Here is a 57,671-nt window from a genome sequence, read left to right as displayed (position 1 = left end):
ACCTCGGACAGCGGCGCGACGCCCTTCCTTGGCGCCGGCAGTGAGGTGCTGCGTCTGCCCGCAGGCTTCCCGATCGCAACCACTGCTGATCTTCCGGCCGGTAGCCTCAATACCGTAGATATCGGATTCAAGCGCTCGCGGATCGACGCCGAAGCCGCCTGGCTCGGCGACGAGCACTGGACCACCAGCGTCAAGGTGCGGCGCGATGTGCGCGACGGCACGCAGCGGATTGCCGGATCGTTCTACAACACCTCGTCGCAACTCGTGGCGCCGGTGGACCAGACCACTGACCAGATCGAAGTCTCGGCCGGGTACGTCACGCAGAAGTGGCAACTGTCGCTCGCTTATCACGGTTCGCTGTTCCGCAATAACGAGGACTCGCTGACCTGGGCAAATCCGTTCACGCCGGTCGTTACCGGTGCGACCGCCGGCCAGCTTGCACTGCCACCCGACAACCAGTTCCATCAACTGCTCGCGTCCGGCACCTACGAAATCCTGCCGCAACTGCGCGCCAGCGCCGATGTCGCCTTCGGACGCATGACGCAGGATTCCTCATACCTGCCCGTCACGCAGAACGCTGCGCTTGCGCCCTCCATCCCGGCGCTGCCGGCGTCCTCCCTCAACGGGAAGGTCGGCACATTCAACGGCAGCTTCCGGCTCGCGTACAACCCGATCACGCAGCTTCGGATCAACGCGGTTTACGTGCGCGACGAACACGACAACCAGACCGACAGCCTCGCCTACCCCATGGTGGCCACCGACATGTTTGTCGGCACCACCACGCGCAGCAACCAGCCTTTCTCGTACAAGCAGGATCGCTACAAGATCAACGCGGACTACCTCGGCCCGAGCTGGCTGAAGACATCGATCGGTGCGGATGAAGACGACCGCATGCGCACCCTGCAAGACACCGTGAAGACGCGCGAAGGCACCGTGTGGGGACGCGTCGCCGCGCAGGTTCAGGAGTACCTCTCGGTTTCGCTCAGGTTGGCGCACGCCGAGCGCACGAACTCCGGCTATGGGTCTGCGACCTGGGTGTCGCCCGCCGAGAACCCGTACATGCGCAAGTACAACCTCGCCGACCGTTGGCGTGACACCGCGGGCGTGCGTGCCGACATCACAGCGATGGAAGGCATCACGATTGGGCTGCACTACGACTACTCGGAAGACGACTACCGCAATTCGCAAGTCGGCTTGACCGATGCACGCAGTGACAGCTACGGCGCAGACCTGTCCGCAGCGATCGGCGAACATACGCAGGTGCAGCTCTTCGCGGCCTCGGAGCGCCTTCGCTCCAATCAGGCGGGCAGTTCCAGCGCAACACTGCCGAACTGGTGGGCACGCAACAGCGACGAGATCGACGTCATCGGCTTCGGCATCAAGCATGTAGCGATGGACGGGAAGCTTGAACTCGGAGCCGACGTCAGCCACACCAGCTCGCGCAGCGACGTGGTCGTGAACGCAGGGCCGAGCGATCCGCCTTTCCCGACCGCGACGACCAACCTCGACAGCGTGAAGCTGTATGCGACCTACCGCCTGCAGAGCAACATGTCGATCACCGGAGGCGTGTGGCATGAGGAATACCGCTCGCGCGACTGGCGCTACGACGGCGTGACGCCGACCGCTGTGCCGAACCTGTTGGCACTCGGCGAAGAAGCGCCGCACTACAACGTCAACGTCGTTCGCATGGCGGTGCGTTACAGCTTCTGAGACGCGAACCGCGCTTCACCAAAACGCCCGCTCAGGCAAAGTGCGGGCGTTTTGCTTTTCGGCCGATCGGCCATCGCACGCGTCGCGACTCCCCCGCGACGAATCCGCCAAGAGAAATAAAAAGCCCGCCGGGTCTGCACCGCGGCGGGCTTTGCTTCTGCTGCGTCGGATTACTTGAGCGACAGGATCCAGTCGATCAGGTTCTTCTGCTCCGCCGCATCCTTGGTCTTGATGATCTTGTGATCTTCCTCGGTGCCGTCTTCCATCTTCACCTTCTCGCCGGAGGTGATGTGGTGCAGCAGCTTGGCCTCGGCATCGGCCTTCCCCGCGTACTTCTTGCCGATGTCGGTGAAGGACTTGGCTTCCTTCTTCTTGTCGATGGCGTGGCACTTCAGGCAGCCTTCTTTCTTCGCCAGCGCCTGGGCAGCAGCAGCGTCCGCGGCGTGCGCCACCGGTGCAAGTGCCAGTGCGCCAAACAGGCTGAAAGCCCCAACGATCAGTTTCGTTTTCATGCGTACTCTCCTATGGGTGTTTCAAACATACCGGGTCAGTGCTCATGCCATCCGGTAATCATGGTCTTGAAGGTGGTGCTGACTTTCTTGCCGAAGGTGCAGAGATAGACGTGAGCAACGATGAAGGTCGCGACAATCGTCGCGCACACGTAGTGCACCACCGCGATCGGGAACAGCCCGTCGACGCCGAACATCTCCTTCGGCGCGTACTGCGGGTAGAGGAAGATCAGCCCGGTCACCACCAGTAGCGGCAATACGATGTAGATCATGAACCAGTAGGTCAGCGCCTGCAGTGCGTTGAAGTTCTCTTCGGGCGTCACCGGGTACGGTTCGTGTTCGCCCTTGAAAACGCCCCACATGTAGTACCGCGTCTGCTTGATACAGCGCTCCAGAATGCCCGGCGGCTTCGGCACGAACTGCCACCAGTTGCCGGTCACCGCGTTGGCAATCACGAAGAAGCTCCACAGCGCCACCAGCAGCACACCCGCAGTGTTGTGGATCCGCACGGCGAGCGAGAACTCGACCACCGGGATCTTCGCGTCCGCGTAGTGCAGACTGAAGCCGGTCGCAATCATCGTGAGGATCAGGATCGCGTTCGTCCAGTGCCAGGCGCGCACCCAGCCCGGCAGGATGTAGATCCGCACCCCTTCGGCTCCGGTACGTCGGTCACCAATGCGGCGCTCTTGGTGCCGGCGGTCATCATCATGACGGCGTTCATCAGTCATTCTTGTTTCTCCGGCGCAGGTAGTGCATCACGACGCGCAGGGCGGCATGGCCCAAAACGCCAAACAGGGTCAGTGCAGCGAGCCCGATCATCAGCTTGTCGACCAGCGGGTTGCGTGTCGCGCCGATCACGTAGTTCTCGTTCAGCACCACGCTATTCGCAAAACCGAACTTGTTCTGCTCCTCGCTCGCCAGGTGACGATAGAGGCGAACTTTGAGCTGCGTATCGCGGCTGTGGCAGGTCACGCATTTCTTCTCTGCGCGCTTCTTGTCGAGGATCTCATGCGAGATCGGCTCGTTAGCCGCAACGACCGGGGTGTGACACTCCACGCAGCGCACGGCCTTCCAGTGCGCACGCGTGTTCGGCAGCCACTTGTGGATGTCGTCGATCAGCGGGCGGTCTTTCTTCTCCGGCGCAAATTGTGCGAATCGCTCATCCGAATCGTGGCAGCCAAGGCAGACGCGGTTGTCCTGCTCCACGATCTTCTTCGGATCACCGAGTTTGTCGGCGCGCCGCATCACATGCGGATTGTGGCAAGTCGTGCAGGTGAATTTGTCGGACAGGTTCTTGGCATGCACCGACTTGTCGAACTGCGCCTGCGCATGGTCCGCCTTCTTCTGGTGGCAGTCCGGGCAGCTGCTGGTCGACTCCTTCGCGTCCGGCTCATGCGGGAAGTCGTCGTAGCCTTCGTTGTGGCACTTGGTGCAGGCCAGACGCTGGTGGTCTGATGCATGGAAGGCTTCCTTGTCGCGCAACAGGCCGCGCAACTTCTTCAGATCCATGCCTTCCTGCGGCGGGTGCTTTAGCCCTTCCTCGCTGTGGCAGGCAAAGCACTCATCGTTCTTCTTCCGTATCTTCTCCAGCATCTGTGGAGAAGGCCCCTTCGGTTCGTTCTCTTCCGCAAGCGCGGTGAAACTGAGCATGGCGACACACGCCAGCAACACAATTTTCCCGCAGGCATTCCATGACATGGCTTGGCCTTCAGCACAATGAATCGTGGGCGGATTACAACAAGGTTGAACCTCAATATCAACACACTTTTCAGGGTTAAATCTGATGGTCTGATTTATGTCAGCCGTACTGGTCCGTACGCTCAAGTCAACAGAGGTGGAGCGTCCGATTCAGCGTCAGGTCGTGGTTCGGAAGGAGCGCGTCGCTTGATCCGGTGATTGCCTGAGCAAGCAGCGCCTGATCAGCACTGCTCGACTTCGATCAACACGCCACGGCTTGAGGCGGCCGCGTCGGCAACCGCGCGATCAACGTGTGCACAAGCAACGTCAAATCGCGTCGTCACCGTGTCGCGGCACGATCGCAATCCGCCGGCTCGCGATGCGCTGCTCGCGTTCGGCGCGGCCCTTTTCGATCTCTCGCGCGCGCAGTTGGCCGCAGCCGCCGTCGACATCCTGACCGGCCGAGTTGCGCAGTTTGGTCAGCACGCCACGCTGGTGCAGCGTGCGTGCGATGGCGGTGGCACGTTCCCAAGCTGGACGTTTGAATTCGAGTTCCGGCACCGTGTTGTAGGGAATCATGTTCATGATCGCGTACTTGCCGGCGAGCAGCCGAACGATGCCTTCGAGCTCATCGTTGCCGTCGTTGACGCCATCAATCAATGTCCATTGATACTGGATCGGATAGCCAGTGCTGCGGGCGTAACGCTCCCCCATTTCGACCAGGTCAGCCGGGTCGATGCGCGGGGCGCGGGGCAGTAGTTGCGCACGCAGATCCGCCTTCGTCGTGTGCAGCGACAGCGCGAGCGCCGGTTTCACGCGGCCTTGCGGCAGACGCTCGAACACCCGCGGATCGCCCACCGTCGAGAACACCAGATTCTTGTGGCCGATGCCCCCGGCCGTGCCAAGCAGCTCAATGGCCTCCAACACATTATCGAGGTTGTGGGCGGGCTCGCCCATGCCCATGAAGACCACCTTCTTGACGAAACGCCGGCTGCGCGCGAGCACCACCTGCGCGACGATCTCGGCGCTGCCGACCTGGCGCAGCAGCCCGTCACGGCCCGTCATGCAGAACACGCAGCCGACAGCGCAGCCGACTTGCGTCGATACGCACAGGCCATCGCGCGGCAGCAGCACGCTCTCAACCGTCTGGCCGTCGGCAAGCTCGACGAGCAGACGCGCCGAGCCGTCTTCGCCCGGATGTTCAGAGCGCAGGCGCGCAAGGCCCGCGAGATCGGCACTCAGGGCCGGCAACGCGTTACGCAGCGCGAGCGGCAGGAAGTCTTCCGCCTTGTGCGGGCCGCTGTCGATCGGCTGCGCGTTCGCCCACGCACGCAGCAAACGCTGTTCGTGGATCGGTTTGGCGCCAAGCGCAAGCAGGCGCGCGCGGATGTCTTCGATACGCATGGTCGGAGGGCTTATGCAGCAGGCGCGCACCGAACGCCGGCGCGCTGCTTGCCACTGTAGCGCGTGATCAGAAGGGCGGGTTGCCCTCGCCCTTGAGCGCGAGGAATTCGTCGATCAAGCGGTCCAGCACCGCCTCTTCGTCGCCCGCATCAAGGCCGAGGATCTGCGCGACCATGCGCACCTTGCCGGGGTTCACTCGCCGCCCGGTGCTGGGCGCCGCGGGCGCAGCACTCGCAGACGCAGTCGGCGCCGGCGCGGCGACGACCGCTTGCGCCGCAGGCTCGATCGCGTCGGCATCAGCCTTCTTCTTGCCGCGCTTCACGCCTTCCTCAACCAGCACCGCTTCGAGCACTTTCTTCGGCAGCTTCTCACCCTGCTCCAGTTCGGCAACCAGCGCATCGAGCCGCGCTTCGTTCTTCTGGGCGAGCTTGTCGAGCTGAACCGCGGTGGTACAGCTGGTGATCTGGCCGGATTCGAGCAGCGCCTCGACCTTCGGCGAGAGATTCGCCGGCGCTGTCTTCTGTTCCAGCCAGGTGGCCGGCTGGCCGAAATGCTCGGCCGCGGCTTCGGGCGATTCGAAGCCGCGCGCGATCGCCTTCAAGGCCTGCGCCATCTCGCGCGGAGCCAACGGCAAGCGCACGCCCTGCCCGAGGTTCTCGAATACCTGCACTTCCAACGTTTCGTTCGGCGCGCAGGCACGCACAAGCGCCGGAATCTCGGCATCACCTGCGAGCAAGGCCGCGCGCAAGCGGCGCTCGCCAACGATCAGACGGTACTTGCCCTCGGCATCGGCCGGCTGCACAACCACGGGCTGGATCAGGCCGACGCCAGTGATCGAATCTGCCAGGCGCTTGATGCCCGCCTCATCGAACTGGCGACGTGGGTGTGCCGGGTCCGGCACGATCTTCGCCACGTCGATCATCTTGAATTCGGGAACCGTCTCTTTGAAACCCATTGCTTTGTCCGCCTGTTCGCTGCCGCTTGGCCGACATGCGTGTCGACCAAAAGGGCGGGGATGTTCCGGGTTTTTGCGGTGCGGGGCAACTACCGAAAGCGCAGCCTTCGGGAACCCGCGCGCCGTATGGATGTTGCTTATCCACTGGGCCGGTCGACGACGGTGCTGGTCGGATGCGGTTTGTGCAAAACAGCCCTTCGGCCCAAAAAAGAAGCGCGTCCGGCCGAAACCGGAACGCGCCCACTCTCCTTCCAAACCGGTCTAGTCAAACACGCTGGTGCTGTACTCCTTCTCGCGCAGTTTGGCCTGCGCTGCCGCCAAGCGGGCGATCGGCACGCGCGGGGCGGAACACGACACGTAGCTCAGGCCGATCGCGTGGCAGAAGCGCACGGAATCGGGCTGACCGCCCTGCTCGCCGCAGATGCCGACCTTCAGATCGGGCCGCACTTCGCGGCCCCACTGCACCGCCATCTGCATCAGGCGACCCACCCCTTTTACGTCGAGCACCTCGAAGGGGTTTTCGCGCAGGATTTTCGATTCCTGATAGAAGGGCAGGAACTTGTTCTCCGCGTCCTCGCGCGAGAACGAGAAAGTGGCTTGCGTCAGGTCGTTGGTGCCGAAGCTGAAGAATTCCGCGATCCGTGCAAGGCTGCCAGCCCGTACGCAGGCCCGCACCACCTCGATCATCGTGCCGAAACGCACATGCGGTCGTTCGCCCAGCAGCGCCGCGACGCGGTCGAGTTCGGTGTCGAAGATCGCCTTCACGCGCACCAGCTCTTCCTTGGTGCATACCTGCGGCACCATGATCTCGGCGTTGACCGTCACGCCTTCGCGCAGGCTGCCCGCCGCCGCTTCGAAGAGCGCACGGATCTGCATCGTGTAGATCTCGGGATTGGTCAGCCCGAGACGCACGCCGCGATGGCCGAGCATCGGGTTCACTTCGTGCAAGGCATGCACCTTGCGCAGCATCGCCTCGCGCCGCGCGATCAGCGCATCGAAGCGGTGTTGCTGCTCGTACTGCACCAGGTTCGCGTTGAGGTGGTCGAGGCTGTCGACGTAGGCGTGGTGCAGCTCGGGATCGAGCATGCGCAGGGTTTCCGGCAGCTCGTTCATGCCGCGCACCGCGCGCTTGAGGTTGCGCAGGTGGTCGATCTCGAATTCGAGCTGCGACGCAGTCGGCAGGAACTCGTGGATCGGCGGGTCGAGCAGGCGCACGGTGACCGGCAGGCCGTCCATCGCGCGGAAGATGCCCTTGAAGTCTTCGCGCTGGAAGGGCAGCAAGCGATCAAGCGCGTCCTGCCGTTCTTCCGGCGTATCGGCGAGGATCATTTCCTGCACCACGGGCAAGCGGCCGGGGTCGTTGAACATACGCTCGGTGCGGCACAGGCCGATACCGACGGCGCCGAAGCGCCGTGCGCGCGCAGCATCGTTCGGCGTATCGGCGTTGGCACGCACCTTCAGCGTTGCCGCTTCGTCTGCCCATTCGAGCAGCGTCTGCAATTCGTCGAAGAACTCGGCTTCGACGGTCGGAATGCGGCCGGCGTAGACCTTGCCGGTGCTGCCGTCGATCGTGATCACATCGCCTTCGACGAACTCGGCGTCACCGACGCGCGCCTTGCGCGCATGCACATCGATCTGGATCGCCGCACAACCCGATACGCACGGCTTGCCCATGCCACGCGCGACCACTGCCGCATGTGAGGTCTTGCCGCCGCGTGCGGTGAGGATGCCCTGCGCGGCGAAGAAACCGTGAATGTCCTCCGGCTTGGTCTCTTCACGCACCAGGATGATCTTCTCGCCAAGCTTGCCGCGCGCTTCTGCGGTATCGGCATCGAACACCACCCGGCCGGAGGCAGCACCCGGCGAGGCCGGCAGGCCGGTTGCCAATGCGACCGCGTTGGCACCCGGTGCAAGGGTTGGCACCATCAGCTGTTCGAGCAGCGCCGGGTTCACCCGCAGCAGGGCCTGCTCTCGGGTGATTACACCCTCGCTGGCCATCTCGACCGAAGTCACCACCATCGCGCGCGCGTTCATCTTGCCGTTGCGGGTCTGCAGCGCGTACAGGCGGCCCTTCTCGATCGTGAACTCGAAGTCCTGCACTTCCTTGTAGTGGGCTTCGAGCTTGTTGCGCAGCTCCATCAGCTCGGCGTGCAGGCGCGGCATTTCCTGCTGCATCTCGGCGATCGGTTTCGGCGTGCGGATGCCGGCAACCACGTCTTCGCCCTGCGCATTGGTGAGGTATTCGCCGAAGATCAGGTTCTCGCCGGTGGCCGGGTTGCGCGTGAAGCCGACGCCGGTGGCCGAGTCGTTGCCCATGTTGCCGAACACCATGGTGCACACGTTTACCGCAGTGCCGTTGGCCATCTCGGGCGTGATCTTGAATTGCCGCCGGTAGTCGACCGCGCGCTTGCCCATCCAGGAGCGGAACACCGCCGCGATCGCCATTTCGAGCTGCTGCATCGGGTCGGTCGGGAACGGGTGCCCCGTGTGCTGCTCGACGATGCCGATGTAGGTCTGCGCGAGATCCTTCAGCTGCGGTGCAGTGAGGTCGACATCCTGCGCGGCGCCGACCTTGGCTTTCAGCGTGCTCATCGCTTCGTCGAACAGTTCGTCCGGCACACCGAGCGCGATCTTGCCGTAGAGCTGCACGAAGCGCCGCCAGGCGTCGTAGCCGAAGCGCGGGTTGTCGGTCTGGTGGATCAGGCCATCGAGCGTGGCCGGGTTGAGGCCCAGGTTGAGGATGGTGTCCATCATGCCGGGCATCGACATCGCGGAGCCCGAGCGCACCGACACCAGCAGCGGGTTCGTTGCGGAGCCGAAACCCTTGCCGGTTTTCTGTTCGAGTTCGCGCATTGCAGCGCGCACTTCGTCCATCACGCCGTCGGGCAGCACATCGTGTTCGAGGTAGGCGAGGCAGGCTTCGGTGGTGATCGTGAAGCCGGGCGGAACGTTCAGCCCGATCTGCGTCATCTCGGCGAGGTTTGCGCCCTTGCCGCCGAGCAGCATCTTGTTCTTGCCGTCGCCGCTCTCGAACGGATACACATAGGTGGTCATGGCTCCCTCTCCCTGAAGGGCACCTGACACCATCTGGCCGTCCTGGCGTTGGACGTGGGGGGGCGGATTCGGAGGCTTGCCCCGGCGCGTGCGAGCGTCACTGACGGTCGATCCGTCAGGCGCCGGTTGGCGTGATGACGAAACACCGTTGCGCTGACGATAGTCCTCGGGTTGGTCGCCCTTTTTAAGCGAGGTCAACAGTCAGATGTAAGACCTGATTCAATCGCACGGGTTATCGCGCTACCTCTTTGCGACTGGCGCGCCGGCCGGTGCCGTGGATGGCGCCGCCTCCATCCGCACGCCGCTCGCCAGCTGCCGGAACTGCGGCACGAAACTGCGCACCGCAGCCAGATCAAAGCGTTTGGCATGCGCATCGAAAGCTGCCTTGAGCATCTCGCGCAGCTCGGTCGAGTCGATCCGTGCGAGCACTTCGGCCGGACTCGCGGCGGACTCCCAGCCGGCTGCCGCCTTGTCGAGCGCACCGATCGCAACGAGTTCGGGCGAGGGGTCGCCGCTCGCCAGCGGCTGGGCGGCATCCCGCTGGCGCAGCAGCCACATGCGGATCTCGTCGCGCAGCGTGGGTGCGCGGCGGCTGTTGCGCGCCATCATCGCGAGATAGCGCACCCGGTTCTGATAGCGCTTCACCGCACGCGGGGTGCGCAGGGCCGTCGCGACGACCGGGTTCCAGATCGCCAGTGCGTCACGGAACGCGGGGGAGTCGCGCACCACCGGGTTGGGCCGCCGCACCATGCCAAGCCCGGTCAGCCCCGCCGCCACCAGCAACAGAACTCCGACGCTGCCCCAACCCTTCGGCGGCAGTGCCGCAGCGATGAAGAACACCGGCCCCTGTTCGCTTTCGGCAGGCAAAACCGCGCCGAGGGGCGATGATGCAATCGGCCTTGCCGCGGTGTTGGCGACAAGCGTTGTCGCCGGCACGGCAGGCTCCGGCGCGCGTTGCACCGCCACCGGCAGTTGCGAACCCAGCCATGCACCAGCCCAGATCGCGCAGGCGGCAACCAGTGCCGGCCACAGGCGACACAGCCGCTGCACCGCCGGCGGCAATGCGAAGCCGCTCGACGCTGCGCGATCCTCGTCCTGCAGATGGGCGCTGCGCGTTGGATCGAGCTTCGGCACCGGCACCTCGATGTTGATGAGTTTTTCGAGGTATTGCTGTGCGTATTCACGGCGCACGCGACGGGCGCGCGCATCCTTGTCCTCGCCCGGCAACTCGGCCGCGGCCTTGGCGCTTTCGGCCTCGACAAGCTCATGGGCGACTTTCTCGAACGCAAGGCCGACGCAGGCTTCGACGCGTGCACGTGCCATGCCCAGCACGACGTAGACGCGCCCGGACGAGACGAGGAAGTTCACCGCCTCCATCACTTCGAGCACCGCCTCGGGTTTGCAGCGATCGAGGTCGTCGATCAGGATCAGCATCGTCCGCGGCTCCAGCGCGGCGGTCACTTCGCGGAACTGATCGGCGAACTTCTGCCGGAAGCTCGCCTGCGAGCCGAGGTCCTTCACCGATGCGCGCGACGAGATCGATGCAGCAAGTGCGGCCGGGTCCACGCCAAAGGCGCGCATCCGCAGCAGCGCGCCCACCAGCGGCGCCAGCGCACCGGCCGCCAGCCCCATGGCGCGCAGACGGGCAACGAGTGAGTCGGGGTCGGGCTTGGCCTTGTCGTCGCTCAGCGCAGACCACAGGTCGTTCGCCAGCGTGAGCCAGTTGTCGAGCACCGTGCCGGGGTGGGTCAGCGTCCAGCCGAACAGCCCAACCGAGAAGGCGACCGCGAGTGACATCGGCCAGTAGCGGCGCCCCCGCGTCCACAGCAGGCGCACGCGGTATTCGATGCCTTCGAGGCTCAGCCAGCCCGGAATCGCCTGGTCGCGAATCGAGGTCAGCAATGCCGCCAGCAGGGCTTCCTCTTTCTGGTGATGCCACGCGTTGAACCACACGCAGCGCACGCCGAAACGCGACAGGTCTTCCTGCAACAGACCCATCAGCGAACTCTTGCCGCTGCCCCAGTCGCCGGTGATCGCGATCGTCAGCGGCGCATCGGTCTTCTCGTTGCGCAGGAAGGCAGAAAGTCCCCACGCGAGGGGCGCGAAGTCGAGCCGATCTTCACGCGCTGCGGCGAGCGGTTTGTCGGATACGAAGGCGTCTGCCGCGGTGTCGGTCACAGCGCTGGCTTGCGGCGGCGGGCGGCGCAGGGCCGCGGCGGCAAGCCCCAGCAAGCCGAGCAGCCACGCCAGCCACAGCCACGGCGCGGGCCAGCGCTGGTAGCGAGCCCCCTGCGGCTGCCAGTTACGCCCGCTGTCCTGCGTGGCATAGCGGATGCCGCCGGCGCCCAGCGCGCTGCCACTACCGCCCGCATCAATGCGGATCTCGCGCAGCGCGCCCGCAGCACCGGCCGATAGCGCCAGCCACTGCGCGGCCCCCTGCGCCTGGCGATAGATGCTGCCCGATTCGCCCACCGCAAACAGCCGGCCACCGCCGCTGCGCACCGCGCGCAGCGCGACATCCGGCACCTTGGTACCCGCGGGGGCACCCAAGGCATAGGGCGACGCCGCGGTGCGCACCAGCCACATGCCGCGCTGACCGCCCCAGGTTTCGCCATCGGCACGCAATTGCAGAATGCGGCCGCGGCCACCGAGCGGTGCCGTGCCTTCGCGCCAGTTGGTACCGCCATCGCTGCTCTCGAACGTGCGCGCATCGGTCGTGAGCAGCATCACCCGACCACTCGCCGCATCGATCGCGGCGTCCGCAAGCGCACCCAGTTCCGCGTGGATGCGCCAGCTGTTGCTGGCCGCCTCGAAGCGGTACAGCACGCCGTTGCGGCTCACCATCCATTGCGCACCATCGGGCCGTAGCGCGACGGCGAGGATTGCGCCATCGACACGCACCAGCGCTTCCCAGTTCACGCCGGCGTCGCGGCTGCCGTACAGCACGCCGTTGGCGGCACCGAGCAGGCCGCGCTGGCCTGCGGCATCGAATGCAATCGCGTTCAATGCCGGCGGTTCGACGGGTTTGGCCGGCGCGGCTTGCTGTACGGGTGTCGACTGAACAGGGGTGGGTGCCTGCTGTTCGACGACCGGCGGATCGTTCGCTGCCGGCGCGTTGCCGGCGCCGACATCCCTCCGCTGCAGCGCATTCGACGGCACCACAACGCCGGTAGGCCCTACGGCCCCCTCTTTCGGCACCGACGCAGCGACGCCGCCCTGCGACTTGTCAGGCACCTTGGTCTGAAGTGGCTGCTGGGCGGCTTGCTGTTTGGGATCGTAGCCGAGCGCCGCCGCCTGCGCCTCGGAGATCAGCCCGAGCCAAGAGGCCTTCGCGGCGGGCGGCTCACTGGCAGGCAGCTGCGCACCCGGTTCGCCCGACAGATGCTGACGCGACCAGCTCAAGCCACCGTCGATCGAATGCAGGATCAAGCCCGCGTCGCCCACCACCCAGACACGCACGCCGTCGTCGGCCACATGCAGGCCGCGCAGCGTGCCGCCAATCAAAGGCAGGCGCAGCGCCGCGTTGCGCTCGACCGGGTAGCGCCACCAATCCAGCGTCATGAAGGCCGGCGCGTTGAGCGGGTCGGGCCGCAGCGATTGCGAGAGCCCCAGCGCCGTGCTGGCCGCCAGCCAGATGAGGCTGAACACGAACAGCGCGCCACGCGGAGAAATGCGTGCGCCACCTGTGGCCACTGCACTCGATGCTGGAGCCGGATCGCCTTTGAGCATGTGTGCGTCTGCCGGAGAGGGGATTCTCCAAGCTAGACCCGATGCTCGCGGAATGCAAAGCGAAACGCCGCGACGCGGCGCAGTGGGCTGGCTACTGCTGGCGAGTGCCGATGTAGCGTGCGTAGGGTTTCAGTGCCCCCTCGCGCGTGAAGCTGACCACCTCGTACGGCGGCTCGGCGCTGCCCTCCATGCCGGGCGACCCAGCCGGCATGCCCGGCGCGGCAATCCCGGCGACCTTGGGTTTCTCGGCAAGCAGGCGTTTGACGCTGGCCGCAGGCACATGACCTTCGACCACATAGCCGCCCACCGTGGCCGTATGGCACGAGGCGGCGGCAGCCGGTACGCCAAGGCGACGCTTGATCGCGTCCATGTCCTCGACCGGCTTCTCGGTCACCTTGAAGCCGGCCTGCCGCATATGGGCGGCCCAGCCGCCGCAGCAGCCGCAGGAGGGGTTTTTGTAGCTGATCACTTCGGGCAGCGACGCGGCCAGCGCCGTACTGCTCAGCGCGGCGAGGGCCAGTGCGATCAATCCTTGCTTCATCGTGTTGCTCCGTTCGAATTCATGCGGCGATCCGTCACTCAGTGTGCGGAGGGGTCGCGCAGATTGAGCCAGCGCTGCGTCAGGCTGATGCCCAGCGCGAGCAGCGTCGGACCGAGGAACAGCCCGACCAGACCGAAGGCCAGCACGCCGCCGAACACGCCGAGCACCGCAACCAGCAGTGGCAGGCTCGACGTGCGTGCGATCAGCAGCGGCTTGACGATGTTGTCGACCGAGCTGATCGCGAGCACACCGTACAGCACCATGAAGATGGCCCAGCCAAGTTCGCCACGGTCGTACAGCCACAAGGCCGCCCCGCCCCAGACCAGGGGCGGGCCAACCGGAACCATCGACAGCAGGAACACCAGCGAAGCAAGCAACACCGGCGCCGGCACGCCGGCAATCGTGAAACCCAGCGCAGCCACCAGGGACTGGGCCAGCGCGGTACCCACCATGCCGAGCATCACGCCGAAAACAGTTTTCTGTGCGGTGGTCAGCAACTCGCGGCCGGTTTCGCCGTACAGCCGTTCGACCATGCGCTCGATCGCGCCATGCAGTGCCGGGCCATCGCGATACAGGAAGAACAACACAAACACCGCGAGCGACACCTGCACCACCCCCACGCCGAGCGCAGCGACGATCTTCAGGCCAAAGGCGCGCGCCGGTTCGATCATTCGGTGGCCGAGCCCCACCATTGCTTCGCGGCTGCTCAGCAGCGTCTGCAGGTAGTTGGCGATTGAATCCCCCAGCAAGGGCAGGCTGCGCACCCATTCCGGCACCTGCACGGGGCCGCTGTCGATCCGCGCGCGGATCAGCCCGAACAGCCATTGCAAGCCCTCCGCCGCTGAGCTGGTGACCACCACGATCGGAACCACGATTGCCAGCACACAGCCAAGGCACATCAGCGCCGCCGCCACCGTGCGCCGCCCGCGCAACAGACGCAGCACGCCGGTGTAGAGCGGCCAGGTGGACAGCGCGACCACCGTGGCGAAAAGGATCGTCACGATGAAGGGTGCGAGCACCAGCCAGCAACCTGCCACAAGGCCGATCGTCAGCGCGAGCTGGGCGAAGTTTTCGAAACGCTGTGCGGGATGAGGTGTCATGAGATCGCGAACCGGGGCAAGTGCTGATCTTACCGGCCGCGGACACCCCGCGCGCTGGCTTCAATCAAGCTCGCGCACGCCGGACGTGCCGTCCGGGTTGCGGCGCGCGTGGTCCAGCGCAGCCTCGGCACTGAGCATCAGCGCATCGGTCGTTGATTCGCTGCGCATCGAGCACGCAACGCCGGCGCACGCAGCGATCTCGATGTCGAAGTGGCCCAGTTCGAGCGGGCTGAGGCTGATTTCCAGCACGACGTCGCGCGCGAGGCCCGCGCCCTGCTCCGGCCCGGCATCCGGCATCACGACGATGTAGCCCTTGCCGCCCCAGCGCGCGAGCAGGCCGCCACGCGGCATCACATTGCGGATGCAGGTAGTGACATGGCGCAGCACCGCATCGCCCACGTCGTGCCCATACCAGTCGTTGAACTGGCGGAAGTTGTCCAGATCGACCCGCACCACCGTGGTCGGCCGTGCGCGCGGGGCGTTACGCTCGAGCGCCGCCTCGATCGCTTCGTCCGCCGCAAATCGGTTCGGCAGGCCAGTCAGCAAGTCTTCGCGGCGGGCATTCTCGCGCAGGCGTTCGAGCGCACGCTCGCCAAGCAGCATCATGCACATCAGGATGCCCAGCACCAGCGTGATCATCACCACCACTAGCAGCAAGGGCTGCAGCGGCGAGTCGGTATAGAAGCGGTCGAAGTCATCGCGGAACACCCACACCGAGGCCGCGCGCAAACCCAGCGCCACGGCCAGCACACCAAGCGTGACCATCAGCCCCAACGTCACCACCGAACGGCGCAGCCGCAGACCGCAGTAAAGCTCCCACAACGTGAGCAAGACCGTCACGAGGAGACCGACGCTCAGCACTGCAACGCGACCCACCAAACTGGGCGCGACAAAGGTGTACCAGAGCGAGGCAACGAAGCTGCAGGCGAGTACCGCCACCACATAGGGCAGGCGGGCATGGCGATCGATCAGGCGACAAAGGCCGACATGGATCAGCCCCTGGCTCGCGAGCGAGCCGAAGTTGCCGAGCACGATTGCAAGCGGCACCCATTCACTGCCCAACACCCGTAGCGCACTCGCCGCAGAACCGCAGGCCAGCATCAGGCAAGCCCAGGCGATCGGGCGCGCGCCGCGCATCAGCGGATCAAAGCCGCGAATGAACACGCGCAGCATCAGCGCCATGCAGAGCGATACGAGGGTCGTCGCGAACAGGATCGAGGTGAGATCAAGCATCGCTGGCCACCGTATCGCGCTGCGGCAGCCAGCGTTCGAGCACTTCGACCAGTGCCTTGACGACCACCGGTTTGGCGAGGAAATCGTCCATCCCGGCGGCGAGGCACTGCGCGCGGTTCTCGGCAAATGCGTTGGCGGTCAGCGCCACAATCGGCAAGCGCTCACGCCCTAGCGCGGCCTCCCATTCGCGGATGCGGCGCGTGGCGGCGAAGCCGTCGAGTACCGGCATCTGGCAGTCCATCAGGATCAGATCGGGCGAACGGCCCTTTGCGAGCAGATCCGCAGCCTGCAAACCGTCCCCCGCAACCAGCACACGGTAGCCCCGGTGCTGCAGCATGGTCTCGATCACCTTTGCATTGGTCGGGCTGTCTTCCACCACCAGCACCAGCGGCGACTCGCCGGCGGCGTGCGAATGCGGCAAGGCCTGCACGCCTGCGCGCAGGGTCGGCGCCTCACCGGGTGCCAGCCCCTGCCGGCGCACACGGATGCGGAACCAGAAGCAGGCCCCTTGGCCCGGCTCACTGCGCACGCCGACGTCACCATCCATCAGCAAGGCCAGACTGCGCACGATCGATAGCCCCAGCCCGCTGCCGCCAGCGGCGCGGGTGCTCGATGAATCGACCTGGCTGAAGGGCTGGAACAGCAGCGCCAGCTTGTCCGGCGCAATGCCGATACCGTTATCGGTCACCGCAAAACGCAGCTCCACTTGCTCGGCGGTACGCGTCAGCACTTCGCCCTCGACGCGGATCACGCCGCGGTTGCTGAACTTGATCGCATTGCTCAGCAGGTTCGACAGCATCTGGCGCAGGCGCACCGGATCGAACCAGAAGGTGTCGTCCGCCGCCCCCGCCCAGTGCGTTTCGATCCGCAGCCCCTTGCGCTGCGCAGCCTCGGCGAACAACGCGGCGGTCTCTTCGAGCAATAGCGCGGGCTGGCTCGCCATCGGCGTGAGATCAAGCTTGCCGGCCTCGACGCGCGACAGGTCGAGGATGTCGTTGAGCAGCGTGAGCAGGGTTTCGCCCGAGGTCAGCACGGTTCGTGCGTACTCTTCACGCTCGGCATCGCTGAGGTCAGGCATCTGCAGCAGCTGCGCCATGCCGAGGATGCCGTTCATCGGCGTGCGGATCTCGTGCGACATGGTGGCGAGGAAGTGGCTCTTGGCGCGGTTGGCCGTCTCGGCAGCCTCCTTTGCCGAACGCAGCGCCGCTTCGCTGCGATGCCGCTCGGTGACATCGTTGAAGGTGCCGATGTAGTTGCAGACACGACCCTGCGCGTCAGTCACCGCCGAGATCGCAAGATGCTCCGGATAGAGTTCGCCCGAGCGGCGCCGGTTCATCAGTTCGCCCTGCCAGCGGCCGTCACGGCCGATCGTCTGCCACAGGCTGCGGTAGAAGTCCGCATCGTGCAGACCGGACGACAGCACATGCGGCGTGCGCCCGAGCACTTCGTCCTCGGTGTATCCGGTAATCTGCGTAAAGGCGCGGTTCACGCGCAGGATGCGGCACTTCGCGTCGGTGATCAGGATGCCGTCGAAGGCGGCATCGAACACGCGCGCCGACAGCTCCAACGCATCGCGGGTGCTCGCCTGCTCGCGCTCGCGCCGCACCTGCATGCGATGAACCAGGCCCCCGAGCAGCAGCACGAAGGCCAGCGCGCCCACGCCCATCAACGCGAGATTGGCCATCTCACGGCGCCAGTCATCCAGCGCGGCGGCCTCGGTGAAACCGACCTGCACCACCAGCGGGTACAGCCGCGAAGCATGGAAGGCACGCGTGAATGCGCCGCTGTGCGACGTGCGGGGGATGTCGACGATGCCGATTTCCCGTTCCAGCAATTCCTTGCGGAACACCGTATCCGCCGACTGGTCGCTGCCTGGCGCCATCTCTTCCGGTGAAGTGCCCAGCAACAGCAGGCCATCGTATCGCGACACCGAAACCGCAAAGGCATCGCGCCCGCCAAGGCTGGCGAGCTGGTTGACGAAGTAGTCCGGGTTCACCGTAGCGACGACATAGCCCTCGTCGTGCTCATCCACGAGCGGCCTCGCGACGGTGAAGAAGTAAGCCGACAGGCGCGCATCCACCGGATTCGCCGCGGGCGCACCATCACCCAGATCACGCCCCATCCACACGCCTGACACGCGCAGCAGAGTCGCGTCGCTACCGCCACCCAACGCCTTGATGCCCGACGCGTCGAGCCGCCGGCCACGCGCGCCGGCCGTACTGCTGGCGAGAAGTCGCCCATCCGCTGCCACGATGGACAGGGAACGGATCGCCGGCAGGCCGTTGAGCGCCGACTGCAGCTGCGCCTCGAACGCATCCACATCGTTGCTCGGCAAACGGCGCCAGCTCGCGATGCTGGCATCAAGCTGGCGATCGATCATCTGCATCATCAGCGTGAGCTGATATTCGCCCACCCGCGCCACGTTCGCAGCCAGCATCCGGTGCGTCTGCAGCGCTTCGTTGCGCAGGCGATTCGCGTGGTACAGCACCGCCACCGTGCCGCACAGGCAGAAGGCCACCAGCACGCTGCCGATGCCGCGCGGCAGGCGCAGCGCCGGCAAGGACAACGCGGCCAAGCGGGCGCGCAGCATCTGTCGCGCCTCAGCACCCATGGCCGGCTCCGGCGAGGCGTGCGATCGGCTTGGAGCAAAGGGCTTGCATCGACGAATCGTAGCGGCAGCGCACCGGCTCAATCCTTGATCATCATCGGGTCAAGCCCGTATCGGCGCGCAGCCTCAAGCAGCCGGCCGTCGGCGCGAATCGCGGCGACGAAGGCGTCCACCCGTTGCAGCCAGGCGGCGTCGCCGCGCTTCACGGCATAGGCCGAGTTGACCAGGAAGTAAGGCGCCGGCGGCGCGAACACGCGCACCCAGTCATTGTGGTCGCGCATCTTGCGCGTGAAGGGGAAGTCGGACATGAAGACGTCGACCCGGCCGGATTCCAGTTCCGCTTCGCGCGTACGCGGCGGCACCACGACGACCAGCTCCGCCTGTTGAAGGCGCTCACGCATCAAAGGCTCGTGGTAGGTGCCGGCGAGTACCGCAACGCGGGTGCCCGGTCGGTCGATGTCCTGCCAGCTGCGCACGCGGGTGTTGTGGCGCGTGGTCACGGCATACACATCGCCGCGCAGGTAGGGGCGTGAAAGCGCGAGCCGTTCCGCCCGCTGCGGTGTCACCGCCACGCCCATCATCGCGATGTCGCAGCGATCGGCGTCAAGATCCTCGATGAAGCGGCCAAATGTGGTGTCGACGAAGCGCAGGCTCACGCTCAGCTCGCGTGCAAATTCGCGCGCCATGTCGGTATCGAGGCCGCTCAGCGTGCCCGACTTCGGGTTGCGGAAACTCAGGCCGTAGTAGTCGGGCCAGATGCAGACGCGCAGCGTCTTGCTCTCACGGATCTTCTCCAGCTGCCCACCGGCCTCGCCCGCCATGACCGACGACGCCAGGCTGCAGCCCAGGGCCACCAAACTGCACACCCGAACAAAACTTCGCCACCCCAAACGCATCACGCCTCCGCAAACGCCCACGCGCCGGCCGCCGCGATGCGCTGGACCAGGCCCGATCAGTCGGAACGGAAAGCGATCACATGGTCCGCGTCGAGGCGGATCCCGATCAGCTCACCGAGGGCGTGGTTGTGGTGCGAGGGCACCAGCGATAGCACTTCGCGTCCGCTCGCCAGACGCAGGGTGTAGAGAATATCGGCTCCGCGGAAGGCTTTCTGAACTACTTCCGCGCGCAGGGTGCTTGCATCGTCGTGCACCACGTCGTCGGGGCGCAGCAGTAAGTCGACGGCCCCCCCGATTTCGCACAGCGCGCCGTCGCTCGAGCACACGATCGGCTCGGCAGCCTGCACACGGCCCAGCTCGATCTCGACCGTGCGCGCGTCGCAGACACGCCCCGGCAGGAACGCGCCCTGACCGACGAAGTCGGCAACGAAGCGGTCGCGCGGGCGGTGGTAGATGTTGTAGGGCGTATCCCACTGGCGCAGCGTGCCTTCAGCCATTACGCCGACTTCGTCTGCCATCGCGAAGGCCTCGTACTGGTCGTGCGTGACCAGCAGCGCCGTGGCGCCCTCGCGCTTGAGGATATCGCGCACCTCGCCAGCGATGCGCTCGCGCAGATCGACATCGAGACTGGAAAACGGCTCGTCGAGCAGCACCAGCTGCGGCCGTGGCGCCAGCGCGCGGGCCAGCGCGACACGTTGCTGCTGGCCGCCAGAAAGCTCATGCGGAAAGGCTTCGCCATAGCCCTGCAGGCCGACCAGATCGAGCAGTTCCGACACCCGCGCGGCGCGCGCGTCGGCTGGCAGCGCCCCGATACCGAACGCAATGTTGCGCGCGACGTTCAGGTGCGGAAACAGCGCGTAGTCCTGGAACACCATGCCGATCTGGCGCTTCTCGGGTGCAACGCGGTGCCGCACGCTGCTGACCAGCGCGCCATCGATGCGGATCTCGCCGCCCGCAATCGGCTCGAAGCCGGCAATGCAGCGCAGCAGCGTCGTCTTGCCGCAGCCGGAAGGCCCCAACAGGCAGGCGATGCGCCCAGCAGGCAGACGCAGATCGACGCCGTCGACCACAGTGCGCTCACCATAACGCTGAACGATGGTGTTGAGTTCAAGTCGGAACATAGGTATCGATTATAATTCGCATTTGCGCCCATGCCTGCCTTGCGTTTCTTCACCCCTCTCGTTGCGATTGCCCTCGTCATCGCCGTGCTGACCGGACTTCCAGTCGCCAGCGTGGGGCTGAACCTGCTCGTCGGCGGCACCAGCACAACCTGGGCGCATCTGAGCGAGACCGTGCTGGGCGACTACATCGCCAACTCCCTGCGTCTATGCCTCGGCGTGGGCTGCGGCGTGGCTGTTGTCGGCACCGCCACGGCCTGGCTGACCGCCATGCACGATTTCCCCGGCCGTCGCGTGTTCGAGTGGGCGCTGGTGCTGCCACTCGCAGTGCCCGCCTATGTGATGGCTTATGTCTATACCGATCTGCTGCAGTTCGTCGGGCCTGTGCAGACGGCGCTGCGCAACGCCTTCGGTTGGGCACACGGCGACTACTGGTTCCCGGATGTGCGCTCGCTGCCGGGTGCGATCGCGATGTTCGTGTGCGTGCTGTATCCCTATGTCTATCTGCTCGCCCGCACCGCGTTCATCGAACGCGCCGGCGGTGTGCTGGAAGCCGCCCGCACACTGGGCCTCGGGCCATGGCGCGCGTTCTTCAGCGTGTCGCTGCCACTGGCGCGGCCGGCGCTCGCCGCCGGCATCGCGCTGGCGCTGATGGAAACCCTCGCCGACTACGGCACCGTGGCGTACTTCGCCGTCGACACCTTCACCACCGGCATCTACCGCGCTTGGTTCTCGCTCGGCGACCGTGTCGCTTCGGCGCAGCTCGCGGCGATCCTGCTCGGCTTCGTGCTGCTGCTGATCGCACTCGAACGCCTCACGCGCGGCCGTGCCCGTTATCACAACAGCGGCAACCGCAATCGCCCGCCGATGCGCACCCGCCTGCGGGGGCCGGCCGCCGCACTGGCCGTACTGGCCTGCGCGCTGCCGCTGTTCGCTGGCTTCGTGCTGCCTGCCGGCCTTCTGCTGAAGATGGCACTGACCGAGGGCGATGCACAGTTCGGCGCGCGCTTCCTCACGCTGGCACGCAACAGCTTCGTGCTGGCGGCCACCACCGCCGCACTGGCGGTGCTGCTCGCGCTGCTGCTGGCCTATTCGGCGCGCGTATCGAAGACCTGGCTCGCACGCGGGCTCAACCGTATCGTCGGGCTCGGCTACGCAGTACCGGGCGCGGTGATTGCCGTCGGGGTGCTGATTCCGGTCACACGGCTCGACACCTGGCTCGGTCTGCAGTGGCAGCAGTGGTTCGGCCACAACCCCGGCCTGCTGCTGACCGGCGGCATCGCGGCACTGGTCTACGCCTGCCTGGTGCGCTTTCTCGCCGTGGCGCTGCAGACGGTGGAGGCCAGCCTCGCGAAAATCACGCCGAGCATGGACGACGCCGCGCGCAGCCTCGGCTTTGGTGCCTTCGCAATCCTGCGCCGGGTGCATGCACCAATCCTGCGCGGCAGCCTGCTGACGGCCGGCTTGCTGGTGTTCGTCGACGTGATGAAGGAATTGCCGGCGACACTGGTGATGCGCCCCTTCAACTTCGACACGCTGGCGACGCAGACCTACACGCTGGCGGCCGACGAGCGCCTGACCGAAGCCTCCACCGCCGCGCTGGCCATCGTCGCCGTCGGCCTGTTGCCGCTGATCGCGCTGTCGCGCCAGATCGCGCGAACCCGCAAATAGTGCCCATGAAAAAGGCCGGGGCTTGCCCCGGCCTTTTGGCTTCAAAACACCCGGCTTACTTGTAGCCGGCGCGGTCGTAGATCATCTGCGCCTTCGCCTGGTACTGCGCGAGATCCTTCACCGGGAGCTTGTCGGCCTTGAAGCTGCCGAGCGTATCGAGCGCCGGATTTGCGATCTTGAGCCCCTCGACCACCGGCCATTCGTTGTTGCCATCGGCGAAGTAACGCTGCGCCTCGTCGGAGGCGAGGTACTCGAGGAACTTCACCGCCGCTTCGCGATGCGGCGCGTTTTTCAGCAAGCCGGCACCGGACACGTTGATATGCGTGCCGGTGGTACCTTGGTTCGGCCACACCACGCCGATCTGTTCGATCGCCTTGCGGTCTTCAGGCTTGTCCGAGCGCATCATGCGTGCGATGTAGTAGGTGTTGGCCGTCGCGACCTGGCATTCGCCGGCGGCCACGGCCTTGATCTGGTCGGTATCGCCGCCCTTGGGCTGGCGTGCGAAGTTCGCCACCGCGCCACGCGCCCAGGCCTCGGCATGCGCCTCGCCCTGGTTGGCGATGATCGATGCGAGCAGCGACAGGTTGTACGGATGCGAGCCGGAGCGGCTGCACACCTTGCCCTTCAGCGCAGGCGCGGCGAGGTCGTCGTAGGTCCGCACCTGGTCGCGCTTGACGCTCAACTTGTTGAAGATGATCACGCGGGCGCGGGTCGAGAAGGCGAACCAGTCTTCGGTACGCAGATGCGCCGGAATGCGCACGTTGAGCACCGACGAATTGACCGGCGCGAAGAGGCCGAGGTCATGCGCCTTCGCGAGCCGCGCCGCATCCACGGTGATCAGCAGATCGGCCGGGCTGTTGGCGCCCTCATTGCGGATGCGCTCCATCAACTCGTCTTCCTTACCCTCGATCCGGTTGATCTTGATGCCGGTGAGCTTGGTGAAGTTGCTGTAGAGCGCTTCGTCGGTCTGGTAGTGGCGGGCCGAATAAAGGTTGAGGACCTTCTCCTGCGCGCCGGAGGCAGTGGCCAGCGTGGCGAAGGCAAGTGTCAGGACGGTACGTGCAAACATGGCGGAACTCCGGGAAACATCACGCCCCAACTGTACCGCCTGACGACCTTATAGTAAATACGAACTATTCTCAGTTCATTCGTGTAACGCGTTAGAACGTAGGGAGGCGCCGCGCCGGTCCGCACGGCCCCAGCCCCACTCGCCACCCTCAGGCCTTGGTCCACACAGGCCCGGAACCGTCGCGCTCAGGCTCCCTTGAACAGCTTGTGCACGCCGTGCGGCTGTGAGCGCCAGTACTGCGGCGGCGCGCTGACCTGTGCGCCGAGCTTGGCGGCGGCATGCCACGGCCAGTGCGGGTCGTACAGCATCACCCGCGCCACGCCCACCATGTCGGCATCACCACGGGCGACGATGGCCTCGGCCTGTTCGGCGTCCGTCACCAGGCCTACCGCTACGGTCGGCAAGCCGGTTTCAGCACGGATGCGCGCGGCAAGCGGCACCTGGTAGTCCGGCGCTGGCGTGATCGCTTGCCGCGGCGACAGCCCGCCGCTCGAAACATGGATGAAGGCGCAATTGCGCTTCGCCAGCGCGTGCGCCAGCACGACGCTCTGCTCAAGATCCCAGCCGCCTTCGACCCAGTCGGTCGCCGAGATGCGGATACCGACCGGCATGCTCGCCGGCACCGTTTCGCGGATTGCATCGAACACCATCAGCGGGAAGCGCATGCGGTTTTCCAGCGAACCGCCGAACTCGTCGCTGCGCGTGTTCGACAGCGGCGACAGGAACTGATGTAGCAGGTAGCCGTGCGCGGCGTGCAGCTCGATCGCGTCGATGCCGATGCGGTGCGCGCGCTGCGCAGCGGCCACGAAGGCCTGCAGCACCCGTTGCAGCCCGGCCTGATCCAGCGCGGCCGGTGTGGTGTCGGCATCGTTGAAGGGCAACGCGGAGGGCGCCACGTTCTGCCAGTCGCCACCGCTGCCCGGCAGCCAAGGGATCGCGCTGCCGGCCTTGCGCCCGGCGTGGGCGAGCTGGATCGCGATCGGCATCGCCGAATACTTGCGCACGCTCTGCAGCACGGCGCCGAGCGCCGCCTCGGTGGAATCGGACCAGAGGCCAAGGTCGGCCGGCGAAATGCGTCCGACCGGCTCCACCGCGGTCGCCTCGATGATCAGCAGGCCGGCGCCCGACAGCGCGAGCTGGCCCAAGTGGATGCGGTGCCAGTCGGTGGCGTGGCCATCCTCGGCGGAGTACTGGCACATCGGTGCGATGACGATGCGGTTCTCCAGCGTCAGCGGGCCGATCGAATAGGGCGTGAAGAGTTTGCTCATGGTGTGTGTCCTTGTCGCGGCGGGATGCGCCTCAGAATCCTTCGAGCACGATCTTGCCGATCGCGGTGCCGGTTTCCTGCAGACGATGCGCCTCGCGCAGGTTCGCGGCGTTGATCTTGCCCAGATGCAGGCGCGCCGTGCTGCGCACCGCGCCCTGGTCCACCAGCTTCGCCAGCTCGCCGAGCAGGTCGTGCTGCGCCTGCATGTCATCGGTCTGGTAGAGCGAGCGGGTGAACATCAGTTCCCAGTGCAGGCTCAGGCTCTTGCGCTTGAGCAGGCGCACATCGATCGGGCCCGGATCGTCGATCAGCGCGAGCTTGCCTTGCGGCGCGAGCACCTCGACCAGCTGATCGAAGTGCTTGTCGGTGTGCGTCAGGCTGATCACGTAGCTGAGCGGCGGCAGAGGCAGCGCGGCGAGTTGCGGCGCCATCGGCTGGCGATGGTCGATGACATGGTGGGCGCCGAGCGCGCTGACCCATTCGCGGGTTTCAGGCCGCGAGGCCGTGGCGACAACGGTGAGCCCGGTGAGCTGGCGTGCCAGCTGGATCAGCACCGAGCCGACACCACCGGCCGCACCGACGATCAGCAGCGCCGCCGGCTGGCCGTTGCCGGCCAGCGGCACCTGCAGGCGATCGAACAGCAGTTCCCACGCGGTGATGCCAGTCAGCGGCAGTGCGGCGGCATCGGCGGCCGACAGCGTGCGCGGCCGCAGCGCGACGATGCGCTCGTCGACCAGCTGGAATTCGGCATTGCTGCCCGACCGGTCGATCGCACCGGCGTACCAGACTTCATCGCCCGGCTTGAACAGCGAAACCTGCGGGCCCACTTCGCGCACCACACCGACGGCATCGAAGCCCAGCACACGGGCGCCGCCGGTGGCCGGCGCACCGCTGCGCACCTTGGCGTCAACCGGGTTCACCGAAACGGCCTGAACCTGCACCAGCAGGTCGCGGCCGGCCGCCTCGGGGCGGGGCAAGTCGAGCTCGACCAGGCTGTCGGGCGCATCGATCGGGCCGGGTGTACGGTAAGCAATCGCTTTCATGAGCGGATGTCCCCTGCGGCGAACGCGGGTTGGGGGTGGTGCGTGTGGGGCATGGCGGTCTCCTGTGTTGCGGGAAGTGATGGTGCAACTGTAGGGCCTCGCGCGCGCCCCGTTAATCCACCGCCACTTTGATTTACTATCAAACTGCGTTTGAAAATGAGGTGTGCTATGCCCTACCTGGCCGACATCCAGCTCTTCATCCGCGTCAGCGAAATCGGCGGCATCAGTGGCGCGGCGCGCCAGCTGGGCCTGACACCCGCCACCGCCAGCGCGGCGATCAAACGGCTTGAACGTGAGCTGGGCAGCCAGCTCTTCGAGCGCTCGACCCGCTCGTTGCGGCTGACGCCGGCCGGCGAGGACTTCCTCGGCTACTGCGTGCAATCGACGCAACTGCTGGAAGAAGGCATGGCTGCGCTGCGACGCGGGCGAGAGGGGCTGTCGGGCGAAATCCACCTCGGCGCGCCGTCAGATCTGGGGCGTGACTACCTCGACGAGTTGCTGGAAACCTTCCGCGAAAAACACCCGCAGATCCGCATCGTCATGCATCTGTCGGATGGCATGCACGACCTCTACCGCAACCCGATCGACCTGGTGCTGCGCTACGGCCTGCTGCGCGATTCGGCGCTGATCGCACGCAAGCTGTGCGACAACGACCGCGTGCTGTGCGCGGCGCCGGCCTACCTTGAACGTTACGGCCGCCCGGCGAGCATCGAAGCGCTGGCGGCACACAACTGCATCTGCTTCTATCGCAATGGCGAGATCTACAACCATTGGCGGTTGTTCCACGACGGCCGCGCACGTGAGGTACAGGTCAGTGGTGACCGTGCCGCCGACGACGGTGCGCTGGTACGCAAATGGGCCTTGAAGGGCTACGGCATTGTCTACAAATCGCGGCTCGACATGCAGGCCGATCTCGATAGCGGGCGGCTGATCAACTTGTTCCCCGCGGCGCAGACCGAGCAAGTGCCGCTGTACGCGGTGTACCCGAGCCGCCAGTACCAGCCGGCGCGCCTGCAGGCGCTGCTGCAGTACCTGCAGACAGCCTTCGAACGCAGGCCCGCGGCAGCACCTACCTGATCGCCAGCACCAGCACGCCGCACGCGACGAGGCCGATGCCGAACCACTCGCGCAGCGACGGCCGCTCACCCAGGAAGGCGACGGCGAACAGCGCGACCAGCACCAGGCTGAACTTGTCGACCGGCGCGACCTTCGAGGCCTCGCCGATCTGCAGCGCACGGAAGTAGCACACCCACGATGCGCCGGTCGCGAGCGCGGAGAGCGACAGGAACAGCAGCGTCTTCCACGACAGCGTACGCGGGTCGCTCCACTTGCCGGCATAGCCAACGAAGGCCGCCAGCACGAACACGATGACGATGGTGCGCAACAGCGTGGCGTAGTCGGAATCGACGCCGCGGATGCCCAGCTTTGCGAAGATCGCGGTGAGCGCCGCGAAGCAGGCCGACAGCAGTGCCCAGAAGAGCCAGCCGTTGGACGCCATCAGCGCACCCCGGCGATCACCGGAGAAGTGCCTGCGGCGCAGACCAGCCGTCGGCATCGAGCCGCTCCTGCAGCGGCACGCCGTCTTCGCTGTAGTGCAGCTCGGTGCCGGGCGGCAGATTCAGGGAGGCGAGCGCGCGCCGCAGCACCCCGCGCGCATGGCGGGCGTCCGGCGCTTCGATGTCGATGCGGTGAAACGCGACACGCACAGGCCGGCGCTTCGGCACTCCTTCGAGCGATGCACCCCAGCCGATCAGCGCGCCTGCGGCATCGGCGGCGAGTGCCGTTTCGAGCGCCTCGTGAATCGTGTGCTCACGGTTCGCGAGGGCTTCGGAGGCGGGAATTTTGACGTAGATGAAATCCACAGCCGGCAGTGTGCCCCAGCCAGGGCAGCAGGTCGACGCCCGCCGCCCTGCACTGGCCGCATTCACACGTTGTACTGCGCCACCGCCTTACGCATGCGCTCCACGTTCTGATGCAGCGCATGCGAGCAGCGCTGCGTGGCGTGCGCAACGTTGAGGTTCTCTTCGGTCAGGCGCGCAACGTTCTCGAGGCTTTGTGCAAGGGCGTTCATCGCGCTCGCCTGCTCTTGCGACGACAGCGAAATCTCGCCGACACGCTTGAGCGTTGCGCCCATCTCGGCGTTGATGCGTGCCAGCGCACGCTCGGCGTCGTCGACCAGGGCGACCGAAGCGCTGACCTGTTCGACGCTGTGCTGCATGCCGCTCACTGCCTCGTCGGCTTCGGCGTGTATGCGGGTGATCATCGCGTCGATTTCCCGTGTCGCTGATGCGGTGCGCTCGGCGAGCTTGCGCACTTCGTCCGCCACCACCGCGAAGCCGCGCCCTTGTTCGCCGGCACGCGCCGCCTCGATCGCGGCATTGAGCGCAAGCAGATTGGTCTGCTCGGCGATCTCCTTGATCACGCCGGCGACGCGGCCGACTTCCGTCATCCGCCGGCCGAGCTGGCCGACGGTCTCGGTCGAGTTCGAGATCGCCTCGGCGAGCCCCTGTATCGTTTCGCCCGCCTGCAGCGACACCGCTACGCCCTGCTCGGCCGCCGAGCCGGCATTCTGTGCCACCGCGTGGGTATCGTTGGCATGCAGCGCGACTTCAGAAATCGATACCGTCATCTCTTCCACGCCGGATGCGGCCGACGAGGTGATCGCGCTCTGCTCGGCCGCCGCGCCATGCAGGCGCTCGACGCTGCCGTGCAGTTGATGCGTGGATTCGCCGACCTCGCGCGTCGCATCCTGCACGATCTGCAGCGTCGCGCGGGTTGCCGAAAGAAGCGTATCGAGCTGCGCGGTGATACGTCCGATACGGTCGTCGCATTCGGGTGAGAGCGAGGCGGTCAGCTCGCCGGTGGAAAGCGCCGCCTCAAGAAACGACTGGATGCTGTCGAGACGGCGGCGGGTGTGCGGAAGATGGGCGCCCAACAGGTAGAGGCCGGCGAGCACCGTAAGGCCGGCCGCAACGAGTGTTGCACCGGTCAGCGCCGCTTGTGGCAACAACGCGCCAGCGACCGCCAGCAGACTCATCAGCAACGCCAGTACAACAAAGCCGGCAACACGCGTTTCGTGCGCCAACAGGCCGGCACGCAGGCGGCCATGCTTGCGACGCACCCGGCCATCCTTCACATAAATGCTTCGGTCGCCCTCACGCAGGCGGCGGTAGGCGGTTTCGGCAGCGGCGATCTGCGCCTTGCTGGGCCGCGTCCGCACGGATTGATACCCGACGATCTGCCCGTGCTCGCGCACCGGCGAGACGTTTGCAACGACCCAGTAGAAACCGCCGTCGCTACGCCGGTTCTTCACAACGCCCTTCCAGGGGCGTCCCGCCTTAAGGTTCTGCCACATGTCCGCAAAGGCCGCCGGCGGCATGTCCGGATGGCGGATCAGGTTGTGCGGCTCACCCAGCATGGCCTCGGGTTCATAGCCGCTGATCTCCGCGAAGGCGCGATTCGCCTCGGTGATACGGCCTTTCAGGTCGGTGCGGGAGTAGATGAAAACCCCGTCGGGCAGGATCGTCTCGACTTGGGTAATGGGCAGGTTACTTCGCATGCAGGGGGCTCCGGGGGGCGGCCGCGCGAATCGGGGGAAGGCGCCGGTGCGCGACGCGCAGGCACCCGTGGCATGGCGCCGCCGAGCAGCCGCGATAGATCGCTTGATTCCAGCTGCGTGCCAGTGCGGGCGCCAATAGGCTCTTTACGACGCCGAATCGCCAAAATTGACAACATTGCAATTAAATCGTCTGATCGAACGATATCGTTGCCTTGCGGCGATTCGGCTGACGCAGGTCAGAAGCGCACCGCGCCATTGGTCAGCCGCCTGCGAACCCGGGTGGATGCCGCCGCGCCGAGCCGGCGCGTGCCACCGAGGTCAACCCAGCCATGCAGTCCAGCCCGCCTTTCTGCAATCTGCGCCAGCCTGGCTGCAGTTCGTCGCATCCCGCTCGCGGCAGCCTGTGGCGACGTCCATCCTTCACTCAACGCAGCACCGATCCAACCCGACGGCAACTGCCCCCCAGGCCCGAGAGTGAGAGGAAACACCATGAAAACCCAACTGATCCGCAACAGCCACAAAGTACTTGCAGCCGTGCTCGCCATCGTTGGTACCGCACTGTGCCTTGGCAGCACCGTGGTGGGTTACGAGCAGGTCGCCGCACAGGCGGTGGTGGCGCAACCGACCGCCGTGGCCTCGGCCGACGCATCGCGCGGTTGATGCCGCCGCGCGGGGTTCAGCGCGCGCTGGCCTCGCCTTGCGGCCGGTGCAGCACGTATGTGTGCTCGACGCAGGGTTCGCCGCGGAAAAGCGCTTCTACGCTCGCACTGCGACGCATGCCTAGACGCTCCAGCAACGCAATCGACGGCGCGTTGCGTGCATCGGTGATGCCGATGATCTCGCGGACCGGTGTCGTCTCGAACAACAAGCGGGTGGCAAGCCCCAGCGCTTCATGTGCGAGACCGCGACCCTGTGCCATGCGGCTCAGCGAAAATCCGATCTCGGCCTGCGCCGCGTCGGCCGCAACACAAACGCCGATGTCGCCGATCAGTTCATAGGTGGTCCGCTCCGCGATGCCAAGCTGCACCCATTCGGCACGCGGAAAGATCGGCGCCATCGTCATCGCGGTAATGAAGGCCAACGCATCGGCGTCCGATTGGGGGCGCCAGCCCTGGTAACGGCCGACCTCCGGGTCTTGTCGATAGCTCTGAAAAGCGGAGAGATCTTCGGCACGCAGGCGGCGAAGGGTGATGCGCGCGCCATGCAGCGGCAGCGGGTCGAGCGGATTCATGCGGTCCTCGTGGAAACGCGGGCAGCCACCTAGACAGTGCGGCCTGCCGATCGCGACCGGTAGGCCGCGACGCAGGCGGACAATACACCCGCGCACGGGGAATGCCGATCGTCGATGAGCGCCCGGTACGATTGACAAGCGCCCGGGCGCCAATCAGAGTCGCCCGGTTGTCTTGCCCAACCTGACCCAATGACCGATCTGCCGCCGAATCCAGGCGAACTGCTGCGCGAAGTCGCACGCCTTTACGTCCGCGCCCAGCGTGCGGCCGCCGAGTGCAGCGGCACCAGCAACACGCAGTGCCATATCCTCACCGAACTCGGGCGCAGCGGCGCGATGCCGCTCTCCGAACTCGGCGCGCGCCTGCTGCTTGAGAAGAGCTGGATCAGCCGTGCCGTCGAAAGCCTTGTGCGCGAGGGCTTCGTCAACAAGCAGCCCAACCCGGCCGACGCGCGCAGCTGGCTGGTGACGCTCACCGCATCAGGGGAGCAACGGGTCGCCGCACTCAACGCCACGCTCAACGGCCATGCCAACGCCTTGCTCGCCGATCTCGGCAAGCACGAACAGCAGGAAATTGCGCGCGGACTGCAACGCCTTCACCGCGCGCTGTGCGACGCACAGCAAAGCGACCACGCGGCAGCAAACATCACGCGCTGAGCGGTATTCCGCCTAGCAGACTGAATTCGCCCTGCTCGAGCAGGCGACAGCGATCCGCAATCCGGGTCATGGTCGGATAGCACACCACACTCCTAGCATGGCTCATCGCAGCAATTCCTGTGCGGCGATGGCGCAACTGCGCACGACCATACGATTAAAGGAGACAACGGTGTTCGCGTTCGATTCACGTAGAAGAAACCTGCTCGGCCTGGCGGCCCTCGCGGCCAGCCTGCTGCTGAGTGCATGCGGCGGCTCATCCAACGACCCCGCACCCACGCCCACCCCCACGCCGACGCAGCGCGAGTTGCGGCCGCTGAGTTCGGAATTCACCACGCGCAAGGCGGTGTCCTACTCCGGCTACCGTGGCACCGACCGCTCGGTGACCCCGACATCCGCCGAGATCCTGCAGGATCTGCAACTGCTGGTGCAGGGCAACTTCCGCCTGATCCGCCTGTTCGACAGCTCGGACGCGCACGCGCTGAAGACGCTGCAGGTGATCAAGGACAACAACCTCGACATCAAGGTGCAACTGGGCATCTGGATCAGCGGCCCGAAGGCCAGCTCGGATGCCGACAACCTTGCAGAAATCGAGCGCGGCGTTACGCTCGCGAACACCTACAAGGACATCGTACTCGGCGTGAGCATCGGCAACGAGACGATGGTCGACTGGTCGGGCCTGAAGGTGCCGCCGGCCGATATGGCGGCCTACATTTCGGCAGTGCGCGCCCGCGTGACGCAGCCGGTGACCACCGACGACAACTGGGCCTTCTTTGCCAACGACCAGAAGAAGTACGACACCGACAAGGTGCTCGACGTGATCGACTACGTTGCGATGCATACCTATCCGCTTGCCGACACGCCCTGGGGCCTGTGGGACTGGCAACAAGCCAGCGTGCCGGCCGATCAGCGCGCGGCAGCGATGATGGACGCCGCACTGGCGAAGGCGAAGAAGGACTACAGCGCGGTTGCCGCCTACGTCGCGAGCAAGCAGCCGAACATGCCAATCGTGATCGGCGAGACCGGCTGGAAGAGCACGGTCACGGGCGGCGAGTCGCAACGCGCCCATCCGGTGAACCAGAAGATGTACTTCGACCGCATGGCCGCATGGACCAACGGCCCGAAGGCGATCTTTACCTTCGAGGCATTCGATGAGCCCTGGAAGGGCGGCGACGACGGCTGGGGCCTGTTCGACGTGAATCGCCTCGCGAAGTACGTGATCTACGATCTGTACCCGGAGAGCCAGCGCCAGGCAGCGACGTACACGCTGGCCGACGCGGTGTACTTCATCCCCGCAGCGTCGAACCCGCGCATCACGGCCAACACCTATACGCTGTTCGCCGACACCGTGGCTGCCGATTCAGCCGTGCCGGCCGGCCCGATCACGCCGCTGACGAGCTGGCTCGCATGGGATGGCAACACGGCCGTCGGCAGCATCATCGCCGGCGACGCAAGCGAAGGCGCCAACGCACTGGAGATCACGCCGGTGCCGAAGGACTGGGGCTGGGGCTTCTTCATGCTGCTGGCGAATCCGGACGACCTGACCAACTTCAACGCCGCTTCGGGCCATATCAACTTCAGCATCAAGACCACCTACCCCGGCAAGCTGGAAGTGGGCTTCTTCACTGGCAGCACCAACGCCAATACCGGCACCGACGTGTATCTCGCGATTGCGCCGGGGCAGTATGGCTATGTGAATGACGGTGCGTGGCACACCGTGTCGGTGCCGGTCAGCGCGATCGCCGCCAAGGCCGCACCGGCGTACGGCCAGCCGACCACCGCAGTGCTCGACATGACCAAAGTGTCGAATGGCTTCGTGATTGCCGACCGCTATGCGGTGACCGGCACGACGGGCAAGCCGACCGCGAAGGTGCTGGTCGACAACATCTACTGGTCGAAGTGAGCTTCGATCGCGATGCGCAGCGCTGACGCGCTCCGCAGCAACCCCGCAGCGCGGCAACGCGCTGCGGGGGTTTTGTATTACTCGCTCAGGGGCATGCAGAGTTCGACCGAGATCGGATCGCCGGTCGGTGTGATGTGCGCTGCGTAGTGCTCGACGAAGGGCTCTTCGCTCAAACCGTGTCCGCTGTTCGGCAGCCATTCGCCCAGCATCGACAGCCAGGCGGCCGCGATACCGGCGCGCGGGCCGGCATAGGCGAAGCAGGCATAGAGGCCGCCCTCGATGCGCTTGCGCGAGATGCGCTCGCCGCGGGGTTCCCAACCATCGGGCAACAACACGCAGGCATCGTAACGGCAGCGCGCAGGTGGCGTGATGAGCGGGTCATCCAGCGCCATACCGAAACGCGGCTGCGTTTCGAGATGGTTGCCGCGAATCCAGTCCATGCACATCGACCACGCCTGGTCGGGCGTTTCCTGGTAGCTGCCGCTCAGGCGGAAATAGGCCACCGTGCGGTCCGGCTCGCAGCGCATGCGGACATCGAGCCCTGCGCAGGGCCGGTCGTCACAGGCGCGGCCCTGCACCGGATCCCAGTGCCGATAGCCACCGGAACGCCAGGCGCTCGGGCTCATGCCGAAGTGCTGCGAGAACGCGCGCGAGAAGGCTTCCGCCGACGTGAAACCGCAATGCTGCGCAACGGTCTGGACCGTGGTGGCCGGGTTATGCACCAACTGTCCGCCGGCCTTTTCGAGGCGACGGTGACGAATGAAATCCTGCAAGGTCTCGCCGGTCCATGCGCGAAAGATGCGGTGAAAGTGAAAGGGCGAAAACGCCGCCACCGATGCCAGCGCTTCAAGGCGCAGCGGTTCGGTTTCCGCCAGATGGCTATCGATGAAATCGAGCACCCGGTTCATGCGCTGGGCAAATGCAGCGGCCTTGTCGTGCCGCTTGTCTTCGATTCTCGGCATGGCGACTCACCCTCGCCGACTCGGGCACCCCGCCCCGATCAAATGGACGACCGATCGTCCGCGCGCCTGTCGCTGCAGGCGCTGTCGCATTCCTGTCCTCATCCCATCCTCCTCTTGTGTGACGTCGTCATGCGACGTCTTTCTATGAAAGCCATTCTGCGCCCCCCGGCGCAATCAAAGCTAGCGCAGGCGCCGTGTGCTGCCGCGAACGACGAGCTCCAGCGGCGGCACCGCGGGCAAAACGTCGCTTGCACCGCTGATCAGATTGACGATCTGCGTCGCGGCAGCGCGCCCCAGTTCGTACACCGGCTGTCGAATCGTGGTGAGCGGCGGATCGATGCTGACGGCCTCAACCGCGTCATCGAATCCGATCAGCGAGATGTCGTCCGGCACGCGGATGCCGTAGCGCAGCAGCGCCTGGCGCGCGCCGCAGGCCGACAGGTCGTTGGCGGCAAACACGGCGGTGAAGGCGGTCGCACGCTCGAGCAGCGCATGCATGGCAGCAAGTCCGCCGCCTTTCAGGAAGCCGCCCTGCACGACCAGATTCGGGTCGAAGCGCAGGCCGGCCTCTTCAAGCCCCTGTTTGTAGCCAGCCAGCCGCTCGCGCGCGTCTTCCTGATCCGGCGGGCCGGCGATATGCGCGATTCGCCGGTGACCGAGCGAGAGCAGATGGCGCACCGCGATGAGAGCGCCGGCGCAGTTGTCGATGCTCAGGGAACGCAGATGCTCGGCGTGGGCCTTGCGACCGGTGACGACGATCGGCACCTCTTCGGCAAGCCGTTGCAGCAGCACATCGTCCAGCACGCCACACGGCAGGATCACCCCCGCTACGCGGCGTGCCACCAGCGCACGGACCTGCTCGGCCTCTTCCCGCGCCGACCAGTCGCCGCAAACACGCAGCATGCTGTAGCCGAGCGCCGCCAGTTGCGTCTCGATGCCCTGCAGCAAAGCATCGAAGTAGCTGCTCTCGGTCGCCTGCACCAGCACGCCCACGGTGCACGGCGCGCAGGCCTGCCCGCCATCGGGGGCAGCCGCGCCAGTGAGCAGGTTCACCGCCTCCTGCACCGCGCGCCGGCGCTCGCTCGACACGCCGCCCGACGCGTTCAGCACACGTGCGACGGTGCTGACCGAAACACCGGCGCGTGCGGCGATTTCCGCCATTGAAACGCCGGGCGGCGTCTTGCCGGAGAGACTCATGATGCCGGCTGATAGACCCGGACGTAGTCGACTTCCATCTGCACCGGGAAGATCGTGTCATCGACCGAGCCGCCCAGCGTGCCGCCAATCGCGAGGTTCAACAGCAGGTATTGCGGCTTGTCGAAGGGCCAGCCGCCGTAGCCATTACCCGGATTGGCAAACTGGAAGTAGTTCTTGTTATCCACGCCGATCACGATGCGATCCTTGGTCCAGTTCAGTTGATACGTGTGGAACGCCGTGCAGGCATCCGACACCTGCGTGCTGCCGCCGCGCTGGGTACCCTTCGCACCGTTGTACAACTCGGTGTGGATCGTGCCCAGCACGGTCGACGGTGCGCTGCCAACCTGCTCCATGATGTCGATTTCGCCATCGCTCGGCCATGCGCCACCGGTGCCCAGCATCCAGATCGCGGGCCAGGTACCGCGGCCACAGGGCAGCTTGGCGCGGATCTCGTAGAAGCCGTAGGTCCAGCTCGCCTTGCCACGGGTAACGAGACGCGCCGAGGTGTAGTTCTGCCCACCCCAGTCCGACGCGGTCTTGAGCTGTTCCTTGCGCGCGGTGATCACCAGCTTGCCGTTGCTGACGACCGCGTTCTCGGCGCGGTCGCGTGCGTAGTACTGCAGCTCATTGTTGTACCAACCGGCCTGGTTGCGGTCGGTGTCGTACTCCCAGCGCGATGCGTCGGGCAGACCGTCGACATCGAACTCATCTGCCCACACCAGCTTCCAGCCCTCCGGCACACCCCCGGCGGGCGTCGTCGTATCGCCGTTTCCGGCCGGGGTACCCGATGCGCTATCGCTGCCGCCGCACGCGGCGAGCCCGAGGCTTAGTGCAGCAAGACAGACATAGGTACGGGCGCGATTGTTGGTTTTCATGGCTTCTTTCCTTGTGTGCGCGCAGCAGAACGGGGCGGCACGACGAGTCGCGTGCCATCGCTGAAGCTCACCGTGCGTGCGCGCGAACCGGTGTTGTAGGCGAGATAGGTGCGGGTGCCATCGGCACGACGGAACACCGAGTAAAGCGGCGCGTCGGCGCCAACCCCCAGATCCGGGCGTCCGAATGCAGCAAGCGTGTTCATCCAGTGCCAGGTATGGCTGCGTGTTTCACCGTCTTCCACCGCCCCTTTCGGGTTCCAGCGGGCGAGCGCCGCGTTGGCGTCGCTCAACGCGTGATAGCCGAGCAGGATGTCTTGCCAGATGTCGCGCGGCGCCTTGCCGTCGCGCGCGAGGAAGCGCTCGAACTCGGCATCCATCGCTTCGAGGTTGCGCAGGATGTAGTCCGGATCCGCCGCAAGATAGAGCGAAGCAGTGGTCAGCGGCAGCAGGTTGATGCCATGCACCTCGCGCGGGTCTTCGGTCCACCAGGTGGTGTGGACATATTTGTCGCCCCACACCATTGCAGCGTCGACGTTGCTGTACTCGGGTGCGAACACCTTGTGATGCAGGTCGAACCAGTAGTGCTTGAGCGCTTCGACTTCGGTGGTGTAGAGGTAGATGCCGGTGTCGCGGATGCGCTTGTTGCCGGTCGCTTCACCCCACAGGATCATGCCCGCCCATGCGTTGATCGCTTCGGATGACGATTCCTGGTTGTTGCCGTCGAAGAACGGCGCACCGCCGGATGCCCACGAATGCCCTTCGTAGGTATCGAAGTGGCGCAAGCGGGGGAACATCTGATTGGCCGGATCAGTGTTTGCGATGTCTGCAATCATCAGCTCGACCATGCCGCCCCACTTCTCGCGGTTGGCCCAGTCGGGGTCGCGCAACGCGATCTGTGCTGCGGCGAAGATCCAGTAGCCGTAGTGGAAGTGGTGGTCGTTGAGTTCGTTGGCGGAGCCGTATTCATCCGGGTAGCCGATCAACGACCCCACCCGCTTGTTGTAGTGGAAGTAGCGGTCCACTTCGTCGCCCGGCGCAAACCAGCGCTGCATGCGCGCCTTGGTCGCCGCGAGGATCGCATCGCGATCGCGAGTGCGGCCCATGGCTTCGACAATCCCCATCACCTGCACCGCACGGTTGAAGCCCTTGCCTTCCCAGTAGGTGCCACGGCTGCCAAGCAGCTGATCGGGCCCGAACTGGAGATCCTCTGCGAGGAAGGCATCAAGCTGCGTACGGGCGGGGCCTTCCGCCAGCGCCGGCCAGGTCGGCACGAAGCCGCGGTAACGGTAGCGGGTCTGGAAGCTGTTGCCGCTGATGAGCTTGAGCTCGCCGCGGATCGACTTGTAGCTCAAGGGCAAGACGGCCGGCAGCAAGGGGTTGTCGTGCCACTGATGCGGATACAGCGCGAAGACCGTGCCCTTCTCGGTGCCCTCACGCGCTTGCGTGGTCGCGAGATAGGTCGTCGTCAGCTCGCTGCGCTTCTCGTCGTATTGCCAGCTCACCTTGGTGTCGGTGATGAAGGCAAAGGCATTGCGTCGCAGCAGGTTCACCTGGGCCGCATCGGCCGCAGGCAGCACGGCGACGGTGAAATAGCCCTTGCCTTTCGGCAGCGCGAGTTCGAGCGTTTTCGCATCGGGCTCGCGCCATTCCCCGCCCGCCGGGGCGTAGAGCGCATAGGCACGATCGCCAACCGCCACACCCAGTGTGCGGCCGTCGTCGGAACGCGAGAACACGCGATACGGCTCGCTCGCCTTGAAGCGCACATCGCCACGCGTGATCTCATAGAAACTGTAGGGCGAGCCATGTGCCAGCGTAGCCGTGAGGCGATCGGCCCCGCTCGCCATCACGACATCGACAGCCCAGTCGGAATAACGCCCGACCCGTGCATCGGCGGGGCTGAAGGCGGTCGGCACGATGCTCAGGCGCGAGCGGTGCGCCGCAACGATGTCGTTTTCCTCGCGCGTTGCGCTGAGGATGGGTTCGGGCTTCGGAATGTCCACCTCGAAGCCGTCGGGTGTGGGGCGGTACGAAGCAGGCTGTGCGTAAAGCGGCTGCGGCCAGGGTGCGAACAGCAGCGAGGAGAACCATTTGTTGGTCGGCGCAGGGCCGCCCTCATGGCGCAGCGGGGGCAGTTCGCGCTCGCTGCCCAGTTCCAGCGCCGAACTGTACTGACCGAGGCCGAGTTTGACCGTCTCGGCGGAGCTCACCGTTGCGCACAACGTCAGCAGTGCGGCGGCGAAGAATTTGATCGGATTCATCAGGGCAACCCAGAAGTTCAACAGGCCCGATGCCGCACGCGCGACATCGAGCCTGTTTGATTGCTACGCAAGCATGTGCGATCAGCTACCGCACTTCATCGCCACATCGGCGTCCTTGGCGGCGCCCGGCACATAGCGCACGTTGGCGATCGACATCGACAAAGGCTTGGCGGTGTAGATCACCCACGGGGTATTCACGACCGGGAACTTCGTGCCGGCCTTCTCGAAGCAGGCCAGCGGGATCTTCACGGTGGTCAGCTTCTCGAGCGGCAGGTTCTTCAGGTAAGCGGTGGTGTCGACCATGCCCATGCAGGGATAACGGCAATCGACGCGCACCAGCACCTGGTCTTCCGGCGCCTTGTGCAGGATCGTGTCGAACACCAGCGCGGAATCCGCATCAACGTAGTCGACCTGGTCATGCGAAGTCTTCGACTGCGAGTAGATCTGGCCAACGCCGCCGGTCCAGGTGACCTTGACGCCGTTCACACCCCCCACCTTGGTCGGCTCGGCCTTGATGTTGCCGGCATCCATGGCGCCGAGGCCCTTGTTCGGGACGATGAAAGCCCAGTTCGCCGGCGTACCGAGGAAGAGAACGTTCGGGTCGATACTGCCCTGGTCGCCGTAGACCAGCAGCGGCTGGAGCTTGCCCGGCTCGGCCGGGGCGGCAGCGGCGGCCGGCGCTGCAGCGGGAGCTGCGCCGGGCGTCGATGCGCAGCCGGTCATCAGCGACGTTGAAAGCGCAGTCATCGCCAGCACAGCACCGGCGGAAAGCTTGGAGATCTCCTTGATCACGACATCCTCCTTGATGGACTTGGGTTCGCAGCACATTGAACGGGGCCCGGTTTCTTTGTCTGGATTCAGGCCTGCGCAAAGCCTAATGAAAGCGCTTTCATTTTACAAGACAGTCTCCGCAAACAGCAGGATGAGTCAGGTACCCTGCAGGATCAGCTGGATTCGGAGACCTTGACGCCCCCGCCCGGGTGGCCGCTAGCGAGCGGGGGCTGGTCAATCAGAGGTTCTTCAACGCCTCGGCGCGCTTGGCTTCGTACTCGGCTTCAGTGATCAACCCTTGGTCGCGCATGCGTTTGAGCAGCACGAGGCGGCTTTCCTGCTGGCTGAAGTGGCGCTGTACCGTCGGGTCTACCGCTGTCGCCGCTGCGGGCTGGGCCGCTGGCGCGGCGGCGGGCACAACCGCCGGCGCAAGCGCGGCAGGCGCTGCGGGTACCGCGGGCGCACTCGCATCCAGCCGGAAGGCCACCCAATCATTGCGGACCAGACGCGCCCCGCTCTGCCCCGGATCGACGATCTTCACGCGTTCCGCGCTCTTCGCGCGCTTGCCCGGTTCAAGCGAACGCGTCGGGCTGGTGCCCGGGCGCAGCCCCAGCAAGGCGTCGGACAACTGCAGGCCGACCACCAGTTGCAGCGCGCCATCGGCATAGAAAACCCGCCCGGTGTTCGTCAGCTTGGCGCCGTAAGCCCCCAGCTCCTTGTGGCGGCTGGTGCTGACGAAGACCAGATCCTGATCGGGCGTTGCCTTCGAGAAACTGCCCGCAATTGCACGCGACAGGCGCGATACCTCACCCTGTTCGAACAGCGCAACGGTGTCCTTGCCCAGCACCACCTGCACACTGCTCAACGCACGCGCCACCGCATCGGCTGACAGCTGGACCGGGTGCTGGTTCGGCGCGCCGGTCTCTGCGCCGCTGCGCTGTTGCAGTTCGATGTAGTCCCACGGGCTCAGATTCAGGCGCTCGCTCGGGTTTGCGATCCAGACCGTGATGCGGCTCTCGCTGTCGCTGAACAGATCGGTGAGGCTGTCGAGCGGCCCGGCGTACACCGCCGGCGCTGCGGCAAAGGCAGCTGCGGTCGCGAGCGCCAGGCAGACCCGGCGGGGGGAAAGAATCGATCTGTTCATGCTTGCCTCCTGTTTCGATCCAGGCGGCGCGCCCTCGCGCCGCACCGGCTTGCGTTGTTGTCCAGCTTACCCGGTCGCGTTACTGGCCTCTCGGCCGAGCACCACCGTCAATCGTTCGATTGCACCATCGCGCAAAGCCTGCGCATGCGGCGCCGCGAGCGTGCGACCGCTGATTGCATGCCGTACGCCGTCGTTGTAGTGAATCCGGTAGCCCTGCACCTGCACACCGTCTGCCCCCCAGGTGTCGCGTCGCAGCGGGTTCTCGAGCACCAGCAGGCAGTCGCCAAGGATGCTGAATGCCAGCGAACCCGCCGGCAACGTCGCCTCGCGCGCAACTTCCTTGCCGTCCGGCCCGGGTGCAACGATGCCGCTCGCGATGGCACGCCGCACATGGCGCGCATCGGTGGTGAACAGCTCACCGGGCAGCGCTGGGCGGGCCTCGAACGACAGCGCGCCGTGATCACCGACGCGGAAGGGGCGCTCGCCCAGAATCGCGAGTAGCAACATGTTGTAGAACTCGCTGGTACTACCAGAGAGGCGTGCCGAGAAGCCGTTGCCGTGCAGTGCCGCGTCCGGATTTGCGCTGGTGACGATGAAGGATACGTTCTCGAACGTCGAGCGACCGTACTGCGCAGGATCGCGCCACGGCACCAGACCGGTTCTCGCGGCTTGCCAGAAGGTGTCGTAGAGACCCGCGCGCAGCAGTTCGAGCAGGTACTTGTAGGACATGTGCAGGAAGATCGACTCGTTCTCCAGCCAGCCCGGCGTGAATGCCTGCAGTCGGCCGATCTCCAGCGGCATCTGCCGCGTCGAACCGCTCACCTTGTACATGCCCAAGGGCGCGTCGTAGAGCTCCGATTCATGCACGCCGGCGGCGATCCCCTCCGCTTCCGCGGTGTCGCGGGCAAGCCGCAGCGCGTGCACACTGCCTTCGATGAAGGGCGCCACCGGTTTGGGGACGAAGCGGATTGCACGGCAGGTCGGCATCGGCTTGCCATGCAGCTCGCGCGTTGCATTGAGTGCTTCGTACTCGACCAGATCGAACATCCAGTACGTAGTGCTGATGCCAAGCCTCTCGTCGAATGCCCGCCCAATGCCCGCCGCCAGCAGCTCGGCCGACTGCTGCAGCCAACCGCGCAGATCGGCCAGCGCCCAGCGGCGCTCGCGACCGGACAACTCGGCCAGCAACTGTGAGCGATAGGCTTCGCGTGCATCGGCCGCTTGTGACCAGTATTCGAAGGCATCGATGCTGCCAGCCAGGCGAACGGCGACAAGGTGGCGAATTTCATCGAGCAGCGCCGCGGCCTCTTCCGGCAGCGTGACGTTCGCGCGTTGCAGCGCATAGTCATCGCTCCAGCGCAGGATCAGCCGCAGCAATCGCAGCAGTTCCTGGCTCTCGTTGATCGATGAACCGAACAGGCCGGGCAATCCGTTGATCGAATCGTTCCAGTTGGGTTTGTCGGCTTCCATCTCGATGCCCATGCCGGCGGGATCGAGGGTAGAGAGCTTGACGGTTGCCAGCAGGATCAGTTTGGAGAGCAGGCTGGAGCGGTAGATCGCGCCATCGCGGGTGCGCACCTTGTCCGCCTCGCAGCTGCGCATGGCAATCAGTGCCGCCTTGCCTTCGTCGAGCGCCACCGCCTCGTACTGGCGTGGGCCGTTCGCCGTCAGCACGTACTTCTGCGCGCGCGGCAGCACCCGCACCGCATTGTCGAAGTAGCTGAAACGGCGCTCGGCCGTCAGCAGCGCCGCCATGCGATCCGGGAAGAGGCCTTCGAAACTCTCGATCAGGTCGAGGTTGTAGAACCAGTGGTCGGTCCAGAAGCCTTCTCCGTGCTCGGCGTCTTCGAGCTTGCGACTCGCCAGCACCAGCGCGGAAACCAGCTCGAACAGCGGCCCGCGCAGCGTCGCCTGATGCTCCGCAGCCCAGCGGATCACCGTATCCGGAATCCACGGTTTCGCCAGCGCGCCGAGCAGGCTGTCGTGCAGCGCCGGCGGTACCAGGCGGTCGAGCGCCGGCTGTGCGGCCGCCACGTCGAGCTGGTAGCGCAGCCCTTTCACCACTTGCGGGTTGTAGCCGTCGAGCTGGATCAGGTTGACGAAGTACTCGATGTTCGCGGCGCCGACATCCGGGTTGAACCACACATCGTTGCGGCGGTTCTGGTTCACATCGCGGTAAGCGCCATTCCCCTGCGAGAAGTAGGTCGGCGCGAGGCGGAACTGGTTGTAGTCGCGCTCGATGTCACCATGGCGGCGCGAAAACAGGTACAGCACATCCCGCCGTTCGGCGTTGCCGATCGATAGCGGGTAGCCGCCACGCAAGAGGTTGTCGAGGAAGTTCTGGCCGGCATAGGCGTTGAGCCGCGCATCCTCGGTAACGAGAAAGCAGCGGTCCATCAGCGCGCGCACCAGTTGCTCGTTCTCGTCCGCCTTGGCGGCGAAGAAGGCGGGCGTGGCGTACTGCGGCAGACGCGCGTTCCAGTCCGCAAGGCTATCCACCTTCGCGAACAGCGCATGCAAGGTCACCGATTCACCCGCCGCGAGGCTGACACCGCCATGCGCCAGCGCGCTCGGCGTGCGGTTGCCCGACTGCTGTTCGGCGCGCCAGCGGTACTGGCCACCGACAAACTGCTCCGGGAAATCGAAATCGGTGACACGCCCGAACACTTCCTGCGGATCGATCACCGGGTCGAGCAGGCGGGTTTCGCCGCCCTGCGTGAGCGTCGCGAAGAAGGCATGCCCCTTGTCGATCGGCTTCACCTCGGCGGTGTCGGCGAAGGTCACCTTCAGCCGTGCGTAGGGCGCGCGCTGGTCGAGGTTGTCGACGGTGTACCACGCCTCGATCGTGCGCGACATGTGCTTCATGGCCCAGTCGTTGAGGCCATAGGGCATGAACTGCGGCAGGCCATCGACAAGCTGCAGCACGACCGGCTCGGAGGCCGTGTTCGTGATCACCAACTCACGCGCCAGGGCCGCGACCGGCTCGTTCGGAATCGTGAAATAGCGGACCTGGAAACGCAGCCCCAGCGCGGCGTCATGTTCCTCCAGGCGCAGATCCCACGGACTGATGCTCAGGTGACGCGCGGGCTCGTTGGCGCGTGCCGCCAGGCTGTCGCGGAAGGGCTCGGCAAAGCCGCTGCGCCCGGCGCGGCGCCAGTGCACGAACGTGCGGAAGCCGGTGTTGCTGGTCTGGCGAAACGCCTTGTTCGCCGGCTGGAACTCGACGATCGCGCCGTCCTTGTCCTGAACGCCGAAGCTGCTGACGCCCTGCCCCCGGTTCACGTAGAAGGCCCACAAGGGCACGCCCATCACGCCGGCAATGCCGGGGAAGAAGCTCGCAAAGGGCTTGGCGCGGTGATAGCCCTCGATACGGAAACGCTGCGGATCAGCCGGATCGACGAGGTAGACGGGTTCGGAGCTTGGATTCATCGTGGCACCAGGAAGAGAGCGTTACCCCGAGCCGGCCGCGCTGCGCCGGACGCCGGGAAGTGATGGATGGTTCGGTTCTCTCTTCGCTCGAAGCCGCTTTTCGCGGGAAAAGCTTGCCTTGGATCGTTTGAAGGGAACAGAATATTGAAAGCGCTTTCAATGCGCAAGAAGCTCAGCTCGCGCGGCACGGATACCTGCAGTGCAGCAGTACGTCGCCCGCGCTTTGCGGCACATCGTCGCGTGATGCCGAAGAATTGGCACACTTGAGATGTCCGACAGGCGCGATACGCGGCTGATCTGATATACAACCCTGAACACAGCTCGCCCCCCCGCACTTCATGACGACAGACCGCCCCATCCCGTCCGAACTGCCCGAGAACATCACGCTTGAGATGGTGGCGCGAACCGCCGGCGTATCTCCGGCCACGGTGTCGCGCATCCTCAACGGATCGGCGCGCGTCAGTGAGCGCAAGCGGGCCGCCGTCGAAGCGGTGATCAAGGAGCTCAACTACCGCCCGAACGCGCTCGCACGCGGGCTGGCTCAAGGGCGTACCAACAGCATTGGCGTGCTCACACAGGACATTGCGTCGCCCTTCTACGGCGAAGCGCTGCGCGGGATCGAGAACGCCCTGAAGGACACCGGGGCGATTCCGCTGATCGTCAGCGGGCACTGGCTGCTGCGTGACGAGGTGGAACGCCTCGAACACCTGCTCTCGCGCCGTGTCGATGGCCTGATCGTGCTGACCGGCAGCCTGCCGGACGAGATGTTGCTCCGCTACGCCACGGAAGTGCCGCTGGTGGTGACCGGACGCGACCTCGAAGGCCCCAACCTGATGAGTCTGCGTTTCGACGACTACGTCGGCGCACGCATGGCCACGCAACACCTGATCGATCTCGGCCACAAACGCATTGCGCACGTCGCCGGCCCGCTGGACCACTTCGACTCGATCGAACGCCTGCGCGGCTACCGCGAGGCGCTGGTCGACGCCGGCATCCAGCCGGACGACGACCTGGTGGTGCATGCCGACTTCCATGAGCCGGGTGGCCTGCTCGCGATCAACCAGTTGATCGCGGCACGCACGCCCTTCACGGCGGTGTTTGCGGCGAACGACCAATCGGCCTTCGGCGCGCGGCTTGCCCTGCATAGCCACGGGATCCGCGTGCCGGAGGACATTTCGGTGGTGGGCTTCGACGACCTGCCGGTCTCCAACTACGTCGTGCCGCCGCTGACGAGTGTCAAACAGCCCGCCTACGAGATGGGCGAGATCGCTGCGCGCGCGCTGGTTGGCATGATCCACGGCGAACCGGCGAAGGGGCGTTTGCCGCAGCCCGAACTGATCGTCCGGGCCTCGTCCCGCCCGCTTCGCCGCTGAGGTCGCGCGTCGCAACACGATCAGGGGCGCTGCGGCGTACCCGCGGCGATCCGCTTGCCGAGAATGATCGCGCTGACTTCGTCGCGATGGGCGTAGGCGATGCGCTCGCCCTGGATCTCGCCGATGCCGACCATGTCGGCCGAGATCGCCTCGTGATCCTCACGCGAGAATGGTGCCTGATAGGTCGTGATCACCCCGAAGACCGGCGCCTTGAGTGATTCGAGCGCGCCGCGCACCGCGTTGCGCTCTGCACTCTGAACTTGGCGGCTCGCCGCTGCGAGCAGCAACATCGCGTCATAGCCTTGCGCCGCCGCCGGCAGGGCCGCGATTGCCTCGGCGCCGCCCTGGCGCTTGAGCGCGAGCAGGAATTCCTGCCGGCGCGAGTTGATCGGATCGGCTACGAGCGTGGTGGGCATACGTACCGCCTGGCCCGACTTGCCCGCGCCCTTCACAAAGGCTGCGCTCGCAAGGTCGCTGCCGCCAACGATGGGCACGTTCCAGCCCATCCGCGCACGGGTGCGCACAATCGCTGCGGTCTCAGCGGTCTGCCCCCACACAACCAAGGCATCAACCTGAGCCGCGCGGGCCTGGTTGAGCAAGCCGACCATGTCGGTCTGGCCACTCTGGAACTGGGCGACGAAAGGCGCCTGCATGCCGCCTTCGGCGTCGCGAACCCAGGCGCGCAAATCGTCCGGCTTGCCGTTGAAGGGCGGCGCGTAGAGCCGCCGACGCAGGCGGTCGCGCAGCATGTCGCGCCCCGCGTTGCCATAGGGCGATGACTCGACGAGGATGCCCAGGCGCTTGTAATGCTGGCGATCGATCGTCTCGCGCACGATCAGGTCTGCTTGGGCAAGATCGCTCGCGGCCACGCGGAAGATGTAGTTGAGTTTGTGCATCGGCGGCTCGAACAAGCGCGTCAGCGACGAGTCAGAGGCGCCGGCGATCAGCACCGGCACGCCGGCTTCCTGCAGGGGTTGCAGCGCCCGCATGGCGACCGCGCTGCTGGTGAATCCGATCACATAGTCGACACCGCCGCGCGCGGCGATTCGTTTGGCTTCGTCCTCGCCGCGATCCGGATCGTTCTGGTCGTCGACTTCGACGAGCATGATCTTGCGGTCCGCGAGGCCGCCCTTCCAGTTGAGTTCTTCGACGGCGAGGCGAACGCCTTGCCGCATGGACAGCCCGGCTTCGGCAGTCGGGCCGCTGAATGTTCCGACGACACCGATACGCACCGGGGCCGCAGTCTGTGCAACCGCGTGCGACGCAAGGCATGCCAGCCCCATTGCCAGCACAAGCGTGATGAGCCTGCTCATGGCCATCTCCTCCAAACGTGGTCTTTAGTCTGCGCCCACCTTTTTTGACGGCGGGTCGTGGGGCACCCGGTGCGGACGGCATGTCGCCGCCCGCACGCGGGTCAGCACCCAGCAGCCACCTTGGGGGCGACTGTGGGGTACAGGGTCAAACCGATCAGAAGTGCATCAGCCAGCCAGCTTCGAACTTGGTGGCGCGGGTGTCCGCCTCGAAGCTCGAGATGTCCGGTGTGCTGAACTTCTTGTTGATCGTGTTGATGCGCAGGAAGGGCTGAGCGCCGACGCCAAGGTTGTAGAGCGCCCAGAAGTCCAGGTTCACGCGCTCGGTCTTCAGGCGGTTGAAGGTCTTGCCGGCGTCATCACCCACGCGGATCGTGTAGGCAGCGCCCCAGGCGGCCGGCGTGTTCCACTTCATCGTTTCGAAGCTGGCGTAGCCCTGCAGGCTCCACGACGCGATGTCGTAGGTGGCCTTGAGGGTCACATCCGACTCTTCGACGAAGTTCTTGCTGCCGTACTGCTGCTCGAAATCCTTCGGACGGTTGTAGCCAGAGTGGTAGGTCGCAGCGAGGTTGACCGGGCCGAGGCGCGTCTTGCCAGTGAAGCCATACGACATGTGGTTCACCTTGCCGTCGCTGGCGGTGACGTACTTGTCGCCGAAGTCGCCGTCGGAGTACAGCAGGCCGGCGCCGAGCAAGCTGCCGTTGCCGAAGTCGTAAGTCACGACGCCGGTGTAGGCGTAACCGTTGCTTTTCGTATCGCCCGACTTGGCGGCATTGCTCTCGGTCTGGAACTGCAGCTCGACGCCGACCGGGCCAAAGCTGTTGCCATAGCGCAGCGCGTTGCCGCGGATGTCGGACATCTGGTAGTAACCGCGCTGGTCACCCCAGACCGGATCAACGGTCGTCAGGTCATACAGCAGACGCATCGGGTTCATGATGTTGCCGACCTGCACACGGCCGTACGGCGTGATCAGCGTGCCGTAGACTTCGTCGTTACACATCGGGCCCTTGCTGTCGCCGTTCACATCGCCGTACGACGAGAAGCCGCCGTGGCCGTTCTGCTGGTAGTTGTCCTGACCGGCGAAGAACGGGTCCCAGTTATGCGAGACCGGCAGTGCCGCGCCGATGTAGCCACCGTTCGCACCGCTCACCGTCGTCGCCACGGTGTTGCAGTTGAAGCCGATGTTGTAGCCGTTCTTCAGATCCTTGGTGCCGGACAGGAACAAGGCAAAGAGGCCATCAACCGAGGTCTTGGTGTTGTCGTAGCCGGTGTTCCAGTCGCCGCTGCGGGTCATCGTGCCGACGCGCGCCTGCACATCGCCACTGACCGAAATGTCGGCGCGGGCGCTGGTGGCGGCCAGGCCGGCCAGTGCCAGTGCAACGGCGCAGACGATCTGACGGCGGCCGGTCGTAAGAGTGGTCCTCATTATTGCTCTCCTCACTTTTTGTAAATGCCCCGTTGGGGCGTTCAGGTGCCAAGCGCTCGTGGCTTGTGCGAACTACATTGCGAATGCGCTTTCATGGCCGCATCCGCACAAAGAAGCTGGATATCGTTGAAATCAGCGGCGGCGCCGGGCTGTGGTGTCTCGCGGGTTTCGCTGAAAATGACAGCGCTTTCATTCCTCGACCCAAAAAAGGAACCGAAAACGCGCGCTGCATCGCCCACTCGCCCCGAGAAAGGCGGGCAGACCTCCGGTGACGGGAGGTCTGCCGCTAAATAGCCACAGGAGTGGCAGGAGGTGGGCTGTTCGGTGGGCCGCGCCGACTGGCCGCGCAACGCCACATCAATGCAGAGCGTGTTCAGGCGCATGGCTTTACTGGCGCGTCAGGCTGCGGCCATCGGCCGCAAACAGGTGGAAGCTGCCGATGCGCGGCATCAGCCCGATACGCGCCCCCGCCTTGACTTCAGCCGGGAAGTCGGCGGCCTTCAGCGTGAGCGCCTGGCGCGACACGACATCGGTGGCATACACGATCGTCGCATCGCCCAGATGCTCGACCAGATCGACGGTGGCCGGGAGCCCGAGACCTTCGTCGACGACCAGCAGGTCTTCCGGACGAACGCCCAGCTGCAATGGGTCGCCATTGCCCGGCGCGACCATGCCGGCGAGCGGCACGCAACGGACGACATCGCCGAAGTGCAGATCGAGCGAGTCGCCACGCTGCACACCAGCGCGGCATTCGATGAAGTTCATCTGCGGGCTGCCGAGGAAGGCGCCGACAAACTGGTTCACCGGCCGGCTGTAAAGATCGAGCGGACGACCGACCTGCTCCACCTTGCCGCCGTTGAATACCGCGATGCGGTCGCCGAGCGTCATCGCTTCGACCTGGTCGTGGGTCACGTAGATCATCGTGGTCTTCAGTTCGGCATGCAGCTTCGCCAGTTCGATCCGCATCTGTACACGCAGCGCGGCATCGAGGTTGGAAAGCGGTTCGTCGAAGAGGAAGACTTTCGGCTTGCGCACGATCGAGCGGCCGATCGCCACACGCTGGCGCTGACCGCCGGAGAGCGCCTTGGGCTTGCGGTCGAGCAGATGCGAAATCTGCAGGATCTCGGCGGCGCGGCCGACGGCAGCCTTCACTTCTTCCTTCGGCTTGCCGGCGAGCTTGAGCGCGAAGCCCATGTTCTCGCCGACCGTCATGTGCGGATACAGCGCGTAGCTCTGGAACACCATCGCCACACCGCGTTGCGAAGGCTGGATGTCGTTGGCACGCACGCCGTCGATCATCAGATCGCCGTCGGTGATGTCTTCGAGGCCGGCAATCATGCGCAGCATCGTGGACTTGCCGCAGCCCGACGGCCCGACGAAAACCATGAACTCGCCGTCATGCACATCGAGGCTCAGTCGCTTGACGACCTCCGGCCCCTCGTTGTCATAACGCTTGCTGATCTTTCGAAGAGAAACACTCGACATTTTTCTATCCCTGCGTCGTCGCGCCGTTTCGTTGCGCGGTAATGTAAGCGGCGTACCAGCGCGCGCTGTCCTTGAGTACGCGACGCTGCGTCGCGTAATCCACATAAATCAGGCCGAAGCGCTTGGCGTAGCCGGAGTCCCATTCGAAGTTGTCGAGCAGGCTCCATTGAAAGTAGCCGCGCACATCGGCGCCCATGGCGATAGCAGCGCGCAGCGCTTCAAGATGGCGCGCGAGGAAATCCACCCGGGCGCCGTCATGCACCGCACCGCCTTCAAGCACGTCAGCACAGGCACAGCCGTTCTCGGTGATGTAGATCGGTGGAGGCGTATAGTCGCGGGCGATCCGTACCAGATGCTCGGTGAGCCCCTGCGGGTAGATCTCCCAGCCCATGTCGGTCACACCGAGCGCACACGGCGCTTGCTCGCCGGCTGCGGCGCCGGCCCAGATGCGGCTGTAGTAGTTGATGCCGAGGAAGTCGATCGGTGCGCGGATCAGGTCCATGTCACCCGGCTGCACGACCGGCGCGTCGGCACCGAGGTGCGCGAGCAGATCCGCCGGATAGGCGCCGCGGAACAGCGGGTCCATGAACAGGCGGTTGCACATTGCATCGGCAAGGCGCGCCGCAGCGCGTGCCGCTTCGGTGTTCGCGGCCGCATAGGCGGGCGACTGGTTCAACACGATGCCGAGTTCGGCACCGCTATCGACAGCACGCATCGCGCGCATCGCGAGGCCGTGGGACAGCAGCAGGTTGTGCGCGACCTGGTAGGCCGCCTTGCGATCCTTCAGGCCCGGTGCAAAGCGGCCCTCTTCGTGACCGATCATCGCGGTACACAGCGGTTCGTTGTGCGTCGCGATCGTCTTCACGCGGTCGCCGAAGCGGCGTGCGAACTCCGCCGCGTAGTCGGCGAAGCGGGCGGCGGTATCGCGATTGCGCCAGCCGCCCTTATCTTCGAGCGCCTGCGGCAGATCCCAGTGATAGAGCGTGGCGTGCGCAGCGATGCCCGCCTCGTCGAGTGCATCGAGCAGACGGGCGTAGAAGTCCCAACCCTGCTCGTTCCAGGCACCGGCGCCGTCCGGCTGCACGCGCGGCCAGGCGATCGAGAAGCGATAGGCGCCGACATTCAACGACTGCATCAGCGCCACGTCTTCGCGGTAGCGGTGGTAGTGGTCGCACGCAACCGCACCGGTGTAGCCGCCGGCCACCTTGCCCGCCTGCGCGGCGAACACATCCCAGATCGACGCACCGCGCCCGTCTTCGGCGGCAGCACCTTCGATCTGGTAGGCACTCGTAGCGACACCCCACACGAAGTCAGCCGGGAAGGGCTGATTCGTGAGGTTTTCGCACAGAGGAGAGGCTGTGGGTTTCATGGCGCGCTGGCGTTGTTCTGGCTCAGGGCCTCAGCCCTTGATGGCACCCGAGGTGAGGCCGGCGATCAGGCGACGCGACGAGATCACGAAGATCACCAGCAGCGGCAGCACGGCGATCGCAGAACCGGCGGAGATCGCACCCCACGGCACCTGGCCGGTGCCTTGCAGCGCACGCAGCGCGAGCGGCACGGTGAACATTTCCATATCGCGGATCACGATCAGCGGCCCGGCGAAGTTGTTCCAGGTGCCAATGAAGGTGACGAGCCCCAGCGTACCGAGTGCTGGCGTGATCAGCGGCAGCACGATGCGCCAGTAGATGCCGAACTCGCTGCAGCCATCGATGCGTGCCGCTTCGGTCAGTTCGCGCGGAATCGCGGAGCTGATGTACTGCCGCATCATGAAGATGCCGAACGCGCCGCAGGCTCCGGGGATGATCAACGCCTTGGGCTGGTTCATCCAGCCGAGCCAGCTCATCACCAGCGCGGTCGGGATCATGCCGACGAAGGACGGCAGCATCACGGTCGCCATGATCACCGCGAAGAGCCGCTCCTTGTACTTGAAGTGGTACATCGCGAACGCATAGCCGGCGAGCGAGCAGAAGAACAGGTTCAGCGCAGTGACCGCAATCGCGATGTAGAAGCTCCAGCCCAGGTTCTTCCAGAAGAACGGCAGCTTGTCGAGCAACAGATTGAGGTTGCCGATGAACGCATCGCCAAACCACACCGGTGGCGGCACCGAGAGGATTTCGGTGTTCGTGTGCGTGGCGAACACGAACATGAACCAGAACGGCGCGAGCATGATGATCGAGCCCGCCGCGACGGTGAAATAGGCGAACCAACGGGTCGGGCTCACGCGCTTGGTGACGATAGCCATGGCCTCAATCCTTCTGCGAAAAGATCTTGTTATTCACCACCGTCAGCAGCGCGATCAGCATGAAGAGCACCCACGCAACGGCGCTGGCGGTGCCGAAGTCGCTGTCGACGAAGGCGGTGTTGTACATGTGCATCGCGGCCGTCTTGCCGGCCTGATCCAGGCCACCAGTACCGCTGGTGATGATGAAAGGCTCCTCGAACAGCTGCAGGTTGCCGATGATCGTCATCGTCACGGCGAGGAACATCATCGGCTTCAGGAGCGGGAGCGTGATGTACCAGAACTGCTGGCGACGCGAGGCGCCGTCGATCGTCGCGGCTTCGTACAGATCGTGCGGAATCGTCTGCAGGGCCGAGAGGTAAAGCACGGTATTCCAGCCGACATAGCGCCAGAACACGACGAACGCGATCATCGGCTTGGTGTATTGCGGCTGGCCCCAATCAATGTTGGTGGTCGGGAACAGCCATGAGAGCGGATGCAGCCCGGCGACTTCGAAATTGCCGATCGAAGTCAGCACCACGTTGACGATGCCGAAGTCACGCGAGAACAGCGAGTTGAAGACCAGCGCAATCGCCACGCTCGACGTGATGAAGGGCAGGAAGTAGATACCTACAACCGTGTTGCGGTACTTCGCGAGGTAGGTGTGTGCAAAGAATGCCAGCGGAATCGCGACGAGGTGCTGCGGCAGGCCGGAGGCAATCGCGAGCCAGAAGGTGTTGAAGAGCGACTTGTGGAACCACTCGTCACCCAGCACGAACTCGTAGTTTTCGATGCCGACCCAGGTCATGCCACCGAGGCCGGTTGCCGCATCCCAGGAGTGGAACGACAGCCAGACGGAGAACAGCAGCGGGAAGAGCCCGAAGCACAGGAACAGGATGAAGAACGGGCTGATGAACACATAAGGTGCCCATTCCCACGGCTGCAGCCTGCGGCGGCTTTTCGCGGGCGCAGCAGCACCCGACCGATCAATAGACATCGGCGCTTCCATTGCGATACTCCGAAAGAAAAGGTGGCCGGGGTGATTCTCGGGAGAGGGGGGGTGAGAGGGACAAGCCCACCCCGGCCGGGGGAACTTAGCGTCGGCGGGCTCGCCGCTCGATCAAGGCCTTGGCATCGGCCAGCGCCTTCGGAATGTCCTTGTTCTGCTCGATCACCTTTTCGAGCTCGGCATTCACGATTTCCTGCGCGATCGAGTCGTACTTGTCGACATCAATCGCCGGGATCTTCTCCGCTGCAACCTTCCACAACTGGCGCGCCTTCTGGCCACCGAGGAAGTCGATCGGCTGATCGATGAACGGATCGTTCTGCGCTTCGATCAATGCAGGGAAAGCATCGAGCTTGCGGAACGACTCGATCTGCATCTTTTTGTCGAGCGTGAGGAACTTGATGAACTCCCAGGCCTCGGTCTTGTTCGCTGCCTTGGTCGGGATCGCGTAGAACGAACCGCCCCAGGATGCGAAGGCACCCGCCGGCAGTTGGGCTGCACGCCAGGCACCCTTGGTGTTCGGCGCCAGCCAGGTTTGCAGGTGGCCGGCGAGCCAGGCACCCATCATCTGCGTACCGATCTGGCCGCGCTTGAAGCCTTCGGACCACTCGTTGCTCCAGGCGCTGATCTTGCCATCCACGCCTGCGGTGTGCGCGGCCTTCGCCAGTTCAAACGCCTTCACGAAACGCGGCGTATCCACCACGCTCTTGCCGGCCTTGTCGAAGTACACGCCATCGCCATCCTTCAGGCCGGAGCGGATATAGATGTCCTTGATGTCTGCCGCGCTGGCGACCAGGTAGGCACCGGTGGCGGCCTTGAGCTTCTTGCCGGACTCGATGTACGACTCCCAGCTCTTGGTCAGGTCGGCCTCGGTCACGCCGGCCTTGTCCATCAGATCCTTGCGATACAGCAGCGTGCCCGGGCCGATGTCCGCCGGGATCGCAGCCAGGCTGCCGTTCGGGCCGGTGGCTTGCGGCACGGTGAAGCGCGCAAACTTGTCCTTGAACTGCGCCGCGTTGTACGGCGGCTTGCTCAGATCTTCCAAGCCACCGGATTCGGCGAACTTGCCGATGAAGCCGACTTCAACCGCCATCACGTCCGGCAAGTTAGAGGCTGTTGCGAGCGAGGTGGTCATTGCCACATGGTGGTCGGCATAGGCCAGGCTCACCAGCTTGATCTCGACATCCGGATGCAGTTTCTTGTAGAGGGGAATCGCCGCCTTCACCGCCGCATCGAGGGCGGGGAATGCCGCCACCGTGATGGTCGTCGCGGCATCTGCCGCCGATCCGCACAGCCCGGCCACAACGGCCGCCGCAATGACGCGGCGCTTGATCAATACACGCATGCTCATCTCCTCTGGATTTGGACGACCTGAAAGGCTGTTTTATGTTTTGAAAGCGCTTTCAGTACGGCGCCAGTGTAGCGCTCCCGGGGTAAGGCCCGTCAACCCTCCCCGACGCAATGGCACAAGCCGCGTCACCCGCCCCCCTCGATCTTGCTTTTCCTGCGCAACAGATCATCGGGAATGTCAGACGGGTGGCCGGCATGGTCTCAGCGTGCGGCAATCGCGCGCGCCAGCGCGACAAGGCCAGGCTCACCAACGCCGATGCGCAGGTCCGCTGGCAGCGGCTCGAGGTACCAACACACGGGATAGCTGATCTGTTCGCCCGGCGCGAGCAACACATACGGGCCGTGGTTTTCCAGCTCGACGTAGAGCGCCTCGTCGTGCCCCCATATCTCAACGGCGCCCTGGCCCGGCGCTAGTGCGTCGCGCGGCGTGACCGGGAAGGTTTTGACGAACAGCAACCGCTGCCCCTGGCCCACATGCGCAAGCCAGCCCTCGCTACCCAGTTCGAAAAGCTTGCGCCCCTTTTCGAGCACCGCAGGGGCAAAGGGGTACCAACAGATACCGTCTTGCCGGACGACCGGCTGCAGGTCCGTCGCCGGCAACCCATCCGACGCGTCGAAGGGAAAGAAGCTCAAGCCGCCGGCGGTGCGGGTGACCTCCCACGGCGCTACGCGCACCGGCGCGTCGCCACAGTTGCTGATGCGGTATTCCAGTTCGATCCGCTCCACGCCCGGTTCGACGCGAATCCGCTTGGTGAAGCGCAAGCCACAGGGATCGACACCGCTTTCGAGCACCAGCGTGTCGCCGTCGTGACTGACGCCGTAAGGCTCGATGTCGAGCACCGCGCGCGGCGGCCAATCCCAGGTGCGCTGGGGGGAATCCCACAGCGTGGAGCCATAGTTGTCGGGATGTACCGAGGCCGGCGTCAGGATCTCCTCGCCATTGCGCGAGAACGACACGATCCGCCCGCCACGGGCCGCATCGACCCCCAGCGCGAGGTCGCCGGCGACAAGCCATTGCAGCCGCTGCAGACAGGCACCACGCAGCGGAACGAAGGGGGAACTAACAGGCATGCTGAATGACCGATGGTTGGCGAAGGTCTGAACAAGTGGCCCCGACAGCACACGCCGGCGCGCCCGCATCCGCAACGACCCGTTCGGAAACCGCGGTCGCGGCGCGCAGATCGTCCGGCGCTGCATTCATCTCGCTCACTGATTCAGCCCTTCGTTAAGGGATGTCCTGTGCGGTCAGGCCTCGGCGGCCCGATTTCAGCGGTTCGCGGCACGACCAGTGCGAGACGCGGCAAAGCCTTGCCGGGCAAGGCGCTCGGAGCCGGCGCACGCAGTCGCGCTGCAACGCAAAATGAAACCGCTTTCACATTTAAGCATCGTTCCCCATGTGCGTCACGCCAGCGCCGCGGCGAAAACCGCCGGAATCCCCTAACCTTTTCGCTGCAAGCCATGCAGCCGCTTCAATCGCGCCTGGTACGGGGTTGTGCACTTTCAGCAAGACGGATCATTTCCTGTGCAGTTAGACTGCAGTCAGATGTAAGCGCTTTCATTTTGATTTTTCGGCCAGCGCCAATCGCCCCGAAGCAAGGGTTCGGCGCTTGGCGCTCCCCTACACATTCAAAGATTCCGAGCACACATGAGCACCTCAAGCGGCAGTTTTGTCACCCTGGACGGTCGGCGTTACTACGAGATTCGCGGCTACGACGAACTGCCGCCCTTCTTCATGACGATGGTGTCGGCCAGCGATCTGTGGCTGTTCATCTCCTCGCACGGCGGCCTCACCGCCGGCCGTGGCGCGCCGGAGCAGGCGCTCTTCCCGTACAACACTTCGGACGTACTGCATCGCAGCGGCCTGCATACCGGCAGCCGCACCTGGCTGCGCGTCGGCGAAGGCGATGCGGCGCGGGAATGGGAGCCCTTCAACCTAGAGCAGCGCGGGCGCTACCGGCTCGAACGCAGCCTGTTGAAGGACGAGCTGGGCATGCGCATCGTGTTCAGCGAAACCAACCACGACCTCGGGCTGTGCTTCGCCTACACCTGGACCAGCGCCGGCCGCTTCGGCATCGTGCGTGAGGCGAGCGTGCGTTCGCTTGCGGCGCCGGTGGCGTTCGAACTGGTGGATGGCGTGCTGAACCTGCTACCGGCCGATACCCCGCGGACGCTGCAGAGCCGCGCGAGCAACCTGATCGACGCCTACAAGTGGAACGAGCTCGAAGCGAACGGTCTGGCCACCTACTCGCTGTATGCGCGGATCAGCGATCGCGCCGAACCAGCCGAGTCGTTGCTCGCCACGGTCGCCTATGCCGTGGGCCTTGAAGGCGCCGAGATCTACCTGGCCGCCAGCGATTTCGATGCCCTGCGCCGTGGCGAGCAGCTCGCCTCGGGCAAGCTGCGCCGCGGCGTGGCCGGTGCCTTCCTGCTGCACACCCGCCTGGCACTGGCCGCGGGTGCGACGCAAAGCTGGCGCATCGTGCTCGATACGCCGCTCAAGCAAAGTGAAGTTGTTGCCCGTGTGAAGGAGCTGGGCGACGCCACTTCACTCGCCCGCGCGCTGGATGCGGCACAAGCGGAGGATGAAGCGGCGCTGCACCAGTTGCTCGCGTCGGCCGACGCCTTCCAGGCCGTCGCGGACGAGCGCACAGCCTGCCACCACATCGCCAACACGCTGTTCAACGTGATGCGCGGCGGGGTATTCGATGATCAGTACCACATCGACCGCGACGACTTCCGCAGCAACCTCGCGCTGCGCAACCGCAAGCTCGTCGAGTGCCACGCCGCCTGGTTCGACAGCCTGCCCGCCTCGCTGACGCTGGCGCAGTTGCAGGGCGCCCTGTCGCAGCAAGCCGATCCGCAACTGCGGCGTCTGAGCATGGAATACCTGCCACTGGTGTTCGGCCGCCGCCATGGCGATCCGAGCCGCCCGTGGAACCACTTCAGCATCCGCGGCCGCAATGCCGACGGCCGACTGCTGCGCGCCTACCAGGGCAACTGGCGCGACATCTTCCAGAACTGGGAAGCGCTGCTGCTGGCCTTCCCCGGCTTCGGGCCCAGTATCGTCGCGAAGTTCGTCAATGCCTCGACGCTGGACGGCTACAACCCGTACCGGATCACGCACGAAGGCATCGACTGGGAAGTCGAGGACGCGGAAGACCCGTGGTCCAACATCGGTTACTGGGGCGATCACCAGCTGATCTACCTGCTGCGCCTGCTCGAACTGTGCGAGCGCCATGACCCGGTCGCACTGCGGCAACTGCTGGGCGATTCGCTCTTCAGCTACGCCAACGTGCCCTACCGCATCGCGGATTTCGACGCACTGCTGGCCGATCCGAAGCACACGGTGAGTTTCTCGAAGGCGGGCGAAAAGCTCGTCGCCGAGCGCTGCGAAACGATCGGCAGCGACGGCCGGCTGGTGCTCGACGCCGCCGGCGAGGTCTACCTCGTCACCTTGGCCGAGAAGCTGCTGGTGCCGCTGCTCGCCAAGCTCGGCAACCTCGTGCCCGGTGGCGGCGTGTGGCTCAACACGCAGCGCCCGGAGTGGAACGACGCCAACAACGCGCTGGTCGGCGCCGGCCTGTCGATGGTGACGCTGTACCACGCACGCCGCTATGTGGACTTCCTGATCCGCCTGTTCGAGGCTCGCCCCGGCGATTTCGCGCTGGGCGCGGACGTCGAGCAATGGCTGCGCGACACCTGCGATGCGCTGCAGGCCTTCGGGGCCGGCAGCGCACAGGACGACGCCGCACGCACCCGCCTGTTCCATGCGCTGGGCCGCGCGGCCGAACGCTACCGCAAGCAGGTCTATGCACAGCCCTGTCCGGGCACCCGCCGCATCGTCAGCAGCAAGTACCTGTTGCAAGCACTGCAGGCGGCGCAAACGGTGCTCGATGAATCGATCGCGCACAACCGCCGCGAAGACGGCCTGTACCACGC

General features: G+C 65.4%; 44 protein-coding genes (1 of these 44 running past the window's edge). 8 read left to right on the top strand and 36 right to left on the bottom strand.

Annotated features, from left to right (window positions below; genetic code table 11):
* Positions 1 to 1,710 carry the 3' portion of an MtrB/PioB family decaheme-associated outer membrane protein gene (locus tag ACE3P0_RS15055; RefSeq protein ID WP_374403525.1) on the top strand. The gene continues 381 nt to the left of window position 1, outside the view, so only the last 1,710 of its 2,091 coding nucleotides appear in the window; the start codon falls outside the window, past its left edge; it ends in the stop codon at positions 1,708 to 1,710.
* A gap of 170 nt (positions 1,711 to 1,880) precedes the next feature.
* On the opposite strand, the gene ACE3P0_RS15050 is transcribed toward ACE3P0_RS15055, so the two are convergent.
* The 13 genes from ACE3P0_RS15050 to ACE3P0_RS14990 form a co-directional block, all read right to left on the bottom strand.
* On the bottom strand, positions 1,881 to 2,222 hold the full coding sequence (locus ACE3P0_RS15050) for a c-type cytochrome (protein ID WP_374403524.1): 342 nt from the start codon (positions 2,220 to 2,222) through the stop codon (positions 1,881 to 1,883).
* Between the two features lie 35 nt (positions 2,223 to 2,257).
* On the bottom strand, positions 2,258 to 2,947 hold the full coding sequence (locus ACE3P0_RS15045) for a cytochrome b/b6 domain-containing protein (RefSeq protein WP_374403523.1): 690 nt from the start codon (positions 2,945 to 2,947) through the stop codon (positions 2,258 to 2,260).
* Positions 2,940 to 3,869, bottom strand: a complete 930-nt coding sequence (locus tag ACE3P0_RS15040; RefSeq protein WP_374403522.1) for a cytochrome c3 family protein — start codon at positions 3,867 to 3,869, stop codon at positions 2,940 to 2,942. Before ACE3P0_RS15040 ends, ACE3P0_RS15045 begins: the two co-directional genes overlap by 8 nt.
* A gap of 354 nt (positions 3,870 to 4,223) precedes the next feature.
* Positions 4,224 to 5,300 (bottom strand): RNA methyltransferase, encoded by a 1,077-nt coding sequence (locus ACE3P0_RS15035; protein ID WP_374403521.1) that lies wholly within the window; start codon positions 5,298 to 5,300, stop codon positions 4,224 to 4,226.
* A gap of 67 nt (positions 5,301 to 5,367) precedes the next feature.
* Positions 5,368 to 6,255, bottom strand: coding sequence for a ParB/RepB/Spo0J family partition protein (locus ACE3P0_RS15030; protein ID WP_374403519.1), 888 nt, complete (start codon positions 6,253 to 6,255; stop codon positions 5,368 to 5,370).
* A gap of 261 nt (positions 6,256 to 6,516) precedes the next feature.
* Positions 6,517 to 9,309 carry a pyruvate, phosphate dikinase gene (gene ppdK, locus ACE3P0_RS15025; protein WP_374403518.1) on the bottom strand — a complete coding sequence of 931 codons (2,793 nt, stop codon included), beginning with the start codon at positions 9,307 to 9,309 and terminating at the stop codon, positions 6,517 to 6,519.
* 240 nt (positions 9,310 to 9,549) lie between these two features.
* The gene (locus tag ACE3P0_RS15020) at positions 9,550 to 13,038 is read right to left on the bottom strand and encodes a P-loop NTPase fold protein (RefSeq protein ID WP_374403517.1); all 3,489 of its coding nucleotides are present in this window, start codon (positions 13,036 to 13,038) and stop codon (positions 9,550 to 9,552) included.
* Between the two features lie 91 nt (positions 13,039 to 13,129).
* A complete protein-coding gene (locus ACE3P0_RS15015; protein ID WP_374403516.1) occupies positions 13,130 to 13,579 on the bottom strand; it encodes a DUF411 domain-containing protein in 450 nt (149 codons plus the stop codon).
* 38 nt (positions 13,580 to 13,617) lie between these two features.
* Positions 13,618 to 14,679: an AI-2E family transporter gene (locus tag ACE3P0_RS15010; RefSeq protein WP_374403515.1), complete on the bottom strand. Its 1,062-nt coding sequence runs from the start codon at positions 14,677 to 14,679 to the stop codon at positions 13,618 to 13,620.
* A 60-nt stretch (positions 14,680 to 14,739) separates the two neighbouring features.
* Complete coding sequence (locus ACE3P0_RS15005; RefSeq protein WP_374403514.1) at positions 14,740 to 15,912, bottom strand: GGDEF domain-containing protein; 1,173 nt, start codon at positions 15,910 to 15,912, stop codon at positions 14,740 to 14,742.
* Positions 15,905 to 18,523, bottom strand: coding sequence for an ATP-binding protein (locus tag ACE3P0_RS15000; protein ID WP_374403513.1), 2,619 nt, complete (start codon positions 18,521 to 18,523; stop codon positions 15,905 to 15,907). The genes ACE3P0_RS15005 and ACE3P0_RS15000 overlap by 8 nt, the downstream gene beginning before the upstream one ends.
* 77 nt (positions 18,524 to 18,600) lie before the next feature.
* Positions 18,601 to 19,374 carry a substrate-binding periplasmic protein gene (locus ACE3P0_RS14995; protein ID WP_374403512.1) on the bottom strand — a complete coding sequence of 258 codons (774 nt, stop codon included), beginning with the start codon at positions 19,372 to 19,374 and terminating at the stop codon, positions 18,601 to 18,603.
* A 98-nt stretch (positions 19,375 to 19,472) separates the two neighbouring features.
* Positions 19,473 to 20,537 carry an ABC transporter ATP-binding protein gene (locus tag ACE3P0_RS14990; protein ID WP_374403511.1) on the bottom strand — a complete coding sequence of 355 codons (1,065 nt, stop codon included), beginning with the start codon at positions 20,535 to 20,537 and terminating at the stop codon, positions 19,473 to 19,475.
* Between the two features lie 30 nt (positions 20,538 to 20,567).
* Here ACE3P0_RS14990 and ACE3P0_RS14985 point away from each other — a divergent pair, with 30 nt between their 5' ends.
* Entirely contained in the window at positions 20,568 to 22,205 is a 1,638-nt protein-coding gene (locus ACE3P0_RS14985) for an ABC transporter permease (RefSeq protein ID WP_374403510.1), read from the top strand.
* 55 nt (positions 22,206 to 22,260) lie between these two features.
* On the opposite strand, the gene ACE3P0_RS14980 is transcribed toward ACE3P0_RS14985, so the two are convergent.
* From ACE3P0_RS14980 to ACE3P0_RS14970, 3 genes are all read right to left on the bottom strand, one after another.
* Positions 22,261 to 23,274 (bottom strand): extracellular solute-binding protein, encoded by a 1,014-nt coding sequence (locus ACE3P0_RS14980; RefSeq protein ID WP_374403509.1) that lies wholly within the window; start codon positions 23,272 to 23,274, stop codon positions 22,261 to 22,263.
* Positions 23,275 to 23,459: 185 nt separating this feature from the next.
* Positions 23,460 to 24,542 carry an NADH:flavin oxidoreductase/NADH oxidase gene (locus tag ACE3P0_RS14975; protein WP_374403508.1) on the bottom strand — a complete coding sequence of 361 codons (1,083 nt, stop codon included), beginning with the start codon at positions 24,540 to 24,542 and terminating at the stop codon, positions 23,460 to 23,462.
* Between the two features lie 31 nt (positions 24,543 to 24,573).
* Positions 24,574 to 25,584, bottom strand: a complete 1,011-nt coding sequence (locus ACE3P0_RS14970) for a zinc-binding alcohol dehydrogenase family protein (protein ID WP_374403507.1) — start codon at positions 25,582 to 25,584, stop codon at positions 24,574 to 24,576.
* Between the two features lie 168 nt (positions 25,585 to 25,752).
* On the opposite strand from ACE3P0_RS14970, the gene ACE3P0_RS14965 reads away from it, so the two are divergent.
* Positions 25,753 to 26,661, top strand: a complete 909-nt coding sequence (locus tag ACE3P0_RS14965; RefSeq protein WP_374403506.1) for a LysR family transcriptional regulator — start codon at positions 25,753 to 25,755, stop codon at positions 26,659 to 26,661.
* Here the strand turns inward: ACE3P0_RS14965 and ACE3P0_RS14960 are convergent.
* The 3 genes from ACE3P0_RS14960 to ACE3P0_RS14950 all read right to left on the bottom strand — a co-directional run bounded on the left by ACE3P0_RS14960 (position 26,654) and on the right by ACE3P0_RS14950 (position 29,143).
* On the bottom strand, positions 26,654 to 27,082 hold the full coding sequence (locus ACE3P0_RS14960; protein WP_374403535.1) for an EamA family transporter: 429 nt from the start codon (positions 27,080 to 27,082) through the stop codon (positions 26,654 to 26,656). The genes ACE3P0_RS14965 and ACE3P0_RS14960 overlap by 8 nt on opposite strands.
* Positions 27,083 to 27,098: 16 nt before the next feature.
* Complete coding sequence (locus ACE3P0_RS14955; protein ID WP_374403505.1) at positions 27,099 to 27,446, bottom strand: hypothetical protein; 348 nt, start codon at positions 27,444 to 27,446, stop codon at positions 27,099 to 27,101.
* Between the two features lie 62 nt (positions 27,447 to 27,508).
* Complete coding sequence (locus ACE3P0_RS14950) at positions 27,509 to 29,143, bottom strand: methyl-accepting chemotaxis protein (protein ID WP_374403504.1); 1,635 nt, start codon at positions 29,141 to 29,143, stop codon at positions 27,509 to 27,511.
* 489 nt (positions 29,144 to 29,632) lie between these two features.
* Here ACE3P0_RS14950 and ACE3P0_RS14945 point away from each other — a divergent pair, with 489 nt between their 5' ends.
* On the top strand, positions 29,633 to 29,803 hold the full coding sequence (locus ACE3P0_RS14945; protein ID WP_374403503.1) for a hypothetical protein: 171 nt from the start codon (positions 29,633 to 29,635) through the stop codon (positions 29,801 to 29,803).
* A 16-nt stretch (positions 29,804 to 29,819) separates the two neighbouring features.
* Here the strand turns inward: ACE3P0_RS14945 and ACE3P0_RS14940 are convergent, their stop codons facing one another.
* On the bottom strand, positions 29,820 to 30,374 hold the full coding sequence (locus tag ACE3P0_RS14940) for a GNAT family N-acetyltransferase (protein WP_374403502.1): 555 nt from the start codon (positions 30,372 to 30,374) through the stop codon (positions 29,820 to 29,822).
* 189 nt (positions 30,375 to 30,563) lie between these two features.
* On the opposite strand from ACE3P0_RS14940, the gene ACE3P0_RS14935 reads away from it, so the two are divergent.
* Both ACE3P0_RS14935 and ACE3P0_RS14930 read left to right on the top strand, forming a co-directional pair.
* Positions 30,564 to 31,028 carry a MarR family winged helix-turn-helix transcriptional regulator gene (locus tag ACE3P0_RS14935; protein WP_374403501.1) on the top strand — a complete coding sequence of 155 codons (465 nt, stop codon included), beginning with the start codon at positions 30,564 to 30,566 and terminating at the stop codon, positions 31,026 to 31,028.
* Positions 31,029 to 31,197: 169 nt separating this feature from the next.
* On the top strand, positions 31,198 to 32,928 hold the full coding sequence (locus ACE3P0_RS14930) for a hypothetical protein (protein WP_374403500.1): 1,731 nt from the start codon (positions 31,198 to 31,200) through the stop codon (positions 32,926 to 32,928).
* A gap of 77 nt (positions 32,929 to 33,005) precedes the next feature.
* On the opposite strand, the gene ACE3P0_RS14925 is transcribed toward ACE3P0_RS14930, so the two are convergent.
* The 7 genes from ACE3P0_RS14925 to ACE3P0_RS14895 form a co-directional block, all read right to left on the bottom strand.
* Positions 33,006 to 33,890, bottom strand: coding sequence for a GyrI-like domain-containing protein (locus ACE3P0_RS14925; RefSeq protein ID WP_374403499.1), 885 nt, complete (start codon positions 33,888 to 33,890; stop codon positions 33,006 to 33,008).
* Positions 33,891 to 34,070: 180 nt separating this feature from the next.
* On the bottom strand, positions 34,071 to 35,087 hold the full coding sequence (locus ACE3P0_RS14920) for a substrate-binding domain-containing protein (RefSeq protein WP_374403498.1): 1,017 nt from the start codon (positions 35,085 to 35,087) through the stop codon (positions 34,071 to 34,073).
* Complete coding sequence (locus tag ACE3P0_RS14915) at positions 35,084 to 35,962, bottom strand: family 16 glycosylhydrolase (RefSeq protein ID WP_374403497.1); 879 nt, start codon at positions 35,960 to 35,962, stop codon at positions 35,084 to 35,086. Before ACE3P0_RS14915 ends, ACE3P0_RS14920 begins: the two co-directional genes overlap by 4 nt.
* The gene (locus ACE3P0_RS14910) at positions 35,959 to 38,220 is read right to left on the bottom strand and encodes a glycosyl hydrolase (protein WP_374403496.1); all 2,262 of its coding nucleotides are present in this window, start codon (positions 38,218 to 38,220) and stop codon (positions 35,959 to 35,961) included. Before ACE3P0_RS14910 ends, ACE3P0_RS14915 begins: the two co-directional genes overlap by 4 nt.
* An 81-nt stretch (positions 38,221 to 38,301) precedes the next feature.
* The gene (locus ACE3P0_RS14905; RefSeq protein ID WP_374403495.1) at positions 38,302 to 39,012 is read right to left on the bottom strand and encodes a putative glycoside hydrolase; all 711 of its coding nucleotides are present in this window, start codon (positions 39,010 to 39,012) and stop codon (positions 38,302 to 38,304) included.
* 217 nt (positions 39,013 to 39,229) lie between these two features.
* Positions 39,230 to 40,135 (bottom strand): SHOCT domain-containing protein, encoded by a 906-nt coding sequence (locus tag ACE3P0_RS14900; protein ID WP_374403494.1) that lies wholly within the window; start codon positions 40,133 to 40,135, stop codon positions 39,230 to 39,232.
* A 66-nt stretch (positions 40,136 to 40,201) separates the two neighbouring features.
* Positions 40,202 to 43,564, bottom strand: a complete 3,363-nt coding sequence (locus tag ACE3P0_RS14895; RefSeq protein ID WP_374403493.1) for a hypothetical protein — start codon at positions 43,562 to 43,564, stop codon at positions 40,202 to 40,204.
* A 338-nt stretch (positions 43,565 to 43,902) separates the two neighbouring features.
* On the opposite strand from ACE3P0_RS14895, the gene ACE3P0_RS14890 reads away from it, so the two are divergent.
* Positions 43,903 to 44,937, top strand: a complete 1,035-nt coding sequence (locus ACE3P0_RS14890; protein ID WP_172203459.1) for a LacI family DNA-binding transcriptional regulator — start codon at positions 43,903 to 43,905, stop codon at positions 44,935 to 44,937.
* 20 nt (positions 44,938 to 44,957) lie between these two features.
* Here ACE3P0_RS14890 and ACE3P0_RS14885 read toward each other — a convergent pair whose 3' ends face one another.
* The 9 genes from ACE3P0_RS14885 to ACE3P0_RS14845 all read right to left on the bottom strand — a co-directional run bounded on the left by ACE3P0_RS14885 (position 44,958) and on the right by ACE3P0_RS14845 (position 54,803).
* Complete coding sequence (locus ACE3P0_RS14885) at positions 44,958 to 46,250, bottom strand: ABC transporter substrate-binding protein (protein ID WP_206254232.1); 1,293 nt, start codon at positions 46,248 to 46,250, stop codon at positions 44,958 to 44,960.
* Between the two features lie 154 nt (positions 46,251 to 46,404).
* Entirely contained in the window at positions 46,405 to 47,673 is a 1,269-nt protein-coding gene (locus ACE3P0_RS14880; RefSeq protein ID WP_374403492.1) for a porin, read from the bottom strand.
* Between the two features lie 41 nt (positions 47,674 to 47,714).
* Positions 47,715 to 48,056 (bottom strand): hypothetical protein, encoded by a 342-nt coding sequence (locus tag ACE3P0_RS14875; RefSeq protein WP_374403491.1) that lies wholly within the window; start codon positions 48,054 to 48,056, stop codon positions 47,715 to 47,717.
* A 4-nt stretch (positions 48,057 to 48,060) separates the two neighbouring features.
* Complete coding sequence (locus ACE3P0_RS14870) at positions 48,061 to 49,158, bottom strand: ABC transporter ATP-binding protein (protein ID WP_374403490.1); 1,098 nt, start codon at positions 49,156 to 49,158, stop codon at positions 48,061 to 48,063.
* Positions 49,159 to 49,162: 4 nt separating this feature from the next.
* Positions 49,163 to 50,527: a GH1 family beta-glucosidase gene (locus ACE3P0_RS14865; protein WP_374403489.1), complete on the bottom strand. Its 1,365-nt coding sequence runs from the start codon at positions 50,525 to 50,527 to the stop codon at positions 49,163 to 49,165.
* A 30-nt stretch (positions 50,528 to 50,557) separates the two neighbouring features.
* Complete coding sequence (locus tag ACE3P0_RS14860; protein WP_374403488.1) at positions 50,558 to 51,400, bottom strand: carbohydrate ABC transporter permease; 843 nt, start codon at positions 51,398 to 51,400, stop codon at positions 50,558 to 50,560.
* 4 nt (positions 51,401 to 51,404) lie between these two features.
* Complete coding sequence (locus tag ACE3P0_RS14855) at positions 51,405 to 52,373, bottom strand: carbohydrate ABC transporter permease (protein ID WP_374403487.1); 969 nt, start codon at positions 52,371 to 52,373, stop codon at positions 51,405 to 51,407.
* Positions 52,374 to 52,470: 97 nt separating this feature from the next.
* Positions 52,471 to 53,727: an ABC transporter substrate-binding protein gene (locus ACE3P0_RS14850; protein WP_374403486.1), complete on the bottom strand. Its 1,257-nt coding sequence runs from the start codon at positions 53,725 to 53,727 to the stop codon at positions 52,471 to 52,473.
* 206 nt (positions 53,728 to 53,933) lie between these two features.
* On the bottom strand, positions 53,934 to 54,803 hold the full coding sequence (locus tag ACE3P0_RS14845) for a DUF4380 domain-containing protein (protein ID WP_374403485.1): 870 nt from the start codon (positions 54,801 to 54,803) through the stop codon (positions 53,934 to 53,936).
* Positions 54,804 to 55,377: 574 nt separating this feature from the next.
* Here ACE3P0_RS14845 and ACE3P0_RS14840 point away from each other — a divergent pair.
* The coding region (locus ACE3P0_RS14840) for a hypothetical protein (RefSeq protein ID WP_374403484.1) at positions 55,378 to 57,671 on the top strand (2,294 nt) is incomplete at its 3' end.

The organism is Niveibacterium sp. (genome assembly GCF_041909475.1).
Taxonomy (GTDB): Bacteria; Pseudomonadota; Gammaproteobacteria; order Burkholderiales; family Rhodocyclaceae; genus Niveibacterium.
The sequence above is the reverse complement of the archived record's forward strand: the minus strand, read 5'-3'. Positions and strand labels throughout refer to the sequence as shown.

Coding starts and splice junctions, on each gene's coding strand:
- ACE3P0_RS15050 (WP_374403524.1), bottom strand. CDS start 2,222: ATGAAAACGAAACTGATCGTTGGGGCTTTCAGCCTGTTTGGCGCACTG.
- ACE3P0_RS15045 (WP_374403523.1), bottom strand. CDS start 2,947: ATGACTGATGAACGCCGTCATGATGATGACCGCCGGCACCAAGAGCGC.
- ACE3P0_RS15040 (WP_374403522.1), bottom strand. CDS start 3,869: ATGCTCAGTTTCACCGCGCTTGCGGAAGAGAACGAACCGAAGGGGCCT.
- ACE3P0_RS15035 (WP_374403521.1), bottom strand. CDS start 5,300: ATGCGTATCGAAGACATCCGCGCGCGCCTGCTTGCGCTTGGCGCCAAA.
- ACE3P0_RS15030 (WP_374403519.1), bottom strand. CDS start 6,255: ATGGGTTTCAAAGAGACGGTTCCCGAATTCAAGATGATCGACGTGGCG.
- ppdK (WP_374403518.1), bottom strand. CDS start 9,309: ATGACCACCTATGTGTATCCGTTCGAGAGCGGCGACGGCAAGAACAAG.
- ACE3P0_RS15020 (WP_374403517.1), bottom strand. CDS start 13,038: ATGCTCAAAGGCGATCCGGCTCCAGCATCGAGTGCAGTGGCCACAGGT.
- ACE3P0_RS15015 (WP_374403516.1), bottom strand. CDS start 13,579: ATGAAGCAAGGATTGATCGCACTGGCCCTCGCCGCGCTGAGCAGTACG.
- ACE3P0_RS15010 (WP_374403515.1), bottom strand. CDS start 14,679: ATGACACCTCATCCCGCACAGCGTTTCGAAAACTTCGCCCAGCTCGCG.
- ACE3P0_RS15005 (WP_374403514.1), bottom strand. CDS start 15,912: ATGCTTGATCTCACCTCGATCCTGTTCGCGACGACCCTCGTATCGCTC.
- ACE3P0_RS15000 (WP_374403513.1), bottom strand. CDS start 18,523: ATGGGTGCTGAGGCGCGACAGATGCTGCGCGCCCGCTTGGCCGCGTTG.
- ACE3P0_RS14990 (WP_374403511.1), bottom strand. CDS start 20,537: ATGTTCCGACTTGAACTCAACACCATCGTTCAGCGTTATGGTGAGCGC.
- ACE3P0_RS14985 (WP_374403510.1), top strand. CDS start 20,568: ATGCCTGCCTTGCGTTTCTTCACCCCTCTCGTTGCGATTGCCCTCGTC.
- ACE3P0_RS14980 (WP_374403509.1), bottom strand. CDS start 23,274: ATGTTTGCACGTACCGTCCTGACACTTGCCTTCGCCACGCTGGCCACT.
- ACE3P0_RS14975 (WP_374403508.1), bottom strand. CDS start 24,542: ATGAGCAAACTCTTCACGCCCTATTCGATCGGCCCGCTGACGCTGGAG.
- ACE3P0_RS14970 (WP_374403507.1), bottom strand. CDS start 25,584: ATGAAAGCGATTGCTTACCGTACACCCGGCCCGATCGATGCGCCCGAC.
- ACE3P0_RS14965 (WP_374403506.1), top strand. CDS start 25,753: ATGCCCTACCTGGCCGACATCCAGCTCTTCATCCGCGTCAGCGAAATC.
- ACE3P0_RS14960 (WP_374403535.1), bottom strand. CDS start 27,082: ATGGCGTCCAACGGCTGGCTCTTCTGGGCACTGCTGTCGGCCTGCTTC.
- ACE3P0_RS14950 (WP_374403504.1), bottom strand. CDS start 29,143: ATGCGAAGTAACCTGCCCATTACCCAAGTCGAGACGATCCTGCCCGAC.
- ACE3P0_RS14945 (WP_374403503.1), top strand. CDS start 29,633: ATGAAAACCCAACTGATCCGCAACAGCCACAAAGTACTTGCAGCCGTG.
- ACE3P0_RS14940 (WP_374403502.1), bottom strand. CDS start 30,374: ATGAATCCGCTCGACCCGCTGCCGCTGCATGGCGCGCGCATCACCCTT.
- ACE3P0_RS14935 (WP_374403501.1), top strand. CDS start 30,564: ATGACCGATCTGCCGCCGAATCCAGGCGAACTGCTGCGCGAAGTCGCA.
- ACE3P0_RS14925 (WP_374403499.1), bottom strand. CDS start 33,890: ATGCCGAGAATCGAAGACAAGCGGCACGACAAGGCCGCTGCATTTGCC.
- ACE3P0_RS14920 (WP_374403498.1), bottom strand. CDS start 35,087: ATGAGTCTCTCCGGCAAGACGCCGCCCGGCGTTTCAATGGCGGAAATC.
- ACE3P0_RS14915 (WP_374403497.1), bottom strand. CDS start 35,962: ATGAAAACCAACAATCGCGCCCGTACCTATGTCTGTCTTGCTGCACTA.
- ACE3P0_RS14910 (WP_374403496.1), bottom strand. CDS start 38,220: ATGAATCCGATCAAATTCTTCGCCGCCGCACTGCTGACGTTGTGCGCA.
- ACE3P0_RS14900 (WP_374403494.1), bottom strand. CDS start 40,135: ATGAACAGATCGATTCTTTCCCCCCGCCGGGTCTGCCTGGCGCTCGCG.
- ACE3P0_RS14895 (WP_374403493.1), bottom strand. CDS start 43,564: ATGAATCCAAGCTCCGAACCCGTCTACCTCGTCGATCCGGCTGATCCG.
- ACE3P0_RS14890 (WP_172203459.1), top strand. CDS start 43,903: ATGACGACAGACCGCCCCATCCCGTCCGAACTGCCCGAGAACATCACG.
- ACE3P0_RS14885 (WP_206254232.1), bottom strand. CDS start 46,250: ATGAGCAGGCTCATCACGCTTGTGCTGGCAATGGGGCTGGCATGCCTT.
- ACE3P0_RS14880 (WP_374403492.1), bottom strand. CDS start 47,673: ATGAGGACCACTCTTACGACCGGCCGCCGTCAGATCGTCTGCGCCGTT.
- ACE3P0_RS14875 (WP_374403491.1), bottom strand. CDS start 48,056: ATGCGCCTGAACACGCTCTGCATTGATGTGGCGTTGCGCGGCCAGTCG.
- ACE3P0_RS14870 (WP_374403490.1), bottom strand. CDS start 49,158: ATGTCGAGTGTTTCTCTTCGAAAGATCAGCAAGCGTTATGACAACGAG.
- ACE3P0_RS14865 (WP_374403489.1), bottom strand. CDS start 50,527: ATGAAACCCACAGCCTCTCCTCTGTGCGAAAACCTCACGAATCAGCCC.
- ACE3P0_RS14860 (WP_374403488.1), bottom strand. CDS start 51,400: ATGGCTATCGTCACCAAGCGCGTGAGCCCGACCCGTTGGTTCGCCTAT.
- ACE3P0_RS14855 (WP_374403487.1), bottom strand. CDS start 52,373: ATGTCTATTGATCGGTCGGGTGCTGCTGCGCCCGCGAAAAGCCGCCGC.
- ACE3P0_RS14850 (WP_374403486.1), bottom strand. CDS start 53,727: ATGCGTGTATTGATCAAGCGCCGCGTCATTGCGGCGGCCGTTGTGGCC.
- ACE3P0_RS14845 (WP_374403485.1), bottom strand. CDS start 54,803: ATGCCTGTTAGTTCCCCCTTCGTTCCGCTGCGTGGTGCCTGTCTGCAG.